Below are 57671 nucleotides of genomic sequence, written 5' to 3'. Positions count from 1 at the left end.
TTGAGGCCTTCGCCGATCAAATTGAGCCCCAGCACCGAAATCAGGATCGCGACGCCGGGAAACACGGTGATCCACCAGGCCTGGCGGATCACGGTGCGGCCGGCGCCGACCATGTAGCCCCAGGAGATCAGATTGGGATCGCCGAGGCCGAGGAACGCCAGCGAGGATTCCAGCAGGATCGCGGTCGCCACCATCAGCGAAGCCAGCACGATGACCGGCGATAGCGTGTTCGGCAGGATTTCGCGCAGGATGATCCAGGTGTTGCTCTGGCCCGTGACCACGGCGGCCTGGACGTATTCCCGCGTACGCAGCGACAGCACCTCGCCGCGGACGAGACGCGCAACCGGCGGCCAGCTTACCAGCGCGATCGAGGCGACGATCGAATAGATCGAGGGCTGCAGGATCGCGACCAGCACGATCGCGAGCGCAAAGCTCGGAATGGTCTGGAAGAACTCGGTGAAGCGCATCAGGGCGTCGTCGACCCTGCCGCCGAAATAGCCTGCCATGGCGCCTATGGGAACGCCGACGACCAGCGCCACCAGGGTGGAGACCATGCCGACCAGCAGCGAGACGCGTGCGCCGAAGATCATGCCGGCGAACACGTCGCGGCCGAGCGCGTCGGTGCCGAGCGGGACGGTCGCGAGCGTGAACGGCGGCAGGAACGGCCGCTGCACCATGCGCCAGGGCGAGTTCGGGAACAGCATCGGACCGAACAGGGCGACCGAGATAGCAAGCAGCAGGATGATCAGCCCGATGACGCCGCTCGGGCTCCTCAGCATCGATTTCCAAAACTGTTTCATGTGGTGAATTCGATGCGCGGGTCGACCAGGCGATAGACCAGGTCGGTGATAAGGTTGAAGGTCAGGACCATGGCGGAACAGATCACGAAGACGCCGAGCAGCAGATTGTAGTCGCGCTGGAGCAGGGCGTCGTACATCAGGCGTCCGATGCCGGGCCAGGCGAACACGGTCTCGGTGATGACGGCGCCGCCGATCAGGGTGCCGGAGTGGACGCCGGCGAGCGTCACGACTGGCAGGAGCGCGTTGCGCAGGACGTGGCGGCGCTGGATCACGGCATCGGACAGGCCTTTGGCGCGCGCGGTCTTGACGAAGTCGAGACGCTTCACCTCCAGCATCGAGGCGCGCGTCATGCGGGTGTAAGTCGCCATGAAGAACAGGCCGAGCGTCATCGCCGGCATGATCAGGTGCCTTGCGACGTCGACCGCATGGGCAGGGCCGGAGAGGTTGGCGCCGACCGTCTCATAGCCGAAGCTCGGCAGCCAATCGACAGTGACCGAGAACAACAGGATGCCCATCAGCGCCACCCAGAAGATCGGCATGGCGTAGAAGATCAGCGCGAAGATCGTGATGGCGGTGTCGAGCCAGGTCCCCGCGAAGCGCGCCGCAAAGGTGCCGAACAGGATGCCGAGCACCAGTGAGATCGCGAACGCCGTCAGCGTGAGTAGAAGCGTCGCCGGAAGCCGTTCCAGGATCAGCTTCGACACCGGCGCCTGCTGGCGGAAGGAGAAGCCGAGGTCGAGCGTCACGACGCCCTTGACGTAGACGAAGAGCTGCTCGGGCAGCGGCTTGTCCAGGCCGAACTTCTCCCGGAGCTGCTGGACGAATATCTGGTCGCTGGCGCCGGCCTCGCCCGCCATCACGACCGCGGGATCGCCGGGCGCGAGCCGGATCAGGAAGAAATTGAGGACGACGATCGCAAGCAGGACGATCACGCCCTTCATGATACGCTGAGCGACGAAGGAGAGCATAATTAGACGGCGATCAGATCAGGTTGAACGCAGCGGCAATCGCGATGCGCCCCCTCTCCCGGGAGAGGGAGAGGGTATTTCCGCAGAGGGATTGCCAAGTGGAGAGGCCCCTCACCCGCTACGCTCTTCGAGCGCAGCGACCTCTCCCGCAAGCGGGAGAGGTAAGGGGAGCCTGGAACGCCTGCCCTCACTTGTCGAGCCATGCGTCCTTGAAGCCGTCATTGACCCCGATCCCGGTGGTGATCAGGTTCTTGACCTTGCAGCGCATGACGGTCGGGAATTGCAGCTCGAGCATCCAGGCCACCGGCACGTCCTCGACCAGGATCTTCTGCGCCTTCTCGTAGATCTCCTTGCGCTTGGAGTCGGGCGTCGCCACCGCGCCGTCGGCGAACAGCTTGTCGATTTCCGGGTTGGAGTAACCCTCGACATTGTTGAACACCTGGCCCTTGGCGATGGCGCTGGAGACATAGTTGCGGCCGACGCCGAGTGCGGGATCGCCGTACTGGTAGAGATAGGTGAAAGCGATGTCGTAGTCCCAGTCGCCGATCTTCTGGTTGCCGCCCGCGACGTCGGTGGCGATGGTCTCGATGTTCATGCCGACGTCCTGGAGGTTCTGCTTCACGGCTTCACCCCAGCGCTGCCAGGTCTCGCCATAGGCGAGCGGCAGAAGGCGGATCTTCTCGCCCTTGTAGCCGGCTTCCTTCAACAGCGCCTTGGCCTTGGCCGGATCGTAAGGGTATTTCGGCACGTCGGCGGTGTAGTACTTGATGGTCGAGGCGGACGGGCCGGTCGCGACCTTGCCGAGCCCGTTCCAGATCACGTCCTTGGCGAAGTCGCGGTCGATCGCAAACATAACCGCCTGCCGCACCCGCTTGTCGGCGAGCGGACCCTGGCGGTTGTTGAGCCACAGCCAGGCCAGCGGCGAGAAGAACTCCCAGCCGGCGCCGGTGACGCAGGTGTCCTTCAGCTTGGAGAGCCGGGGCACGTCGAAATTCTCGACCGAGCCGCCGGGCAGCACGTCGACCTTGCCGGTCTCATATGCCACCGATCGCGCCGCGGCATCGGGAATGATCTGCCAGTAGATCTCGTCGAGATAGGGCTTGCCCTTCTCGTAATAGTTCGGGTTCTTGACCAGGCGGATGAAAGAGCCCTTCTGCCATTCCTTGAACATGAAGGGGCCGGTGCCGACCGGGGCGTTGTTGTAGGGATTGGTCTTCCAGTCGGTGCCTTCATAGAGATGCTTCGGTACCATCGGCATCGAGCCGACCTCGAAGATGCCGAGGAACGGGCCGAACGGCTGCTTCAGCGTGAACACCACGGTGTAGTCGTCGGGAGCCTCGACCTTGTCGACCTGCGCGAGATTGTTGCGGGCGCGCGCATGCGTCTGCTTCAACATATCGAGCGAGAATAGCACGTCGGCGGCGGTGAAGGGCTTGCCGTCATGCCAGGTCACGCCCTTCCTGAGCTTGAATGTGTAGGTTTTTGCGTCCTCGCTGACGCTCCAGCTCTCGGCGAGCTCCGGCTGTGGTTCGAGCTTGGGGCTGTAGCGAAGCAGGCCTTCGAAAATGTTGCCCGACACCATCTGCACCGGGCCGTTCTGGACCATCGCCAGCATCAGGCCGGGCGGCTCGGGCTGAATCACGGCATTGATCGCTCCACCCGCTTTCGGCTCTTGCGCCAGCGCCGGGGCCGTGAGGCCGCAAGCCAGGAGGACGCCAAGCAACACTCGTTTTGACATGTCGTATCTTTCTCAAGCGAGACCAGCCGCAGACGCTTCGCACGTCGTGGCGCGCAAAGCTATGGCCAGCCCATCCCAGTCCCCATCCGGGATCGAGGCTCACACAGTCTCGTTCGGCGCCGCAAGATGAAAGTCTCGACAGTGTTCGCCCAAAAAATGTACAGCGCGTCCTGTTACGGCATTTGACGGCCAAGCCGGCGCCGCCGCGCCGCCCGGCTTCAGGAGGGCCGCAGCACCCGTTGCAACTCGGCAAGCGCATCCGCGAGTTGCTCCCGGTGCGCGATGTCGTCCTTGGGGATGGCCGCGACACTGCCCGCGAGCTCGCGCAGGATTCCGGCGAGCAGGCCGAAATTGAGGTGCAGGTGCACCGATTTGCGTTCGTCCGCCGTGCCCGGCTGCTGCAGCACCAGCGCAACGCCGCTGCCGTCGAGTCGCGCCTCGAACCGCGATGAATGCCCGAAGGTGCCGACATAGAACTTGTCGGGATATTCGAGCGCGATCTCTGCCTTGTCGGGAACCGGCTTGGACATGTGAGCCTCATTTGTGTGGGGCTATTCTGGCCGGGAATAAACTCGGCCGCCTTGAGATAGGTCAGGAGCGGGCTCGTTCCGGATTTGATCGGGATCAAAGCCGGGCTGCCCCTTCTGCGATCTGATGGCAGGACGCGGTGAGGCTCCGCGTGACCGGTCAACTGCGAGTGCATCGACGATGAACGTCCATTCCACCCCACCCGAAGCGGATTCAGATGATATCGCCATCTCCTTCGCGGACGAGGCGTCAGCACGTTGCGCGCAATTGCTCGGCGATGCCGGCCTCAGGCTGACGCGCCACCGCCTGGCGCTCGGCAAAATGCTGTTCCTCTGCCCCCATCGTCATGTGACAGCGGAGGGGCTTTATGAAGAAGCGACGGCTGCCAATCTGCGGCTGTCGCTTGCGACCGTCTACAACACGCTGAACCAGTTCACCGAAGCCGGCCTGTTGCGCCGGATCGCAGCCGACGGCATCAAGTCGTTCTTCGACACCGACACGTCCGTGCATCCGCATTTCTACCTCGAAGGCGAGGATGTGCTGGTCGACGTCACCGACGGCCTGACCTTCACCAGGATGCCCGAGGCGCTTCCGGGCCATGAGATCGCGCGGCTCGACGTCGTCGTCCATCTGCGCCGCAAACGCGACGCAGACCCGGCGTGACGATCGTCTAGCGCAAGCCCGCTCGCCGGAATCCTTCCAGATAGTGCTCGCGGTCGGCCTCATTGGCCCATGGCAGTTGCGTCCCGATCCAGTGCAGCGAGATGTTGGGTTGGGTGCGGCGGAGCTCGCCCAGCGCCATCTCCGCAAGCACGCCGTCGCCAATCATGCCGGCAGAAACCGCGAGCACGCGGTAGGCGCCGGTGAGGTCGCCACGGTGGCGGATCGCCTCGCGCGCGAGCGCGATGGCCTCGCCATAGCGCCGCTCGGTGAAGCGGGCATAGCCGGCGATGCCGTGATAGATCGCCAGGGATGGATCGCGCGGCGAGAGCCGCATTGCCCTCTGTGCTGCCTCGAATGAATCTTTCGGCCGCCCGGCATAGGACAGCGCCAGTGCGTAATAGCCCTGCGCCAGTGAGAAGTTCGGATTGAGCGCGAGCGCCTGTTCGAACTCGGACAGTGCATCCGCCAGCCTTCGCGTCGAGAAGTAGACGCTGCCGAGGGCGGCGTGCGCCCAGGCATCCTCGTGGTCGCAGCGCACCGCGGCGAGCGCGGCGGCTTCCGCCACCGGCGCCACCACGGCCAGCTCGGCCCAGCCGAGATGCACGCCGAACATGTGGTTCGCCGCGAGCACCGACAGCGCCTGGCCGTAGTTCGGGTCGATCCCGACCGCGCGTTCCAGCAGCGCCCGCGCGGTCTCGTGATCCCGCCGCGTCACGCGCCAGTAATGTGACAGCGCCCGCATCAGGAGATCCCAGGCATCCAGGCTCGCAGGGGGCTTGCGATGGGCGCGAAAACTTTCCGCCGCATGAATTTGCGGCTCGATCGCCGCGGCGATCGCGTTGGTGATTTCGTCCTGCACGGCGAACACGTCGACCAGCTCGCGGTCGTAGCGCTCGGCCCAGAGATGGCTGCCGGTTGTGGCGTCGTTGAGCTGTGCGGTGATGCGCACCCTGTTGTCCGACTTGCGCACGCTGCCTTCGACGATGTAGCGGACGCCGAGTTCCTCGGCGATCTGCCGGATGTGGACCGCGCGTCCCTTGTAAGTGAAGGACGAGTTGCGGGCGATCACCATGAACCAGCGCTGCTTCGACAGCGCGGTGAGGATGTCCTCGCTGATGCCGTCGCCGAAATAGTCCTGCGCGGGATTGCCGCTCATGTTCTCGAAAGCAAGCACCGCGACCGCCGGACGATCCGCTAAGGCGCGCGGCAGGGCAGCGACGGGTTCAGCGGACGCCGTCGCGGCTGCCACTTCTTCCCGTACTTCGCCGACGAAACGAAAGCCCTTGCGCGGAATGGTCTTGATCAGCCGCTGGCTCGCACCGTCGTCGCCGAGCGCCTTGCGGGCGGCGTTGATCCGGCTGTTCAGGGCGGAATCCGAGATGATCCGATCGCTCCAAATTTCGCTGATCAGGTCATCCTTGCTGACCACACGGGTGCGCTGCGCCACCAGATAAAGCAGGAGATCGAACACCTGCGGCTGCAACGGCACGGCTGCCCCGCTGCAGGTGAGTTCCCGCAGGTCGCCGTCGAGCACGTTGTTTTCAAAGCGAAATCGCACGTTTCTGTCGTCTCAAGCAAAAATCAAAGTCGTCTCAGGCGAAAATCAACCGTCCGCGAAAGTCTTGGGACCTCCGGTGCGGCATGGTGCAGCGACCAATGAAGTGCCGGCGTTTTGGCACAACGGAGCTGTTTATGACCCAAATTGATCATCAGGTTCATCCTATCGGCCCGGTTGCGGGCTCACGCATTTTCAAGTTCATCGCATTTCTGTACGGAATTGCGGCGTATCTCGTGTTTTTCGTCACCATTCTCTACGCCATCGGCTTCGTCATGGGGCTGGTGGTGCCGAAGACCATCGACACCGGGACCGACACACCCGTCGCCGAGGCCGTCATCATCAATCTGCTCCTGATGGCCCTGTTTGCGGTCCAGCACAGCGTGATGGCGCGCCGGCAGTTCAAGGCATGGTGGACGCAGTACGTCCCCAAGCCGGTCGAGCGCAGCACTTATGTGCTGTTTGCGAGCCTGTCATTGCTCCTCCTGTTCTGGCAGTGGCGTCCGCTGCCCACGGTCATATGGGAGGTCGCGAACCCGGATCTTGCTGTGACGATCGTCACGCTGTCGTTGGTGGGCTGGGTCCTGGTGTTCACCTCGACCTTCATCATCAATCATTTCGAGTTGTTCGGATTGCATCAGGTCACCAATCATCTCGTCGGCAAGGAGGCGTCGCCGCCGCGCTTCAAGACGCCGCTGCTCTACAAGTTCGTCCGTCATCCGATCTATCTCGGCTTCATCATTGCGTTCTGGGCGGCGCCGGTCATGACCGTGGGCCATCTGCTGTTCGCCGCCGTGACCACGCTCTACATCTTCGTCGGCATCGCGCTGGAGGAGCACGACCTCATCGATCTCTTCGGCGACGAGTACCGGCAGTACAAACAACGGGTCTCGATGCTTATTCCCTGGCGCAAGTCGGTATAGCTTGCGCGTCTTTCCGTCGCGTCCGCCGAAAGGAGGACGCGCGGCGGCGCCGAGGCGCGTATCGGATCTTGCCGACCCGGCCTTCAACGTTTCTCGGGGTGAATCCCCTCACCCCGACGCTACCTGCGCGAGCGAAGCTCGTCGCGACCCCGCATCCGTTTTTGCCGAGCTATCGGCAAACGGGCGCGGGGAGAGAAATTCAAACCTTCATCAACGGAGACGACCCAATGAAACATGTCGGAAACTGCTTCTGTGGCGCGGTCACGATCGAGGCCACAGGCGCGCCGGAGGCGATGGGCTATTGCCATTGCCGCTCGTGCCGCTCGTGGTCGGGCGGTCCGGTGAACGCGTTCAGCCTGTGGAAGCCCGAGGCTGTGCGCATCACCGAAGGTGCAGAGAATGTCGAGACCTTTACCAAGACGCCGCTCAGCCAGCGCAAATACTGCAAGAAATGCGGCGGCCACCTCATGACGAACCATCCGCCGCTTGGCCTGGTCGACGTCTTCACCGCCACCATTCCCACGCTCGCCTTCGCGCCCGGCGTCCACGTCAATTACGCCGAGACGGTGCTGCCGATGCGCGACGGCCTGCCCAAGCTCAAGGATTTCCCGGCCGAGTTCGGCGGCAGCGGCGAGATGATGCAGGAGTAGCGACCCTCTTCTCCTCTCCCGCAAGCGGGAGAGGAGAAATTCGCTATCTCATCCCCGCGCGCCGCAATCCCTCGAGGTAATGCTCGCGATCCTCGTCCCGCAGCATCGGCAGCTCGCGGGTGATCCAGGCCAGCGAGATGCCCGGTTGGGCGCGGCGCAAGCCTTCCAGGGCGGAAGCCGCGCGCGCGGGATCCCCCGACATGCCGGCGGCGGCGGTCAGCACGCGATGCGCGCCGACGAAATCGGCGCGCTGCCGCATCGACTCGCGCGCCATCTGTGCGGCTCCTTCGTAATCGCGGCCGATGAACCGGGCATAGGCCGCGACGCCGCAATAGATCGCCGCGAGCGGGTCGCGGGGGCTCAGCCGCAGCGCGCGGCGCGCGGCGACATCGCCGTTCTGCCATCGTCCCGCGTAGCACAGCGTCACGCCGTAGAAGGCATGCGCCATCGCGAAGTTCGGATTGAGGTTCAGCGCCAGCTCGAATTCCGCCAGCGCGTCGTCGAAGCGGCGGCGGAATAGATAAGTATAAGCCAGGCCGTGATGGGCCCAGGCATCCTCGCGATCCGCCTCCACCGCCGCGAGCGCGGCGCGTTCGGCGACCGGCACGGTCGGGGCCATGTCGGACCAGCCCATATGCGCGCCGAAGATGTGGCTGGTCGCGAGCAGGCCGAGCGCCTTGCCATAGGCGGGATCGAGCGCGACGGCCTTTTCGAGCAGTCCCTGCGCGGCGGCATTGTCCTCGCGAGTGATGCGCCAGTAATGCGACAATGCGCGCATCACGAGGTCCCAGGCATCCAGGCTTCCCGGCGGTTTCTGCTGGGCGCGAAAACTCTCGGCGGTATAGAGCTGCGGCTCGATCGCGGCGACGATCGCCTCGGTGATCTCATCCTGCACGGCGAAGATGTCGGCAAGCTCGCGGTCGTAGCGTTCGGCCCAGAGATGGCTGCCGGTCGAAACGTCGTTGAGCTGTGCGGAGATGCGCACGCGATCGCCGCTCCGCCGCACGCTGCCTTCGAGCACGTAGCGCACGCCGAGCTCGCGCGCGACCTCGTTCATGTGCACAGCGCGGCCCTTGTAGACGAAGGAGGAGTTGCGCGCGACGACGAAGAACCAGCGCAGCTTCGACAGCGCGGTGATGATGTCCTCGCTGATCCCGTCGGAGAAATAATCCTGCTCGCGGTCGCCGCTCATGTTGGTGAAGGGCAGCACCGCGATGGCCGGCCGGTCCGGTAGCGGCAGCGGGGCCTGCAGAAGCTTCGCTCCAAAACCGGATTCCGGCGCGGTCGCCCCACGCTTGGTCTCGACGTCGCCGACGAAACGAAAACCCTTGCGCGAGATGGTGCGGATCAGCGCCTGGCTCGCGCCGCTATCTCCGACCGCCTTGCGTGCCGCATTGATCCGGCTGGTCAGGGTGGATTCGGAGACGCTGCGCCCGTGCCAGATCTTGTCGATCAGCTCGTCCTTGCTGACCACCCGGTCGCGGTTCTCCATGAGGTGGACGACGAGATCGAAAACCTGCGGCTCCACGGCAACGGGAACCTGCTCGCGGCTCAGCTCGCGCAAGTCGGTATCGAGCAGGTGATCCCGGAACAGAAACTGCACGTCGAAAACTCAGGCCTCAAGACGACATCGGGCAATGATGAAATCAAAATGGATTTCGGCTGATGTCTGTAAGTCCGCCAAGGGGCCTGTCCGGTTCACCACGATCGCGTGATGGCAGCCATGCGATTTACGGGGAGGAATGCAGCCTGGGTTAGAATGTGGCGGTTTCGGCCGGATTGTCGCACGTCATTGCGAGCGCAGCGAAGCAATCCAGCTTGTCGCCGCGGAGACAGCGTGGATTGCTTCGTCGCGAGGGCTCGTCGCAATGACGGTGTTGAGGCAATGGCGTGCGGCAGCTTCCCACGTTGTCCTGGCCTTCGCGACGGCATCGAATGTGTGACGAGCGGTGAATGTCCATTTGCCGAACAGCTCCGTGTGCGTAAGCTGCCTTCACACAACACACCAACCACGAAGAAACGCCCATGCCCGCTTTTCATGCCTCGACCACCGTGCTCGATTCCATGCTGTTCCGCGATGCCTTCGGCACGCCGCAGATGCGGGAGGTGTTTTCTGATATCGCGACGGTCGCGCGCTATGCCGAGGTCGAGGTGGCACTGGCGAAGGCGGAAGCGAAGTGCGGGGTGATCCCGCAGGATGCCGCCGACCAGATCGCGGCGCGGACTGATCTTGCCGCGCTGGATTTCGACCTGTTGCGGCAGGAGACCGATGTGGTCGGCTATCCGATCCTGCCCCTGGTGCATCAGATGGTGAAGCAATGCGGCGATGCCGGCCGCTATGTGCATTGGGGTGCGACCACGCAGGACATCATGGACACCGCCGTGGTGCTGCAACTGCGCGCCGGGCTCGAGATCGTCGAGCAGGACATCGCCGCACTGCGCAAGATTCTCGCCGACCTCTCCAGGCGCTATCGCGACACCCCGATGGCGGGCCGCACCCATCTCCAGCAGGCGCTGCCGGTCACCTTCGGCTACAAGACCGCGATCTGGCTCGCGATGTTCGACCGCCACGCCGAGCGGATCAGTGAGTTGAAGCCGCGCGTCCTGGTCGGCCAGTTCGCCGGCGCAGCCGGGACGCTGGCCTCGCTCGGCGACAAGGGGTTCGAGGTGCAGGAGGCGCTCTGCGTCGAACTGAGGCTCGGCGTCCCCGCCTCGACCTGGCACGTCGCACGCGATGGTTTTGCCGAGGCCGTGAATTTCCTGGCGCTCGTCACCGGCTCGCTCGGCAAGATCGCGCTCGACATCATGATCATGGCCTCGACCGAATTCGCCGAGGTCTACGAGCCCTTCGTCAAGGGACGCGGCGCTTCCTCGACCATGCCTCAGAAGCGAAACCCGATCTCCTCGGAACTGATGCTCGCGGCGTCCAAGGCGGTGCGCCAGCACGCCGGCCTCATGTTGGATGCCATGGTGCAGGATTTCGAGCGCGCCACCGGGCCCTGGCACGCCGAATGGATGGCGATCCCCGAGAGCTTCGTGCTGACCGCCGGCGCGTTGCACCAGGCGAAGTTCGCGCTCGCCGGTCTCATCGTCGACGAAAGCAAGATGAACGAGAATCTCGCCGTCAGCCGCGGTCTGATCGTGGCTGAAGCCGTCATGATGGGGCTCGCGCCGCAGATTGGGCGGCAGGAGGCCCATGACGTGGTCTATGACGCCTGCCGGCTCGCCAATGAGAATGGTCTTACACTGGCGGACGCGCTGTCGTCCGACGCCCGCGTCTCTGCCAGAATCGACCATGCCACGATCGAGGCGCTGACATCACCGAAAAATTACCTCGGCCTTGCTCCCGCCATGGTCGACCGGGTGCTGAAATCGGCAACACGTTGAAAACCAAAATGCGCGAAACTGCGTATCTTTGGGGTGTCGCAAGGCACTCGCGCACTTGTGTCTCGCGATGCTAGACTTAAATTGAACGAAAGACGTTCGGCAGAGGATCCGGCATGACTGATCAACGCATCACCTCCACTCCCATCGATCCCGTGAAGCTCGACCGGCTGGCCGAGGTGGCGGTGAAGGTGGGCCTGGGCTTGCGGCCGGGCCAGGATCTGCTCTTGACGGCACCTGCGATCGCGTTGCCGCTGGTGCGGCGGATCGCCGTGCATGCCTACAAGGCCGGCGCCGGCATCGTGACGCCCATTCTCTCCGACGAAGAGATGACGCTGGCGCGCTATCGCCACGGCCACGACGACAGCTTCGATCGTGCCGCCAACTGGCTCTATGAGGGCATGGCCAAGGCGTTCTCGAACAACACCGCGCGTCTTGCCATCGTCGGCGACAATCCGATGCTGCTGTCGGGCGAAGATGCTTCCAAGGTCGCACGCGCCAGCAAGGCCAATTCCATGGCCTATCAGCCGGCGCTGGAAAAGATCGTCAATTTCGACACCAACTGGAACATCATTGCCTATCCGAGCCCGTCCTGGGCGAAGCAAGTCTTTCCGAACGATCCTGAAGAGGTCGCGATCGGCAAGCTCGCGGACGCGATCTTCGCGGCGTCCCGCGTCGATCGCGACGACGCGCCGGCCAATTGGGCGAGCCACAATGCGGTGCTGCGGGAACGCACCAATTGGCTCAACGGCCAGCGTTTCCGCGCGCTCCAGTACTCGGGACCGGGCACCGACCTCACCATCGGGCTCGCCGACGGACACGAGTGGGAGGGCGGCGCCTCGCTATCCAAGAACGGCATCAGCTGCAACGCCAATATCCCGACCGAAGAAGTCTTCACCACGCCGCATTGCCGGCGGGTCTACGGCCATGTCGTGAGCTCGAAGCCGCTGTCCTATCAGGGCACGCTGATCGACAACATCGCAGTGCGTTTCGAGGACGGCAGGATCGTCGACGCCAAGGCCTCCCGCGGCGCGGAGGTGCTGAACAAGGTGCTGGACACCGACGAGGGCGCGCGGCGTCTCGGCGAAGTGGCGCTGGTGCCGCATTCCTCGCCGATCTCGCAGAGCGGGCTGTTGTTCTACAACACGCTGTTCGACGAGAACGCGGCCTCGCACATCGCGCTCGGCCAGTGCTATTCGAAGTGCTTCGTCAACGGCGCGCAGCTCACGCCGCAGCAGATCGCGGCGCAAGGCGGCAACCAGAGCCTGATCCATATCGACTGGATGATCGGCTCGGCCGAGACCGACATCGACGGCATTCTGGCCGACGGCAGCAAAGTGCCGGTGTTTCGCAAGGGCGAATGGGCGAAGTAACTACGCCGCCGCGTTGCGCAGCATCGGGCTGTTGTCGATGCTGAAGCGGTTGAACAGCGTCGTGAACGGGCTGCCGTCGGTGGCTCGCACAATGGCGTCGGAAGCCGCCACCGCGTCGTAGAGCGCACCGACCGGATCATTCGCCTCGGGCAGGTCGAGCCCCTTGCGGATTTCCTCGCGTGCCTCGTTGACGTCGTCCTCGTCCTCGAGTGTCGCTTCCAGCGCGTCGGCCGCCCGCCGCATCTCATGGAGGTCACCGCCGGCGGAAAATTTGAGGATGTCGAGCCAGTAGGGGCGCGCCACGACGAGCCTGACGAAGGCCTCGAAACTCTCCGCGATAATTCCCGCGCGGCCTTCCGATGAGACGTAGAGCACATTCTGAGAAGGCAGCAGCACGAACGCGCCGCCGGAGCCGTCACTGCCGATCTGCCGGGGGCTCTCGATGCCGTCGACGGTGAACCAGGGCTCCTCGTCGGTTGCGAAGGAGACATCGAGACTGCCGAGCCAGGCGACGACCTCGCCTTGGGTTGCGAGAACCTCCGGGGTGAGGGGCATCGGCATGACTCCTTTCAGATGCTTCGCGCACTTTGTCGCACCCCGGAAAAGAAGGGTTCATGTGCGCGAAATCGCAGGGAAATTGGGACGTTAACCGTTTCGCGTCTGCAACTTGCGGCTGATTGTCTGGCCCCGCGTAAGAAAGAATTAAAAACCGGCTACTAGCGTTCCCGGCATCTTTGAACAATCCGGGCCGAGACCCGGGCAGGTCATATTTTATCCCCTGAGGAAACAGATGTCGCGCACATTGATTGAAATCAGTAGTTGCAATGTAGAGCTTGAGCTGCGGCCGATCGAGCCGTCCTGGATTATCGAAGGCAATCCGGTGTCGCGCTCGCACATCCTGTCCACCAGCGCCGACGGCACCGCTTCGACCATCATCTGGGCTTGCACCGAAGGGCGCTTCAATTGGTACTACGATATCGACGAGACGATCATGATCATGGAAGGATCGATCGTGCTCGAAAGCGACGGCATGCCGCCGAAGCGCTACGGCCCGGGCGACGTCATCTTCTTCCGCGATGGCGCGCATGCCAAATGGCATGTCGAAGGCCACGTCAAGAAGATCGCCTTCTGCCGCAAGACCAATCCCGTGATGATCGGCTTCCTGATCCGGGTCGTCAACAAGCTCAAGAAGATCTTCGTCTCCACCGGCGAGCGCCGTCCGGCCTCGCTCATGGGGGCCGGTTAGAGTTCAATCAGTTTCAAGGACGCTTCCCAGCGGTCACGACGGAACAGGGGCCGGGATCAACATCCCGGCCCCTGTTCTCGTCATGACGGCAATTCGAGCCGGTAGACATCGGTCGCGGTCTGCGAGAACAACGCCGTCTTCTCGGTCTCGCTCAACGGCGCCGCGATACGCTTGAAGGCGTTGAAAGATCACCTGGTAGCTGCACTGGCCCTTGTCCGGCGGGAAATTGCTCTCGAACATCGCGCGCTTGGGTCCAAACGCCTCGATGCAGGTTTCGACATAAGGCCGCCAGGCCGCGGCAAGCTCCTCGGATGAAGGTGGCCTCTCGCGCAAATGGAAGTCGTAGCCGAGCAGGCACATCGCGAGCCCGCCGAGCTTCACCACCACGTTCTCGCATTTGGCGATCTCCTGGATCGAGGCGCGCCATTGCGGAAACACCTCCTCGCGTCGCCCGGCAAAGCGGCCGATTCCGGCCGGGCCGCCGCAATGATCGAGCACGATCCTGGTGCCGGGAAATGCGCGGGCGAGCTCGGTCAGCTCCCCGATCTGCGGATGGAACAGCCAGGCGTCGAAGCTCAGGTTCAGCGGCGCCAGACAGGCGAAGCCTTTGCGGAAGGTCGGGTCCTGCAGCAATCCCTGCGGTCGGCTCGCATACATGCCGGCGACAGCAGGATCCTGGTCCCAGGCCGAGGAATGCCGGATGCCGCGGAAGCGACCGTTGCCTGCCGCGATCTCGGCCTCCAGCACCGGTTTTGCGGCATCGCCGAGCAGCAGATTGACGTGGCTGACGATGCCGGCGCAGATCGCGGCCTTGCCGTAACCGCCGCTCGCGCTCATCGCGGCGACGCCATTGGCGAACTCGACCTCGCCGACCGCCCGGAACGCCTCGGGCCCGTGCGCACGATACATCGAGCGGCAGTCGACATAGACGGTGGCGGTGACATTGTGGCCGGAGGCGATATCGGCCGCCATCTCCTCGATCAGATAGCGGTGCCCGCGATCCCAGAGATGGTGATGGGGATCGACGATCGGCCGCGAGGGATCGGTGATCTCCTCCCGATGCAGCGCGAGCCAGTCCTCGCGCGGCTCGACGAATAGCCCGCTCGTGTTGGCGGGTAGACCGCTTGCAGCCATCGACGTGTGCTCCCCTTATGCATGCATCTTGTTCTGGGAGCCTAGCACCTCGTCCTCGCACGCAGCAGCGCGCGTTGCGCAACCGCACCCGTCATCGTGGGCACAGCGGTGCCGTCGTCATCCCTTGCGCCGCTTCGCCCTCACATCGACCACCAGCCGCCAATCGGTTGCGGTGGCCGGCTTGACCTCGCCGAGCCAGTGGAAGAAATCCTCGGTGATCTCCGTGAAACTCCAGCGCGTCAGGTCGCCGGCTTCGGTCGTGCCTTCCTGCACGATGTCGGCATCGCGTGGACGGCCGATCTGCTGGCGGAATATGCAGCGGCCGGGATCGAACCAGGAAATCCGCCATGCATCGATGGTCGGATCGTAGACCCGCAGCGTCGTGCCGTACCAATTGCCAGCGATCGGCAAGGCCGGGCTGCCGGCGGGGCGCGGAATGATCCAGACATCCTGCACGGCGCGGCCCTCCAGCACCCAGCCGAAATGGATTTCGCCGGGCGCGGTGTGTTTCGTTCCATCGGGGCCATGGGCGGTGATCTCGGCGTCCCAATCGCCGACGAAGCGGCCATAAAGCTGGAGCGCCGCCGCGTGCTCGGGGTTCGGTCCGTCCGCGTGCAATAATCTCGCAAAATCGGTCATGTCGATCTCCTATGCTCAGGAGATCAGCACGAGCGGCCGGCAGCCGACTTGGAGAAAATTGCGCGTCACACCCCGTCGAGGATGATCACCGTCGGCTTCGACGGCAACGCTTCCCGGGACATCCGGAAACTTCGTTCCATGCGCCGGTCGATCTCGAACTGCTGACCGATGCGTTGCATGAAATCGTCGAGCGGGGTGGCGAAGCGGTGCATCGGCAGCACCACCGAGGCGCGCAGCCGCTTGGTGATCTCGGAGACGCCATCGAGCGACATGGTGTAGGCGCCGTCGATCGGTACCATCACGATGTCGAGCCGCCCGATCTGGGCAAAGTGGCTGTCGTCGAGCTTGTGGTGAAGATGGCCGAGATGGCCGATGCAGAGACCCGCGACCTCGAAGATGAAGATAGAGTTGCCGTCACGGATCATGTCGGAGCCGGAATCGTCGCCGAAATAGCGGCGGATGTCGGTGGTGACGTTTCGGATGAAGGTGTCGCCGATGCGCTCCGACACGATGGCCGGCTTGCCGTCCTCGCCCCAGCCATGCAGCACACGAGGAATGCGCTTGTCGGGATATAAAGAGTAATGCGTGCTATGGGCCCGGTTCATGGTGACGACATCGGGCAGCCGTCCCACCTGGTAGGCCCCGCTATAGTCGGTGGCGATGCGCAAGCCGCCGGGCGTGTCGATGAAATAGGTCGAATGGCCCGCATAGGTAATCTGGACTTCAGCCGGGGCTGCGGCCTGCCGGAACGCCACCGGCGTCACGCGGGGTGCCGCATTCGCCATCGCCAGGCATTCGCTGCGCTGGGGCTGCTGGGCGAGAGCAGGTGAGAGGGATGCGCCGAACAGCGCCAGAACCGCCGAAACCAGTCGCCGCATGTATCCATCCCCGATGAATTTCAGGGGAAAGTCTAGCGTGCAATGCAGCGCGTGGCCAACAGCGCGCGATCAACAGCGCGCCAGTGTCGCACCCTCACGCCGCCCATTCTTACTCCCGCCGCGGGCTGAACTTCCAGGTGAGGGTGACGAGGCTCGCGGTGATCAGGCCGCTGACGAGACCGACGATGGGGAGCGTGAGCACCAGCGCGGCGCTGGCAGCCCAGCCGATCGAGGAGAACGCCTCGGCGACGGTCGCAAGCCGCGACGAGGTCTGGCGGCGGCGGAATTGGCTGCGCCGGGCCTGCACCCGGAACCAGAGCTGGATGGCGGTGGCGGAGGCCGCGCTGACGATGACCGCACCGGCGCTGACCGCGGCCTGGAACGGCGAGGCGAAAGCGAGTGCCGCGACCAGCGGGCAGAAGATGATGGCGATCGCGATCAGCACCACCTCGATCTTGGCGCGAATGACGCTGGACGGCGTCAGGGGCGCGGTCGCAACCAGGTCGGGCGCGTCCTCGCCCGAGATCGTCAGCCAGGCAAGCCCGCCGGCGAGTTGACCCGCCGCCATGACGATGACCGGCGTGATCAGCGTCAGCGCCGCGGAGCTGTCGGCAAAGTTGCGCCAGAGCAGCAGCGCCGGCGGCACCAGATAGAGCAGCTGCATCAGCGTCTGCGAGATCAGCCAGGGATCGCGCCAGAGCAGCGAAAATTCCTTGCGCCGCAGGGCATGCTGCCGCGATCCGCCGCGGAACGGGCGCTCCTTCGCGCTGCGACGGCCGGCCGCGCCATAGGCGGCGGCATCGATCGCCGTGTCTGCAAAGCGGCCCGAGAAGATCGCCATGACGCTTCCGAGCAGCACGAGCCCGAGCGCCAGGAGCAGCAGAAGCGCTTCGGCGTCCCCCATCGCCGCCCGCGCCGGCCACCACCAGATGCTCTCGGCATCGGGCGCATAAGTGGCCAAGCTACCCGAGGTCAGGATGGTGAAGCGCGACAGCGTCCCATAGGACATGATCGCCGCGACCTGGAGCGCGATCACGAAGCCGGCGCCGATGATCGCAGCGAGGATCTGTGCGACGAACCGTGTCCGCGCCGGACCGATCAGGCGAAACAGCAGGATCGTGACGGCGATCGCGATCGCTGCGGCCGACAGGCCCATGGCGACGACGACGCCGAACGCTGCAAGCCAGCGCGCGCCGCCTCCGAACACCAGCACGTCGATGAAGGGCGTCGAAAACAGCAGCGCCATCACCGTGACGGTGAGCGCGATCGCGGCGATGCGCACCGAGAACAGATTGGCCAGCGTCGCAGGTGAGGACATGATGAGGTCGAGATCGGCGCGTGCGTAAAACACCCGCGTCACCGATTCGATCGCCTGTGACAGCATCAGCGTCCAGGCGAGAAAAATCGTCGCCGAGATCACGATCAGCGAGGATTTGTCGAGCGGCAATTGCAGGTCGGCGAAGCGGCCGATCACCGCCCAGGCCGGCACGTGCAGCAGCGCCGCGAAGCACAGCAGGCCGATTACCGCGGCACGCGTTCGTTTGCGCCGCCCGCCGGTCATCATGGCGAGCCATTCGCGCCAGGCGAGCCGGAGCTCGTGGCGGGCGAACCAGGACAGCGCAGTGGCCGAGCTCATGCGGCTTCCTGCAGCGTCACCAGCGCGATGAACAGATCTTCCAGGCTGGTATCGGCGTGCCCGTTTTGCTGGCGCAGCTCGGTCAGCGTGCCTTCGGCAACCAGGCGGCCGGCTGCGATCACGCCGATGCGGTCGGCCATGCGTTCGGCGACCTCGAGGATATGCGTGGTCATGATGACGGTGCAGCCGGCGCGGACGCGCTCGCTCAGGAGTCCCTTGACATGGCGGGCGGAGACGGCGTCCAGTCCCGTCAACGGCTCGTCGAGGATGATGAGGCGGGGATCGTGCACCAGTGCGCCGGCGAGCGCGACCTTCTGGCGCATGCCCTTGGAAAAACCCTCGCAGCGTTCGTGCCGGTGCGGCTCGAGCCCGAGCGAGTTCAGGAGCTCGGCGGCGACCGGTTCCGAGCCCGATGGTGCGATGCCCCACAGACCGGCCACGAATTCGAGATATTCGAGCGGCGTGAGCTTGTCGTAGATCATGGGCTCGTCGGAGACCCACGCCATCACCTGCTTGGCGGCGACGGGGTTTTCGAGCGCATCAATGCCGAAGATGGAGACGGCGCCGGCATCGGGCCGCAAAAGGCCTGCAACCATGCGCAAAGTGGTGGTCTTGCCGGCGCCGTTGGGGCCGACCAGCGCATAGAATTCACCGGCATGGATGGTGAGATCGAGGTTATCCACCGCCAGACGGTCAAAACGCTTCGTTAACCCCATGACTTCGAGCGCCGAGTCATCCCGCTTTATCACGGCCACACCTTGCGGTTTTGCATCGCTCGCGACCATGCCCCGAAGATGTTTCGGCACCGTGAATCGCGCTACCGCAAATTCCGTCATCCGGATTGGACTAATGGCAAGTCACCGTTTGTTGACAGCGCTGGGCGGTTCAGGCTGAATTGGCGAAGGGACGAATGGCGCGAACGCAGCGAAACGACTGCGTAGCGACTGAACACAAGATGCGGCAAGGCGGTCTGGAAGAACCGCCGGTTGTATCGGGAGGATGCGCGACGATGCTGGATTTCGTTCAGCAGCTGGTCAGCGGTGTTGCGCTCGGCTGCGTCTACGGCCTGATCGCGCTCGGCTTCGTACTCGTCTACAAGGCCACCGAGGTCGTCAATTTCGCCCAGGGCGATTTGATGATGCTGGGCGGCTTCTTTGCCTTCACCTTCATCGGCATGATGGGGCTGAACTACTGGGTCGGCTTTGCCGGCGCGGTGGCGGCGATGGCGCTGTTCGGCATGCTGGCCGAGCGCGTGGTGGTGCGGCCGATCCTCGGCTATCCGCAATTCTCCATCATCATGGCCACCATCGGGCTCGGCTATTTCCTGCGCTCGGTCTCCGGCATGATCTGGGGCACCGACGATTTCAAGATCGATACGCCGTTCAGCCAGGGCGTGCTGCGGATCGGTTCGCTGGTGCTCGCCCATGACAAGCTCTCGGTGATTGCGGCGACGGTCATCCTCTGCGCGCTGCTCTGGCTGTTCTTCAACAAGACCACGCTCGGCACCGCGATGCGCGCCAGTTCCGAGAACATGCTGGCGGCCTATTACATGGGCATCCCGGTCAAGCGCGTGGTCTCGATCGTCTGGGCGATCAGCGCGGCGGTTGCGACCTGCGCCGGCGTGCTGCTGGCGCCGATCACCTTCATCCATTCCAATGTCGGTCTGGTGCTCGGCCTGAAGGCGTTCCCGGCCGCCGTGCTCGGCGGCTTCGGCTCGATCCCCGGTGCTGTCGTCGGCGGCGTCCTGATCGGCGTCATCGAGAGCATGGCCGGCTTCTATCTGGCCGAGGGCTGGAAGGACGTCGCGCCCTACATCGTGCTGCTCGCCGTGCTCTTGCTCAAGCCCGAAGGCCTGTTCGGCCTTCACGTCCGCAAGAAGGTCTGAACGCATGCGCTTCCTGTTCAAGACCGACTACGAGGACGACATCCGGCTGTTTCCGCATTCGGGCTATTACGTCTCATACGGTCTTCTGCTGGCCGTGCTGCTGATCGCGCCCTATGTGCTCTCCAGCTATCTGATGAGCCAGCTCGTCTTCGTCTGCATCTACGCGACCGTCGGCGTGGCGCTGCTGATCTTGACGGGTTTCACCGGGCAGGCCTCGCTCGGGCATGCGGCGTTTCTCGCGATCGGTGCGTATACGGCGGCCTATTTGCAGAAATATGGTGTGCCGTTCCCGGTCTACTTTCTCGCCGCCGGGCTCCTGACCGGGCTGATCGGTGCGCTGGTCGGCTTCCCCGCGCTGCGGCTGCAAGGCATTTATCTCGTCATCGCCACCATCTCCTTCGCCTTCATCGTCGAGGAGATTCTGGCGCGCTGGGAGAGCGTCACCAACGGCAACGAGGGCATGCGCGTCAAGGCGGTGTCGCTGTTTGGGGTTGCAGTCTCACGCGACAGCCCCACTTTCTATTTCCTCTGCCTCGCAGTGCTGGTGCTGACCATCGTCGGTACGCTCAACCTGTTGCGTTCGCCGACCGGGCGCGCCTTCGTCGCGATCCGCGACAGCGAGACCGCGGCGCGCAGCATGGGCGTCAATGTCGCGCTGTACAAGGTGAAGTCCTTTGCGATCTCCGCGGCGATCACCGGCTTCGCCGGTGTGTTGTTCGCGCACAAGCTCTCCTTCATCTCGCCGGAGATGTTCACGCTGCAGCTTTCGATCGAGTTCATCATCGTGATCCTGATCGGCGGCACCTTCAGCCTGCACGGCGCGGTGCTGGGGGCGATCTTCATCGTGATGATCGATCCGTTCCTGACCTACCTCAAGGACGATATGCCCGGCATCATCGCCGGCATTGCAGCGACCTTCGGAGCGGGCACGCAAGCCGCCGCCAACGTCCAGTCCAAGGTCGCGGCCTTTGCCTCGCTCAACGGCCTGAAAGGCGCGATCTACGGCATCATCATCGTATTGTTCGTGCTGTTCGAGCCGCTCGGGCTTTACGGCCGCTGGCTCAAGATCAAACTCTTCTTTCAGCTGTTCCCGCTCTACAAGCGCGCCACCTTCAAGCGGCAGAAGATCTACGTGAAGTCGGAGCGCAACCGATGAGCTATTTTCGCGCCGAGAGTTTGTCGCTGCATTTCGGCGGGTTGAAGGCCGTCGATGCGGTGTCGTTCGCGGTCGAGAAGGGCGAGATCCTCTCGATCATCGGGCCCAACGGCGCCGGCAAGAGCTCGATTTTCAACCTGATTTCGCGGATCTATCGGCCGACCTCAGGTCGCATCTTTTTCGAGGATCAGGACATCACGGAACAGCCGCCCCACGACATCGCAAGGCTCGGCATCGCCCGCACGTTCCAGAACATCGAGCTGTTCGAGAATGCAACGGTGTTGTCGAACCTGTTGGTCGGCCGCCACCGGCATTCGACCACGCAGCTCTGGCAGGAGCTGTTGTTCCTGCCGGGCGTACGCGCCGACGAGAAGGTGCATCGCCGCAGGGTCGAGCAGGTCATCGAATTCCTCGATCTCGAGCCCTACCGCGACAAGCTGATCTCGGGGCTGCCTTACGGCGTGCGCAAGGTGATCGAGCTGGCGCGCGCACTATGCTCGGAGCCGAAGCTGATCCTGCTCGACGAACCGTCCTCCGGCCTCAACGTGGAGGAGACCGACGACATGTCCTTCTGGATCCGCGACCTGAAGAGCGAACTCGGCGTCACCGTGCTCATGGTCGAGCACGACATGGCGCTGGTCAACCGCGTCTCCGACCGCGTCATTGCCCTGAACTACGGCCGGGTGCTGGCCATGGGCTCGCCCGCCGAAGTGCAAGAGCATCCCGATGTTGTCGCCGCCTATCTGGGAGCCTGACGCAATGGATGCCGTGGCGACACCAGACATCATCCTGAAACTCTCCAATATCGAGAGCTATTACGGGCCGATCATGGCGATCCGCGGCATCTCGCTCGAAGTGCCGCGCGGCCGCATCGTCACGCTGCTGGGCGCCAACGGCGCCGGCAAGACCACGGTGCTGAAGACGATCTCGGGCATTCTCGATCCGCAGAAGGGCGCCATCGAGTTCATGGGCAAGTCGATCCAGCGCATGGAGGCGGACAGGATCGTGCGGCTGGGCCTCAGCCATGTGCCGGAGGGACGCGAGGTGTTCCCGTTCCTCTCCGTGCGCGAGAACCTGATGATGGGCGCCTACCCGCGCAAGGATCGTAACGGCGTCGCGGAAGATCTGGAGCGCGTCTACGGCTATTTCCCGCGGCTGAAGGAGCGCATCAACCAGCCGGCCGGACAGCTCTCCGGCGGCGAGCAGCAGATGCTTGCGATCGGCCGCGCGCTGATGAACCGGCCGACGCTGTTGCTGCTCGACGAGCCCTCGCTCGGGCTGTCGCCGATCCTGGTGAAGGAGATCTTCGATATCATTCGTCGCGTCAATGAGGAGCAGGGCATGTCGATTCTGCTGGTCGAGCAGAACGCCAAGGTGGCGCTGGAGACGGCCCACTATGGCTATGTGCTGGAGATCGGCCGGATCGTGATGAACGACAGCTGCGACCGCTTGATGCACTCGAAGGACATCCAGGAATTCTACCTTGGCGCCAAGGAAGCGGGCGCACGAGGCGAGCGGCGCTGGAAAAAGAAGAAGACTTGGCGTTAGAAGACTTGACGTTAAGATTTGGCGTTAAGATTTGGCGTCAGAGGAAGCCTTAAGTACCAGAGTCCATCCGCCAAAATAGACCGCCGGCAAGGCAGGCAGCGGAGGGGAACGCGACAAGGAGGAGACGTGCATGGCCCGACCGGCGGTGCTGACGGTCGCTGACACGATCGCGAAAAGCTTTTTGCGCGCCGCGGAGACGCGGGGTGACAGGCCGGCTATACGCGAGAAGAAATTCGGGATCTGGCAGCCGACCAGCTGGCGCGAATGGCTGGAGATCTCGAAGGAGGTCGCCTACGCGTTGCACGCCATCGACTTCAGGCCCGGCGATGTCGCTTCCATCATCGCCAACGCCGTGCCGGAATGGGTCTATGTCGATATGGGCATTCTGTGCGCCGGCGGCGTCTCTTCCGGAATCTATCCGACCGATGCCTCATCCCAGGTCGAATATCTCGTCAACGATTCCCGGACGAAAGTGATCTTCGCCGAGGACGAGGAGCAACTCGACAAGATCCTGGCCTGCCGCGCGCGCTGTCCGTCTCTGCGAAAGGTCATCGTGTTCGACATGGAGGGCCTCAGCGGCTTCTCCGACGACATGGTGATGTCGCTCGACGAGTTCCGTGCGCTCGGGCGCAACCACATGCTCGGCCGCGAGGCGCTGTGGCAGGAGATGGTCGGCAGTCGCGGCGCGAGCGATCTCGCGGTCCTCGTCTATACATCCGGCACCACGGGCCCGCCCAAGGGCGCCATGCACGCCAATCGCAGCGTCACGCACCAGATGCGGCACGCCAACGATTTCATTCCGGCGCGCGAGGATGAGGACCGGCTCATCTTCCTGCCGCTCTGCCATGTCGCCGAACGGATCGGCGGCTATTACATCTCGGTCGCGCTCGGCTCGGTGATGAACTTTGCCGAGAGTCCGGAGACCGTGCCGGACAACCTGCGCGAGGTGCAGCCGACCATCTTCCTCGCGGTGCCGCGCATCTGGGAAAAATTCTATTCCGCCATTACCATCGCGCTGAAGGACGCGACCCCGCTGCAGCGATGGGTCTACCGGCGCGCCATCGACATCGGCTATCGCATGGTCGATTGCAGGATCGAAGGGAAACCGCCGCCGCTGTCATTGCGTATCGCGAACGGCATCGCTTACCGGCTCACATTCCGCAACATTCGCCGCATGATTGGGCTCGACCGTTGCAGCATCGCCTTCACCGGCGCAGCGCCGATCGCACCGGAGCTGATCCGCTGGTTTCTCGCGCTCGGCATCGACATTCACGAGGTCTACGGCCAGACCGAAAATTGCGGGGTCGCCACCATGATGCCGGCGGAGCGGATCAAGCTCGGCTCGGTCGGCAAGGCGGTGTCGTGGGGTGAAGTGGCGCTGTCGCCCGACGGGGAGATCCTGATCAGGGGCGACTTCTTGTTCATGGGTTATCTGAACCAGCCGGAGAGGACAGCTGAGACCATCGACCATCGCGGCTGGCTGCATACCGGCGACGTCGGCACCATCGACAATGAAGGCTTCGTCCGCATCACCGACCGGATGAAGGATATCATCATCACCTCCGGCGGCAAGAACGTCACGCCGTCCGAGATCGAAAACCAGCTGAAATTCTCGCCCTACATCTCGGATTCCGTGGTGATCGGCGACAAGCGGCCATACCTCACCTGCCTCGTGATGATCGACCAGGAGAATGTCGAGAAATTCGCGCAGGACCACGACATTCCCTTCACCAATTATGCCAGCCTGTGCCGCGCGACGGAGATCCAGGACCTGATCTGGCGCGAGATCGAAGCGGTGAATGCCAATTTCGCCCGCGTCGAGACCATCAAGAGGTTCTATCTGATCGAACGCCAGCTCACTCCGGAGGACGAGGAGCTGACGCCGACCATGAAGCTGAAGCGCGGCTTCGTGAACAAGCGTTATGCCGCCGAGATCGACGCGATGTATCCGACGCGGGCGGTGGCTTGAACAATCTTGTTTGAATAACAGCGAAGGAGTGATGGCCCCACCCTTCGCATCATAGGGCCCCAAGAGAGGAGACGTCAATGTCGAGATCGTTGAGAACGTTCGGCTTTGCGGCAGGCGCGGTGGTGCTCACCTGTTTGCCGGCCGCGGCGCAGACCAAGGTCACCAATGAGGGCATCTCGGCCTCCGAGATCGTCATCGGCACCCATCAGGATCTGTCGGGGCCGATCAAGGGCTGGGGCGTGCCAGTCTCGAACGGCATGAAGATGGCGGTCGAGGAGATCAACGCCGCCGGCGGCGTCCAGGGACGAAAGATTCGGCTTGTCGTCGAGGACAGCGGCTACGATCCGAAGAAGGCCGTGCTCGCATCGCAGAAGCTGATCGAGCGCGACAAGATCTTCGCAATGGTGGGGGCAATGGGCTCGCCGACTGTCCTGGCGGCGCAGGATATCCTGCTCGACGCCGGCGTGCTTCAGCTCTTCCCGCTGACGGCGGCGGAGTTCACGTTCAAGTTCGATCCCGCCAAGCCGCAGGAGCGGCTGAAGTTCAACAATCTGCTGCCCTATGTCGAGAGCACGCGGGCGGCGCTGAAATACATGATGGAGTGGAAGAACTTCAAGAAGCCCTGCATCATGCATCAGGATGACGAGTACGGGAAGAACGTGCTCGACGGCTTCAACCAGCAGCTCACTGCCATGAAGGTCCAGCCGGCCTCGATCACGAGCTACAAGCGCGGTGCGTCCGACTTCAGCGCGCAGATCGCCAAGATGAAGTCCGACAGCTGCGACCTCGTCGTGCTCGGCGCTGTGCTCCGTGAGCCCATCGGCGCGATGACGGAAGCCAAGAAGCTCGGCTGGGACGTCACCTTCCTCGGCGCGACGCCAACAAACGTGATGGAGGTGCCCATGCTCGGCAAGGAGGCCGTCGAAGGGCTCTATGCGGCGTCCGGATTCGAGATTCCCTACGAGGACACGGCAAAGGGCAAGGTGAAGGACTGGCTGGTCAACTACAAGAAGATGTTCAACACCGATGCCAACACCCAGGCCATCATCGGCTACAACGCGGTGACGACGTTTGCGTTCTACGCCAACAAGGCGGGCAAGGATCTGACCGGGCAGAAGATGCTGGACGCGCTGGAATCGGGCGACAAGTTCCTCGACATCTTCAACTCGCCGCCGACCAAATTCTCCAAGACCGACCACCTCGCCAACACCATCACCCAGGTGCAGCAGGTCAAGGGCGGCCGCTGGGTTCTGGTGAAGGACAATCTGATGTTTTGATCCGAGTGAGGGGGTTCTCCGCGTCTAACTGTCAACGGATTCGCTCAAGCAGCTCCTCACCCCAACCCTCTCCCCATAAGAACGGGGAGAGGGAGAGGACAGAGCCCTACGATCCCCCGCCCGCGGTGCCTGAATTCACCGGAGCCAGTTCATCTTCCCGGCAGCGCCAGCCATCGGCGGCTTTCACAAACGCAAATGTGCGCTGGATCCTGAGGCGGCGTGTGACGTTGAAGGCGTCTGCGGAGCGCTCCTTGTTGCCGACGCCAGGCTGCGGACGACCCGTTCTGGCGTCCCAGCAGGTGCCCGTGCACGTCGTGGCGACCTTGCTGCAGGTGGCGAAGGGCGCCAGAACGGCCATCTCGATTTCGCCCGTGACTTGCGCCTCCTGCTCGCCCACCTGGCTGTCGAGCGCGTAGACGCGGTTGATGCGGAGGAAGTTGCCGCAGGAATTGGCCGCGTGGATTCGCGCGGCGCAGAAGTCGACGGCATCGGTGTCGGGCGCGCGGGCTGCGACCTGCCGGCCAAACACCTTCTTCGGATCGCCTTTCGCCGCGCCAATCTCGTCGGCCTTGTGCTTCAGGTAGCCGGCGAGACAGTCCTCCGCGGACTCGAGCTCCCCAAGCGGCACGTTCTCCTTGCCGACCAGATCGCATCTGCGATCGCGCTCCCGCGTCCACCGGCCATATTCGGCGAAGGCAAACCGCGCCGCGGTCGGATCAAGCTTGCCGATCAGGCCGAGGACATGGCTGTTCAACTCGGTCTCGGCAAGCGCCAGCGACGGGTCCGCACAGATCAGCGCGCCCGCGGCGGTGTTGGCGGCGAGACAGTCGAAATCCGGATCGCGTACGATCGCTGCGCGCTCATCGGTCACCTTGAGAAGACACGCCTTCACCCGGTTGAAATCGTCGGCGCGGATCGCGGTCTGGCCGACGATGCCGCAACCGAGGTTGCGCTGGCGGATCCAGATCGCGTTCTCCTCGATCCCAGGCAGGCGATCGGGCAGGCGGGCAAGCCGCGCCTCGATTCCTGTGCTCAGCTTCTCGGCGGCGGCGGCAAGCTCGGTATCACCGCAGAACAATTGATTGCCGGGATCGCGGATCTGCTGGCAGTTGTTCCTGGCGAACAGCGGCAGCCTGTCGGCGACGGCGCGATCGGACGGGCCGGATTGCGCGAAGCCTGGAGCCGCCGGCGAGGCCAGCAGCGCAAGCACAGTCAGCACGATGAACCGCATTCCAGTCGCCCCCGCATAGCCGCGGCCATGCTAGCGTCCCGGATCGCACTGTGGAATGGCTTTGTGGGTAAGCGTACTTTGTGCTGGTAGCCTGGATGGAGCGCAGCGCAAACTCGGGATTCGTGCGACAGGCGGCAGCGGCCCCGGATTTCGCGGAGCCTGTCATCGGGCGGCGCTGTGCGCCGACCCGGTGGCTCCATCCGGGCTTCAAGAAAATCAATGCGCGTCGACGGCGACCATCGAGAACTGCACGGGTTCGTCGACATATTTCATCACGGCCGACCGGTAGAGCACGAACAGCGGCTGGTAGCTCCGTGCAGCGTCGTCCTCGACCATTGCCATGCGGCGGTTGTCGAGCATCAGCCAGTGACCGTCGAGCCGTGCGGCAACAACCGCATGCTCTTCGCCGGCCCTGACGTCGCGCACCACGACGATGCGGAGATCTTCGGTGGCGACGCCCGCGAGCTTAAGGGCGGCGAGCTTGGCAATGGCATAGTCCTCACAATCCCCGGCGCCGCGCGCAAAAGTCGCGAGCGGCGAGCTCCAGACGTCCTCAGAACCGTCATCGGCGGCACGAATGGCGAGGTTGATGGCGCGATTGGTTTCGCCCAGCAGAGCGCGGCCGTCACGGCTGCGGGCCTGGTCGACGATGGCGAGCAGTTTCAGCGCAGCGGGCGAGGCGCAATTCTCCCGGTCGCCGTCGCACAGCGCGAGTTGCACCATGTCATCGTCGAGCCTGGACCTCAGCGCGAGCCATTTCTGTTGCAGGCTACCGGCGGAGATGGCGAAGGCGAACACGCCGAACGGCTCGGCGGATTTGCGCACGAGGACGCTGGCCCCCGGCGACAGCAGCGTGCCAGCGCGAAGCTCGGCGGCCGATCCGAGCAGGATCAATCCGCACAGCACAAGGATTGCGCGCCAAGCGCGCGAACGAGCAGCGGTCTCCATCTGACATCCCCTTCCAGCTTCGCCAGGTCCCCCTCGACCTGTACGTGCCGGGCTTTGTTGCTTTCGGGGAGATAGTGCGAGGCAGGCGGTTTTGTTCTGCTTAACGCGCCCGGCTGGGATCCCAAAACCGGGCAACAGGCTGAAACGGGTCTGCTCAAATTGCGTAAAATTTTAGGATTCGCCGGCTAGCAGGGCGGCGGTTGCCGCGAAGAGCGACCAATTGCAGGCACAAGTTGTCCTGGAACTGATTCTGCGCCTTATGGCTAACGGCTCGCTATTTCACGAGTTCTGTTAGTTGGATCACAGATTTGGCTCGGTATTTGCCGCAAGGTGGTGCGGGGTACCACGAACAAAAGATGACAAAAGTATCTATTGTAGGATTTCTACAATGGAGTACACGGGGTGACTTGAAATGAGCGGAAATAAGCGCTGCTTTACTTATGAATATTTCAAAAATTACTTTGCCTTCTCTGCGGATGCCCCGCCGCGCGGGAGCATCGACCGCTTGGTGATGCGAAATCACACAAGCAATAGGTGGTTTCGCTAAGGACTTGGTAATGATATGCAAGTTTAGGCGAGCGATACTTACTTAGATTTTAACTCCTTTTTTGGTGCCCGGATTGAATTACGCTGGCAAATTTGACGCCGCGATTTCCTTGGACGGCTTGGGTTCCCGATCGCCCGCCGATGGCCATGTCGATTCCTTTATCGCGAAGGCACACGGTCACGTGCCTGATGGCGCATTCGTGGTTCCCGACCCGAACCTGATCTTCAACGGCGATTTCAAGCGCGCCGGTCTCGACCTTGTGCTGTCCCATGATGGGCACGATTTCGTCGTTCACGATTATTTCAGGGGCGACAAGCGCGCGGCGATCGCCTCACCCGACGGCGCGCACCTCACCGGGGACGTCGTCAACGCACTCACCGGCCATGTGCAATATGCGCAGACCGCTTCCGGCATTGCCGCCGCCCAGGTCATCGGCCACGTCACGAAGCTCTCCGGCAGCGCGACCGCGGTCCGCAACGGCGTCTCCGTCATCCTGAACAACGGCGACAACGTCGAGAAGGGCGACGTGGTCTCGACCGGTGGCGACTCGACGCTCGGCATCACGTTCATCGACGGCACGGTGTTCGGCCTGTCCTCTAATGCGCGGATGGTGCTGAACGAGATGGTCTACGACCCCAACGGGTCGAGCAACTCCTCGCTGCTGAGCTTGGTCGCCGGCACCATCACCTTCGTCGCCGGCGAGACCGCCAAGCACGGCGACATGAAGATCGACACGCCGGTCGCCACCATGGGCATCCGCGGCACGGCGGTGCTGACCCAGATCAACTTCGTTGTTCCCGCCGGCGGCGGCGATCCGCAGCCGCAGGCGAGCTTCCAGGTGCTGGTCGAGCCGAACGGCACCACGGGCTCCTACATCCTGTTCGACAAGGTCACGCTGCTGCCGATCGCGACAGTCAACCAGGCCGGCCAGATGATCCAGATCAGCGGCGGCAACGTCTCGATCTCCAATGCCCTGATGTCGCCGGACATTCAGAAGCTGATCACGGACGTGTTCACGCTGAAGTTCACGGACAACAACAGCAACACCAAGCTGACCCAGAACTTCACGGACTCGATCACGCAGACCGGCAACATTGTCTTCATCAAGACGGACACCGGTGCCACCGCGACCGCGACCTTCACGCATCTCCCTGAGCCGACATCGCAGGGGTCCGGCCATGATCCGTCGACCAGCACCCGCATTCCCGGCCCGCCCCTTGCGCGCAGCCTCGATCTCAACGGCAATGTGAAGAAGGCGTTCGAGCTGACCGAGCACGCCAACGCGACCGGCGACCGCGCGGACGCGTCCGGCGACACCGTGGGGCCCGACGAGATTATCTTCCGCATCACTTTCGTCGACCAAAACCTTGGCGACCGGCCGACGGTAAGCATAGACCTGGGTGACGCGCCGAACTATGTCTACAAGAACGCCGGCCAGCAGGATGTCACCGGGACGCTCTCAGCACTCCAGAAGCAGGACATCGCGGCAACGCAGGCCCAGATCAGCGTCGCCGCAGCCGCCGGTAACAACAACAACGGTTCGGCGGACCTGACCTACAGGATCCCCGACCACGTCTTCGACTTCCTCGCGGCGGGTGAAACGCTGACGCTGACCTACAAGGTCCGCGTCAACAATAATTTCTCGGTCAATCCCGAAACGTCGACCATCGACATCACCATCACGATCACCGGCACCAACGACAAGCCGGTGATCACCAGCAGCGTTCCGGTCATCATCTTCGAAGGCGGCACCAGCGTGCCGGGTGGCCCGCTCACCAGCGATGTTCCGACGACGGGCACGCTGAGTTTCGACGATGTCGATCTCACCGACAAGCATACGGTGTCGGTGGCGTTGACCAGCGCGACCCTGCCGGATGGCACCGTTCCGCCGGGGCCGCTCGCGGCGTTCCAGAGCGCGATGTCAGTCGCGATCGCGGCGGGTGCCGACAGCACCGGAGACGGTACCGGCACCATCAACTGGTCGCTGGCTGACCTGCCGGTCTATCTCGCCGACTTCATCCCCAAGGGTGAGGTGCTGACGCTGGTCTACACCGTGACGCTCAAGGATGCGCAAGGCGCCACTTCGCAGCAGACCATCACCGTCACGATCACCGGCACCGACGCTCCCGCCGTGGTGTGGATCGCGACCGACAAGCCCGGCGCTCCCTCCGGCGGCTTCTGGAAGGACGCCGCGAACTGGGCAACCGGCACGGTCCCGACCATCAATGACGACGTCATCGTTATCACCGATCAGTTGCACGGGCTGACGCCGTCCTATCCGGTGACGATCGACACCGCGGCCTACGCCAAGTCGATCACGATGAACGACTACGACACCACGGTCGGCCACACGGCGCCGGAAGTCATCAACAAGAGTGCGTTGACGATTGCGGGCGAGGTCAGCCTCAAGGCCGATTCGAAGCTCACAAATTTCGCGGCAAGTACGATCTCGGTTGGTGGCAAGGCCGAGTTCCTGGACAGTAGCGTCCTCACCAATGCCGGCTATCTGACGCTCAAGGGCGGCGGCGATTTCGCCAGCGGTACCACGATAACTAATTCCGGCACGATCGAGCTGTTCGGCGGCACGCTGACGACGCTCGCCACGATCCACAATGCCGGCGGCACGCTGAAGGCCGATGCCGGCACGACGCTGATTGTCGACAGCGCGACGGTCGACGGTGGCACCGTGACGATTCTGGGCACGCTGGAGCTCGACGGCACCAGCCTGATCGAGAACGGCACGCTGAACAATTCAGGGGCAGTCAACGTCAAGGGCACAGCGGAGTTCGCCCACGAGACCGTCTCCAACGCCTCCGGCGGCACGATCAAGGTGCTGGCGAATGGCTGGCTGACGATCGACCAGGGCTCGACAGTCGCCAACAGCGGCAACGTCACGGTCGATGCGACCGGCAAGCTGACGGTGAACGGCGCGACGATCAGCGGCGGTACGATCGACGGTCTCGGCACGATCGACGTCACTGGCGCCAGCACGATCGATGGCGGCTCCACGCTGAGCACCGCCACAGTTACTGCCAATGCCAAGCTGACGCTGGACGGCATCACGGTGTCGGGCTCCACGATCACGGACAATGCCGGCATCGAGCTCGACAACACCGTCAAGCTCAAGGACGGCGCCAGCATCCAGGGTGGCGCGGTCGCCAATATCGGCACGCTGAAGATCGCCGGCGCTGCGACGCTGCTCAACGACGTTGTGACCAATACCGGAACGCTGACGGTCGATGGCGGCCAGACGCTGAAACTGTCCGGCACGGAGATTTCGGGCGGGGCCGTCAACGGCGCCGGCACCATCGATGTCCTCGGCGCCAGCAAGATCGACGGCGGCGCCACGCTGAGCACGGCCACAGTTAGCGCCGATGCCAAGCTGACGCTGGACGGCATCACAGTGTCGGGCTCGACGATCACGGACAACGCCGGCATCGAGCTCGACAACACCGTCAAGCTCAAGGACGGCGCCAGCATCCAGGGTGGCGCGGTCGCCAATACCGGCACGCTGAAGATCGCCGGCGCCGCGACGCTGCTCAACGACGTCGTGACCAACACCGGAACGGTGACGGTCGATGGCGGCCAGACGCTGAAACTGTCAGCCACGGAGATCTCGGGCGGGGCCGTCAACGGCGCCGGCACCATCGACGTCATCGGCGCCAGCAAGATCGACGGCGGCGCCACGCTGAGCACGGCCACAGTTAGCGCCGATGCCAAGCTGACGCTGGACGGCATCACAGTGTCGGGCTCGACTATCACGAACAATGCCGGCATCGAGCTCGACAACACCGTCAAGCTCAAGGACGGCGCCAGCATCCAGGGTGGCGCGGTCGCCAATACCGGCACGCTGAAGATCGCCGGCGCTGCGACGCTGCTCAACGACGTCGTGACCAATACCGGCACGGTGACGGTCGACGCCGGCCAGACGCTGACACTGTCGGGCACGGAGATTTCGGGTGGAACCGTCAACGGCGCCGGCACAATCGACGTCACCGGCGCCAGCAAGATCGATCAATCAGCGACGCTGAGCGCGACTGCCGTGACGGTTGAGAGCGGCGTCATCCTAACGCTGGATGACGTGACTGTTGCGGGCACCGCAATCGCAAATCATGGCACGGTCAAGGTCGATGCAAGCAGCAAGCTGACATTGAACGGTGCGAGCCTGACCGGCGGCACGCTCAATGTTTCGGGCACGCTGAATTCGACCGGCGCAACTTCGATTACCGACGCCAACATCTCGAACGACTATCTGATCGAGGCAACCCTCGGCGCGTTGACGCTGTTGGCGACGACCTCCGCAACCTCGATCGCGAATGGCGGCATCCTCCGGGCCAATGGCGCCGAGCTCGACATCAACGGCGAAGTCATCGCAAACACCGGCACGCTGGCGGCGATCGATCATGGAACGCTGAAGCTGATCGGGATGACGGTGACCAATATCGGCAGCGGTAGTGTCTCGGTCGAGTCCAACTCGACACTCGATCTCCAGGGCGCCACCATCGACGGCGGTACGGTGACGATTGCCGGGACCTTGAAATCGACCGGCACGAGCGCGGTCAACAACGCCGACATCACCAACACCGGCACGATCACGGTCACCAGCGGCACGCTGATGATCGATCCCGCCACGCTTCATGCCATCACCAATCATAATCTCATTCAGGCGAACGGCGGCGTGCTCGACGTTTCCGGTGAGGATATCGCCAACACCGCGGCTCTTGAGGCGGTCAACCACGGCACGCTGAAGCTGGCAAATCTCACCGTCAGCAACACCAGTGCCGGGTCGATCACGGTCGACGGCACCTCGAAGCTCTTTCTGACCGACGTCTCGATCAACGGTGGCAGCCTGAGCAATGCCGGCAATCTCTACAGCGCTGGCGTCGATACGGTCACGGGCAGCGTCACCAATACCGGTATTATCGAGGTCCAGAGCGGCACGCTCGACCTTGCGGGCGGCATCGCCGGTTCAGGCCAGGTGATCGTCGATGTCGGCGCGACGCTGGAGTTTTCGGGCGCGACCGGTTCGATCCACATCGTCAATTCCGGCTCGATCGTGGGCGCCGGTAGCAATGCGGCGATCCACGTCCAGCAGGACACGACTGGTTCGGTGATCGACAATTCGGGCACCATCGGGCCGGCCGCCGCCTCGAGCGTGACCTCCGCGACCGATGCGATTGTCGAGATCGGTGGCAGCATCACGATCAACAACACCGGCCACATCAACGGCAATATCTCGGTCGCCACCGCGACCTTCAACAACGAGTCCGGCGGCACCTGGACGGTCGCCGGCACGAGCGTGTTCGGCAATGCGTCGACGATCCTCAATGACGGTGTCATCGATCTCCTCAACGGCGCCTCGATCTCCCTGAGTGGGCCCGGCCTCGTCAATCACAACCACATCGACAGCTGGGGCACGGCGTCGATCTCGGGCACCATCAGCAATACCGGCAGCATCGAGGTCCATGATGGCGAGCTGTCGCTGTTCGGCTCGCTGACCGGCACGGGCTCGGTCACCGTCGATGCCGGTGCGCTGCTGAAGCTGGAGGGTACGGTCGCGCAGACGATCAACCTTGCGGGCAACGGCGCCGCGCTTGAGATCGATACGGATACGTTCGGCGGCTCGATCGCGGAGCTTTCCGCGAACGACACGATCGACCTTTCGATGATCAAATACGGGCTCGGCACCAGCGCGGTCTATGTCGCCAATTCCAATCCTGCGACCGGCGGCGTGCTGACGGTAACCGATGCGGACGGCAATCACATCAGCCTGGACCTGGCCGGCGCCGACTACAGCAATGCCCATTTCGCCGGGAGTGACGTCGGCACCGGCCACACGCTGATCACGATGACCGATGACCACGCGCCGGCCTTCACCGCCGGCGGCGTGCTGGCGGGGGGCGTGTCCGAGCAGGCGGATGCCACCGGCGACTTCGCCACGTCCGATACGTCAACGCCCGCGACCGGCGCGATCGACTTCACCGACATCGACCTGACCGACCTTCCGACGGCACAGATCACCGGCCGAGCCGTGACCTCGCTTGGCGCCGATCACATCACCAATCTCACCTGTTCGCTAACGCCCGACGATATCGCGGCGCTCAAGAGCGGACTGACGCTTTTGCCGCAGGCTGGGCTGAACAATGGCACCGTCACCTGGAGCTATTCGATCGCCGACGGAGCGCTGGACTTCCTCGCCAAGGACCAGACCGCGAAGGTCGTTTCCACCATCACGATCACGGACGATTACGGCGAGACCGCCACAACCGACGTCACGATCACGGTCACCGGCAGGAACGACGCACCGACCCTGGCCGCGGTCACCACGGATCCGCTCGTCGATACGGCGATCGCCGACAGCTTCTCGGACATCACGGGAACGTTGGTCGGAACCGACGCCGACCATGGCGAGACGGCGGGGCTGACCTATGCCGTTCTGAACGCGGATAGTCACGGGACGACGGCTGGCCTGTACGGCTCGCTGACGGTCAACGAAAACGGCACCTACACCTACGTTCCCGACGCGGCTTCGATCAACGCGCTTTCGGAAGGCAATCATATCGATACGTTCACGGTGCAGACCACGGACGCGCAAGGCGCCGTCGGCACGGCGACGTTCGAGGTGAACGTAACAGGCGCCAACGACGCGCCGGTGATCACGGCCGCAAGCGGCGACAGCGCCGTCGCCACCGTGAGCGAGACCGATGCGGGGCTGGACAAGACCGGCACGCTGACGCTGTCCGATCTCGACACCGCCGATCACGTCAGCGTCGCGCGCAATGACCATGTCGACGTTTATCTCCAGGGCGATCTAAAGGCGGACGGGTTCGAAGGGTTGTGGGCCTCGGACCTGCTGAACTATTTCACCGTGCCCTCTGGCGAAATCCTGAATGGCACGGCCAACCACGCCCAGTTCACGTGGGAATTCAATTCGGGCAGCCATGCCTTCGACTTCCTCGCGGCCGGCCAGACACTCTCGCTGCAATACACGATCGTGCCGAGCGACGGGCACACGGCGACCGGCACCGGCAACGGCGTCGTCACCATTAACATAAACGGCACCAACGACGCGCCGACGCTCGACAGCACGACGCTGGCCTCGGTTACGGGCAACGAGAGCAATCCGGGCGGAGCTACGATCGTCAGCCTGTTCACGGACAAATTCCACGACGTCGACACCGGTGCAAGCTTCACCGCGGTCGCGGTGACGTCGGACACGGCCTCTGCTGCGCAGGGCATCTGGCAGTACGAGCTCCACGGCACCGATCAATGGGTCGACATCGGTTTGGTCAGCGACACGAGCGCACTGGTGCTGAGCACGGATACGCTGATCAGGTTCGTGCCAGCCGATGGCTTCACCGGGACGCCGGATGCGTTGGGCGTGCATGCCCTCGACGACACCTATACCGGTGCAATCACCGATTCTTCGTCGCCCGCGATTATCGATCTTACGGCGACGGGCACCGGCGGAACGACGCCTGTCTCGCACGACCTCACCACTATCGATACGGAAGTGACGGCGCCACCCGCCTACGGTCCTGTCATCAACACCGATCACTTCCAGGTCTCGCACAGCAACGAGCTGAACACCGACTCCATCACCCGTCTCTCAGTCGTCGACACCGATTCCGGTGCCGCGACGGACGACTTCAAGATGACCGCAGTAACCGGGCATGATCCAGATAGCAGCGTCGATCCGGGGACGGCTTGCGGCAACCTCGACGATATCAACTCGGCCCTCGCCGATGGCGTGACCTACAGTCCAGGAGCCTCCCCGCCCGACACCGACCAGATCACGCTGACGGTGACAGACAAGACCACGGGCCTGTTCGACACCGTCCACTTCATCTTCAACGAGGCCGGCGACACCAGCCAGGGCGTCAGCCTGCAAGGCACCAGCGGCAAGGACGTCATCTTCGGCACCGATACGAACGACACGCTGACCGGCGGCGACTCCAAGGATCAGTTCGTGTTCGCACCGGGCGTGCTGTACGACGATAACGGGCAACCCCTCACCGACTTCTCGCACACCATCACGGACTTCACCGAGGGCCTCGACAAGATCGACCTGCGGCAGTTCTCGAGTGTCAGCTCCACCAACAATCTCACCATCGTCCAGCAGCAGGACTCCGACGACACGCTGGTCACCTGGCAGCAGCAGGTAAATCCCCTGGAGGGCGCGCCGATCACCGAGCATGAGGCTCTGTTGCTCAAGAACGTGATCGCAGCCAGTCTCAAGGGTAGCGATTTCATCTTCCATATCACCTGATCGCGGCCGGGCCTGCCTGCTGTCGGCCCGCAGCTCGACCGCGGCAAAAATTCCATAGTCCTCCGCATTCAGGAATGGCCAATCGCGGGCCGGCGCGCCATGATCGGCGCGCACGGTATGATGCGAGGCAGGAAGTCCTACTGAAATGAAACGTCTCAAGATCCTGCGGCGGTGGTTTGCGCGCAAGTTGGGGTTTGCGCGGCTGATGTGCCTTGCGCTGCTGGTCGTATTTGCCGGCGCTCGCCTCTGGGATCCGCCGCCGATCCAGGAACTGCGGCTGCGCACCTTCGACATGTTTCAGCTGATCGATCCGCGTCACAAGACGGCGCGGCCGGTCACCATCGTCGACATCGACGACAAGAGCCTCGCCAAGCTCGGCCAGTGGCCGTGGCCACGGACGCGGATCGCCGACCTGATCCAGAATCTCACCAGTCACGGCGCGGTCGCGATCGGCTTCGACATCGTGTTCTCGGAGGCCGACCGGCTCAATCCGGATCTGGTCGCGAGCCAGATGCGCTACCTGGACGACGCCACCCGCGCCAAGTTGCGCGAGCTGCCGAGCAACGACCAGATACTCTCCGAAGCGATCAAGCGCTCGCGCGTGATCTTGGGCGAGACCGGGCAGCGGGCGATTTCGTCCGAGGTCGACAAGTCGCTGCCCTTTACTGGCGTCGCAACGGTCGGCGAAGAGGGTGCTGAGCGCTTCCTGTTCGAGTTTCCCGGGCTGTTGCGCAACGTGCCCGAGATCGAGAAGGTCGCGGCCGGCCGCGGTCTGTTCTCGATCAAGACCGAGCGCGACGGCCTGATCCGGCGCGTGCCGATGATCATGCGCGCCCAAGGCATGGTCATGCCCTCGCTCAGCCTCGAGATTTTGCGCGTCGTCACGGGCACGCCAACGCTGCTGGTTCGGACCGACAAGACCGGCGTGCGGGCCGTGCGTCTCAAGGGCGTGGAGATCCCAACCGACAGGAACGGTCAGCTCTGGGTGCATTATGCGCGGCAGGATCCCTCGATCTACGTCTCGGCGGCCGACGTGCTCGACAACACCGTTGCGCCGAACAAGATCGCCGGCAAGCTGGTGCTGGTCGGCACCTCCGCGGTCGGGCTCAACGACATCAAGACCACGCCGGTGTCCTCGACCATGCCCGGCGTCGAGATCCACGCCCAGGTGCTGGAGAGTGTGCTGAGCGGCGCGGTGATCTCCCAGCCGAATTATGCGCTCGGCGTCGAGCTGCTCGCCGCGCTCGTCATCGGCTTGCTCGTCATCATCTTCACGCCGAACCTCGGACCGGTCCGCCTCGTGCTTGCCGGCGCGACCTTCGCCGCGATCCTGATCGGAGTGTCCTGGTTCTTCTATGCGCAGCACCGCTATCTCATCGACTTCACTTATCCTCTGCTCTCGACCACGGCGATCTATTTGACGCTGATCTTTGCCAGCTTCGTGCGCGAGCAGCGGCAGCGCGTGCAGATCCGCGGCATGTTCGCGCAATACATGTCGCCGGTGCTGGTCGAGCAGCTCGCGCAGTCGCCGGAAAAGCTGGTGCTCGGCGGCGAGGAGCGCGAGATGACGATCATGTTCTCCGACGTGCGCGGCTTCACCACCATATCGGAAACCTACAAGCACGATCCGCAGGGCCTGATCGCGCTGATGAACCGCTTCCTGACCCCGCTGACCGACGTGATCATCGATCAGAAGGGCTATATCGACAAATATATGGGCGACGCCATCATGGCGTTCTGGAACGCGCCGCTCGACGATGCCGAGCACGAGGTCAACGCCTGTGAAGCGGCGATCCAGATGTTGGAGAAGATCGACGCGGTGAACAAGGACCGCGAGCAGGAAGCCATTGATGGCGGCCACGTCTACATCCCGCTCAATGTCGGTATCGGTCTCAACACCGGCATCGGCGTCGTCGGCAACATGGGCTCCGACCTGAAGAAGAACTATTCGGTGCTCGGCGACAGCGTGAACCTGGCCTCGCGCCTGGAAGGCCAGTCGAAGGAGTACGGCTTTCCCATTATCGTCGGCTCGAGAACCGCCCTCGCCGCCAAGGACAAGTTCGCGATCCTCGAACTCGACTTCATCATGGTCAAGGGCAAGACCGAGCCGGAAGTGATCTACGCCATCGCCGGCCGCGCGGACGTGATGCATTCAGGCGCCTTCCAGCGGCTGCGCAACGTCACCATCGAAATGCTCGCCTGCTATCGCAGCCGTGACTGGCAGGGCGCGCTGGACGCGATCGAACGCGGGCGCAGGAGCGAGGATGCCGACACGCTGGAAAAGCTGTTCAACCTATATGAAGTGCGCATCAAGGAATTCCAGGTCAATCCGCCGCCGGAGGGTTGGACCGGGGCCTATGCGCTGCTGACGAAGTGAGGGGGCGTTTGCTAATGGCCAAACCCTCCGTGTCGTCCCGGCGCAGGCCGGGACCCATACTCCGCAGCAGAAGTTGTTACGCCAGATCGGAGTTGGCTGTCGTCGCCGAACTCAACTCGGTGGTTATGGGTCCCGGCCCCCCGTGCGCAATTGCGCACTAGACCGAACGACAGCGGTGTTCGAACTCGCAGGCCGTCGCCTCAATAAGAGGTGTCGTCCTGGCTTTCGCCAGGACGACGGTGGTGTTTGCGGAAGTTGAGTGCCGGCCTCGGCCCTCACTCCGCCCCGATCGTCGTGAGATCCTGGAACCAGTGTTGCGCCTGCACGAACTGCTTGACCTTGGGCGACAGCGCGTGCGGATTGGTGTCGTGCACCACCCACACCAGCGTGGCGTCGTCGACGATCAGCGCGTGCGCCTGCGCCAGCAGCTCGTCCTGCTTGGTGCTGTTGAAGGTCTGCTTGGCCTCGTCGATCAGCGCGTCGACCTTCGGGTTCTTGTAGCCACCCCAGTTGACGCCGACCGGCGCGATCTGGCTCGAATGGAAGAAGCGGACGATGGCGTAGAGCGGATCGGAGGTGACATAGGCGATGTTGTTGGCGGTGATGCCGGCGTTCATCTCGTCGGCCGCACCCTTGCGCCAGTGCGTATAGAGTGTCTCGAGCTCGACGACCTTGAAATCGATATCGATGCCGATCTCCTTGAAGCTCTGCTGCAAAAATTCGTTCATCGGCAGCGACAGCATCTGGCCGGTGCCGCCCTGTGCGATGATGAAGGTCGCCTTCAGCGGCTTCGCCTTGGAGTAACCGGCTTCCTCGACCAGCTTCTTCGCCGCGGCGACATCGTATTTCAGCTCGAAGCTCGGCTTGCCGAACCAGGGGCTCGACGGATCGACCTGGCCCTTGGCGGGTTTTGCAAGCCCATTCATCAGTCCAACGACTGCCTCACGATCGATCGCGAGGTTCAGCGCCTTGCGCAGGCGGATGTCGGTCCAGGGCGAACCCGGCAGCACGCTCAGATGATAATTCCAGACATGCGGCGTGACGTTGTCGACGAGTTTCATGCCGGCGGCCTTGAGCTGCGGCACGGCATCCGGCGCCGGCGTCTCGATCAGATCGACTTGCCCGGCGAGCAGCGCATTTGTGCGCGTCAGCGCTTCCGGCATAGGCACCAGCACGAGCTTGTCGACCTTGGGAATGCGCTTCTTGTTCCAGTAATCCGGGTTCTTGGTGAGCTCGGCGAGCTCGCGCGGCACCAGCTTTGTCAATTTGAACGGGCCGGTCCCCGAGGGCTGACTGGCGAACTTGTCCCAATCCTTGCCGAGCTTTTCGTACTGCGTCGGGCTCGACACCAGGAACCACAACATCTGATAGGGAAAGAAGGAATCGACCGTCTTGGTGGTGATCTCCACCGTAGAGTCGTCGATCTTGGCGTAGCTCGCGACCGAAGGCAGGCGGGTCTTGACCTGGGCGCTCTGGCGCTTGTCGAATTGTGGCGCCTTGTCGTTGAGCACCTTGTCCAGATTCCAGATCACGGCATCAGCGTTGAACTCGCTGCCGTCGTGAAACTTCACGCCCTTGCGCAGAGTGAAGCGCCATTTGGTCTTGTTCTCGTCATCGACTTTCCACTCGGTGGCCAGTCCCGGCACCAGCTTTCCCGGCCGGTCGGCGACGTCCATCTCCCACGCCACGAGCGGATCGTAGATGGTGTAGGCCGTGAACTGGTAGGCGCCGGCGCCGCGATCGGGCTGGCCGGTGGTCAGCGGGATGTCCGCCATCGAGATGCCGTAGCGCAGCACCGTTTCGGCGCCCGCCGGAATCGCGGACAGCGCCAGTGCAAGCACGGCGAAACAGGTCGATAGTCGGATACGCATAGGCCAAAGCTCCAGGGAAGACTTCCGGGACAATCGAAGCCAAACCTGCAATCTTGATGCCAGAATAGGCACCGAGGTGCTTTCGCCGACGCGTCATCACAAGGACTTGTCGTCGCAGGGGCAATTTGCAGAAAAAGTTTCCCCATTGGCATAGCCATTGCATACGTTTGCATCAAAATTAGTCATCGAAGCCGGAAAAAGGATTGAGGCAATGCTGATCAATAAAAACAAGACCCGCGCGGCGCTGATCGCGTTGCTGGCGCTCGGCAGCGCGGCTGCGTGGCCGCGCGTCGCAAGTGCCGACACCGTGCTGCGCATCGCCATGACTGCTGCCGATATTCCGCGCACGCTGGGTCAGCCCGATCAGGGTTTTGAAGGCAACCGCTTCACCGGCCTCACCATGTACGACGCGCTCACCGGCTGGGATCTGTCCTCGGCCGACAAGGCGAGCGTGGTGATCCCCGGCCTTGCCACCGAGTGGAAGGTCGACGATGCCGACAAGACAAAATGGACTTTCAAGCTGCGGCCGGGTGTCACCTTCCATGACGGTTCGCCGTTCAACGCAGACGCCGTGGTGTGGAATGTCGAGAAGGTGCTGAAGCAGGACGCGCCGCAATTCGACGCCAGCCAGGTCGGCGTCACGGCCTCGCGCATGCCGACGCTGGCATCCGCGAAGAAGATCGACGACATGACCGTCGAGCTCACCACCAAGGAGCCCGACAGCTTCCTGCCGATCAACCTCACCAATCTCTTCATGGCGAGCCCGGCGAAGTGGCAGGCCTTCTACGACAAGGCGGAAGGTGCTGACGCCAAGGCGAAGTCGCAGGCCGCATGGACCGCGTTCGCCAAGGACTCTTCGGGCACCGGCCCGTGGAAGATGGCGGGCTTCACCCCGCGCGAACGGCTCGAGCTCATCAAGAATGCGAGCTACTGGAATAAGGACCGCGTGCCCAAGGTCGACAAGATGGTGCTCTTGCCGATGCCGGAAGCAAATGCGCGCACCGCGGCGCTGCTTTCCGGGCAGGTTGATTGGGTCGAAGCCCCGGCGCCGGACGCGTTGCCCGAATTGAAGCAGCGTGGCTTCAAGCTCTACGCCAACGAGCAGCCGCATGTCTGGCCGTGGCAGTTCTCGCGCGTCGAGGGCTCGCCCTGGAACGACATCCGCGTCCGCAAGGCCGCGAACCTCTGCGTCGATCGCGAGGGCCTCAAGGACGGCCTGCTCGCGGGGCTGATGGTGCCGGCGACCGGCACCTTCGAGCCTGGACACCCCTGGCGCGGAAAGCCGACCTTCGAGATCAAGTACGACAAGGCTGCTGCGCAGAAGCTGATGCAGGAAGCCGGATTCGGACCGAACAAGAAGCTGACGGTGAAGACCCAGACCTCGGCCTCCGGCTCGGGCCAGATGCAGCCGCTGCCGATGAACGAATATCTCCAGCAGGCACTCGCCGAATGCTATTTCGACGTGCAGCTCGACGTCATCGAGTGGAATACGCTGTTCACCAATTGGCGCCGCGGCGCCAAGGATCCCAGCGCGAACGGTTCAAACTCAACCAACGTCACCTATGCGGCGATGGATCCGTTCTTCGCGCTGGTGCGCTTCCTGCAATCGGGCATGGCCCCGCCGGTCTCGAACAATTGGGGTTTCATCAACAACCCCAAGTTCGACGAGCTGGTGAAGAAGGCGCGGCAGACCTTCGATCCAGCCGCGCGTGACGCCGCGCTCGCCGAACTGCACGCGGCCTCCGTCGACGACGCGGCCTTCCTCTACGTCGCCCACGATGTCGGCCCCCGCGCCATCAGCCCGAAGGTGACAGGCGTGGTGCAGCCAAAGAGCTGGTTCATCGACTTCTCGCTGGTGTCGATGCAGTAGTTCGCGCGCATACGCAGTGCACCCTCTCCCCTTGCGGGAGAGGGTGGCTTCGCAAAGCGAAGCCGGGTGAGGGGTTTCTCTCCGCGAGTGACCATCTCTCATTAGGAATAGCTGTACTCGCGGAAACAACCCCTCATCCGCGCTTCGCGCCACCTTCTCCCGCAAGGGGAGAAGGAAGAAAGAACTGCAGTGCTCGCCTATATCGCCAGACGCATCGTCTACGTCGTCCCGATCGTCATCAGCGTCGCGCTGGTGTGCTTTCTGCTCGTGCACATCACGCCGGGCGATCCGCTCGTCGCCGTGCTGCCGGCCGATGCCTCGCAGGAGCTCGCCGCGCAGCTCCGTACCGCCTACGGTTTCGACCGCCCGCTGCCGGTGCAGTTCGGGCTTTGGCTGCTCCGTGCGCTTCATGGCGATCTCGGCAATTCCATTGCGACCGGGCGCCCGGTGCTGGCCGAGGTCATGCGCGCGGTCAGCAACACCGTCACGCTGGCGATTGCGGCGGCCATCATCGGCTTCACCATGGGCGTCCTGCTCGGCCTGATCGCCGGCTATTTCCGCGAGACCTGGATCGACAAGCTGGCGACGTCCTTTGCCATCGCCGGCGTTTCGGTGCCGCATTACTGGCTTGGCATGGTGCTCGTCATCATCTTCTCGGTCCAGCTGAACTGGTTGCCCGCCGTCGGCGCCGGACCCGGCGGCTCGGCCGCCTGGGCCTGGGACTGGGCGCATTTGCAATACCTCGTGCTGCCGGCGATCACGACCTCGGTGATCCCGATGGGCATCGTCACCCGCACGGTGCGCGCGCTGACCGGCGACATTCTCAGCCAGGATTTCGTCGAGGCGCTGCGTGCAAAAGGCCTGCATGAGCGCGGCGTATTCCGCCACGTCATCAAGAACGCCGCGCCCACCGCGCTCGCAGTGATGGGACTTCAGCTCGGTTACATGCTCGGCGGCTCGATCCTGATCGAGACCGTGTTCTCCTGGCCGGGCTCGGGCTTTCTGCTCAATTCGGCGATCTTCCAGCGCGACCTGCCGCTGCTCCAGGGCACGATCCTGATCCTGGCGCTGTTCTTCGTCTTCCTCAATCTGCTGGTCGACATCGCGCAAGCCGCGATCGACCCACGCATCAAGCGGGGCTAGCGATGAGCGAGCTTCCGTTGTCTGTCACCAGCGATGCCGCGCTTCAGTCCGCGCCTGCGAGCAAGGCGCGCGGCTATTGGGCGACCGTCGGCCGCCGTATCCGGCGCGACAAGGTCAGCATGGTCTGCGCGCTGGTGCTGCTGCTGATCTTCCTGTCCGCGATCGTTGCGCCGTGGCTCGGTCTGGAAGATCCCTACAAGGGCTCGATGATCCGCCGCCTTCGGCACATTGGCACAACCGGCTACCCGCTCGGCACCGACGAGCTTGGCCGCGACATGCTGGCGCGACTGATCTATGGCGGCCGGCTGTCGCTCCTCATCGGCATCTTGCCTGTGATCCTCGCCTTTTGCATCGGCACCTCGCTCGGCCTCGTTGCCGGCTATGTCGGCGGCAAGCTCAACACCGCGATCATGCGTACGATCGACGTGTTCTACGCCTTTCCGTCCGTGTTGCTGGCGATCGCGATCTCCGGCGCGCTGGGCGCGGGCATCCTCAATTCCATCGTGTCGTTGACCGTCGTGTTCGTGCCGCAGATCACCCGCGTCGCCGAAAGCGTCACGACAGGCGTGCGCAACATGGACTTCGTCGACGCCGCGCGGGCCTCCGGTGCCGGTCCATTCACCATCATGCGCGTGCATATCCTCGGCAATGTGCTCGGTTCGATCTTCGTCTATGCCACCAGCCTGATCTCGGTCTCGATGATCCTTGCGGCGGGCCTGTCCTTCCTCGGCCTCGGTACCAAGCCGCCTGAGCCGGAATGGGGTTTGATGCTGAACACCTTGCGCACCGCGATCTACGTCAACCCCTGGGTCGCGGCATTGCCCGGTGCAATGATCTTCGCGGTCTCGATCTGCTTCAACCTGCTCTCGGACGGCCTGCGCAGCGCCATGGACATCAGGAACTAGCCATGAGCGAAACCAACGTCTCCGTCGCGATGCTGGAACCGGTCGAGGACCGCGGCGGCGTCGCGCAGCCGCTGCTCCAGGTCAACGGCCTGACCAAGCATTTCCCGGTTCGTGGCGGCCTGTTCGCCGCAAAGCGCACCGTGCGTGCGGTTGATAATGTCTCGTTCACCGTCGCCAAGGGCGAGACCGTCGGCATCGTCGGCGAGTCCGGTTGCGGCAAGTCGACCACCGCACGGCTGCTCATGCATCTGATGCCGCGCGATACCGGCGACATCATCTATGACGGCATGAGCGTCGGCCAGTCGCTCTCCTTGCGCGAGCTGCGCCGCGGCATGCAGATGGTGTTCCAGGATTCCTACGCCTCGCTCAATCCGCGCCTGACCATCGAGGAATCGATCGCCTTCGGCCCGAAGGTGCACGGCATGGCCGACGGCGCCGCACGCGCGCTGGCGCGCGAGCTGCTAGGCAAGGTGGGCCTGGTTCCTGCAAATTTCGCCAACCGCTACCCCCATGAGATCTCGGGGGGCCAGCGCCAGCGCGTCAACATCGCGCGTGCGCTGGCGCTGTCGCCGCGTCTGGTGATTCTCGATGAAGCGGTCTCCGCGCTCGACAAATCGGTCGAGGCGCAGGTGCTCAATTTGCTTGCCGATCTCAAGAGCGAGTTCGGGCTGACCTATCTCTTCATCAGCCATGATCTCAACGTCGTGCGCTACATCAGCGATCGTGTGCTGGTGATGTATCTCGGCGAGGTGGTCGAGCTCGGCCCGGTCGACCAGGTCTGGGACCAGCCGGCACATCCCTATACACGCGCACTTCTTGCTGCGATGCCGTCCTCGGATCCGGACCGCCGCACCGAGACGCCGCCGATCACGGGCGATCCGCCCAATCCGATCGATCCACCTTCGGGCTGCCGCTTCCACACCCGTTGCCCGTTTGCGGAGCCGCTCTGCGCAAATGCGACACCAAAACTCACCGCGCTCGATAGAATGGGCCACGAGGCCGCGTGCTACATGGCGATCCCGGGTTCAGGCCATAGCCGCGCGCCGAAGGAGGAAACCGCATGACGAGACCGACGACAAAAGAGATCAAGGCGACGGCACAGGTCGCCGGTGTTCCCGTTGACGACGAGATTGCGACGCGCATCTCCAACTCCATCGGACCGGCCTTCGAGGGCTTTGCCGCCATTGCCGGCACGTTGCCGTTCGATCTCGAGCCCGCGCTCTATCCGATCGCGCAGACTGCGAAGCTCTCGAAATGAGCACCGAGCCCGAATTGATGACGCTTACCGAGGTTGCGCGCGCGATCGCGATGAAGCAGGTGTCCTCGCACGAGGTGACGCGTGCGCTGCTGCATCGTATCGCGCAGTGGCAGCCGCATCTCAACGCCTTCATGTCGATTGAGGCAGAGGCGGCGCTGAAGGCCGCCGATGCTGCCGACGCAGAACTCGCCAAGGGCGAAGTCCGCGGTCCGCTGCACGGCGTGCCGCTCGCGCACAAGGACATGTACTACGACGCCGGCCACGTCGCGACCTGCGGCTCGCTGATCCGCCGCGATTTCGTTCCGACCGTCACCTCCACCGCCTTGCAGCGGCTGAAGGACGCTGGCCAGGTTCGGCTCGGCACGTTGCATCTCGCCGAATTCGCCTATGGCCCGACCGGCCATAACGCCCATTACGGCCCGGTTCGCAATCCCTGGAACGTGGCGCACATCACCGGCGGCTCGTCGTCGGGCTCGGGCTCGGCGGTCGCGGCGCGACTGACCTATGCCGCGCTCGGCTCCGACACCGGCGGCTCGATCCGCATGCCCGCGCATTTCTGCGGCGTGACGGGATTGAAGACCACCGTTGGCCGGGTCAGCCGCGCCGGCGCGATGCCGCTGTCGCAGTCGCTCGACACGGTCGGGCCGCTCGCCCGCACCGCCGAGGATTGCGCGCTGCTGCTGGCGCTGATGGCCGGCCCTGATCCCGAGGATTCGACCACGAGCCGTGAGCCGCTGTCCGACTATGTCGGCGCGACCAAGGGCTCGCTGAAGGGCCTCAAGATCGGCGTCCCCTCGTCCTTCTATGTCGACGATCTCGACGGCGAGGTCGCGCGCGTGCTGGACGAGACCATCGCGGTGCTCAAGCGTGAGGGCGCCGACATCGTCACGGTCGAGCTGCCCGACCAGCGGCAATTGTCCTCGGCAAGCCAGCTCGTGCTTGCAGCCGAAGCCGCCGCCTTCCACAAGCGCTGGATGATCGAGCGGCCGCAGGATTACGGCCCACAGGTGTTGATGCGGCTTCAGAACGGGCTCGCGGTCCCCGCCATCACCTACCTCGAGGCGATGCGCTGGCGCGGACCTGCGCTCGCCGCGCACAACGCTGCGACATCAGGTGTCGACGCGATTATCGCGCCGGCGTCCCCGGTGCCGGCGCCGACGATCGAGGAGAGCGACGTCGGCGGCGGGCCGAACGCGCCGGCGCTGTTGCAGCGGCTGACGCTGTTCACCCGCCCGGTGAATTATCTCGGCCTGCCGTCGCTCACGGTGCCCTCGGGCTTCACCAAGAGCGGACTTCCGATCGGCATGCAGTTGATCGGCCGCTCGTTCGATGAGGCGACCTTGCTCACCATCGGTGCCGCATTCCAGCGGGCCACCGACTACCACGACAGGCTGCCGAAGCTTCCGTCATGACAAAGCTCGTCGAGATCTCAGGCCTCAACATCCGCTTCACCGGCGAGCGCACGGTCTATGCCGTGAACGATCTCAGCCTCTCGCTCGGCGACGGCGAGGTGCTGGGCCTGCTCGGCGAGTCCGGCTCGGGCAAGAGCGTGACCTTGCGTGCGCTGATGCGGCTGTTGCCGAAGAAGCGCACGCAGATCACGGGCAAGGTCAACGTCATGGGCCGCGACGTGCTGGCCATGAACGACGAGCAGCTGTCGTCGTTCCGCGGCCAGACGGTGTCGATGATCTTTCAGGAGCCTGCGCTTGCGCTCGATCCGGTCTACACCATCGGGACGCAGATCGCCGAAAGCGTCGTGCGTCACGAAGGCAAGTCTTACGCGGAGGGCAGAGCGCGCGCACTCGAAATGCTCGAGGTCGTGCGCATTCCTTCCGCAAAACGGCGGCTCGATGCCTATCCGCATGAGATGTCCGGCGGCATGCGTCAGCGCGCGATGATCGCGCTGGCGCTCGCGTGCCGGCCCAAGATATTGCTCGCGGACGAGCCGACCACGGCGCTCGATGCCACCGTGCAGATCCAGATCCTGCTGCTGTTGCGCGAGCTGCAGCGCGAGTTCGGCATGTCCGTCATCTTCGTCACCCACGACATCGGCGTCGCCATCGAGATCTGCGACCGGGTCGCGGTGATGTATGCCGGTCAGATCGTGGAGCAGGGCACGCTTCGCGACATCGTCCGCTCGCCGGTGCATCCCTATGCCAAGGGCCTGCTCGCCTCGACCGTCCACGGGGCCAAGCGGGGACAGCGGCTCGAGACCATCCCCGGCGCCCCGCCGTCGCTTGGCGAGAGGCCGCACAACTGCTCCTTTGCGCCCCGCTGCGCCGTAGCCCAGCCGCGCTGTCTGGAGCAACTGCCAGGGAATGTGGAGGTCGGGCCGGGCCGGGCGGCACGCTGCGTGCTGGCGGAGCCGGTCACCGCGCTGTCGTGATATTTGGACCGCAGCGGGGAACGGGGGAACAGCATTCAGACCTCGTTCATCCAAGTTCCGCTTCCATGGAACCGTTCACGCAGAGGGACCTCACTTATGTACATTTCCAATGAAGGTTTGCTTGTCATCCTGTTCGTCGGCCTCGTCGCTGGTTGGCTGGCCGGCAAGGTGGTGCGCGGAACCGGGTTCGGCATCATCGGCGACATCGTGGTCGGCATCGCCGGCGCGCTGGTGGCGAGCTTCCTGTTTCCGAAGCTCGGCATTCGCATCGGCACCGGGCTGATATCCGAGATCGTCTATTCCGCGATCGGCGCGGTCATTCTGCTGCTGGTGGTACGGCTGGTCCGCGGCGGCGGCCGGTTTTAATGGCGCCCGAGTTCGATTGATCGAACTTTTGACCTCTCCCCGCCCGGGGAGAGGTGACATGTCTGCAAGAAAAAGCCGCAAGATCGTGAGATTCCGGACTTGCGTGCAAGGCCGGTCGGGGGTGATGTGGGCCATAGGGGGTCCCGGGTATTCGACTGCGTTGGGCGATGAGCGCAAACGCGATGTTAATCCGGGTCAATTACTCCTGAATTTGCCTTTGAAATCAGGGGCTTTGGCCCCTACCCGAAAGAGATCAGACTGATGGCAGCCGTTCCCGGCGTCCGCCGCTCAGAGCTCGGTGATGCGCTGCGCGCCTGTCGCACGGCCTTTGTCGGCGTCGGCTTGATGAGCTGCATGATCAACCTGCTCTATCTGACAGGGTCGATCTTCATGCTGGAGGTCTACGACCGGGTGCTGCCGAGCCGCAGCATTCCAACCCTGGTCGGCCTGATCGTCCTCGCCAGTTTCCTCTACATGGCGCAGGGCGTGCTGGACATGATCCGCAACCGGATATTGGGCCGGGTCGGCACCGCGCTGGACGAAGCCTTGAACAAGCGGGTGTTCGACACCATCGTGCGCCTGCCGCTGCTGGTCGGCAGCCGCAACGAGGGGCTTCAGCCGCTGCGCGATCTCGACAATGTCCGCTCCTTCCTCGGCGGCATGGGCCCGAGCGCGTTCTTCGACCTGCCTTGGCTGCCGCTCTATCTCGCCATCTGCTTCGCCTTCCACGTCATGATCGGCGTCACCGCGCTGGTCGGCGCGGTCATCCTGGTCGGGTTGACGCTGGTCACCGAGTTCATGTCCCGCCAGCCGGCGCGCGAGGCGATGGGGCTTGCCGCCCAGCGCAACGATCTCGCCCAGGCCAGCCGCCGCAATGCCGAAGTCATGGTGTCGATGGGCATGGCGGGGCGGATGAACGCGCGCTGGAGCGAGGCCAACGAAAAATATCTCGACGGCAACCAGCGTGCGAGCGACGTCGCCGGCGGTCTCGGCGCGGTCGCAAAGGTGTTGCGCATGATGTTGCAATCGGCCGTGCTCGCGGTCGGCGCCTATCTCGTCATCCACCAGGAGGCGACCGCCGGCATCATCATCGCCGGCTCGATTCTCTCGGCACGTGCGCTCGCGCCGGTCGACCTCGCGATCGCGCATTGGAAATCCTTTGTCGCGGCACGTCAGAGCTGGCACCGCCTGACCCGCCTACTGGAGCAGATGCCGGCGCAGACGATGCCGACCCAGTTGCAGGCGCCCACCAGCCGCCTCTCGGTCGAAGGCATCGCCATGGTGCCCCCGGGCGACCAGCGCCTCATCGTGCAGGACGTCACCTTTGCGCTCGAAGCCGGCAACGGCCTTGGCGTGATCGGACCGAGCGGCTCCGGCAAGTCGTCGCTGATTCGTGCGCTGGTCGGCGTCTGGCAACCGGTCCGCGGCAAGGTGCGGCTCGACGGCGCGGCGCTCGACCAATGGTCGTCGGACATGCTCGGGCGCCATATCGGCTATCTGCCGCAGGACGTCGAATTGTTCGGCGGCACCATCGCGCAGAACATCAGCCGTTTCGACCCCGAGGCCACCTCTGACGGCATCATCGCGGCCGCCAAGGAAGCCGGCGTGCACGAGATGATCATCAAGATGCGCGAGGGCTACAACACGCAGGTCGGCGAGCAGGGCACGGCGCTCTCCGCGGGCCAGGCGCAGCGGGTGGCGCTGGCGCGCGCGCTCTATGGCAACCCGTTCCTGATCGTGCTCGACGAGCCCAATTCCAATCTCGATACCGAAGGCGACGAAGCGCTGACCCGCGCCATCCGCGCGTCGCGCGAGCGCGGCGCGATCGTCATCGTGGTGGCGCACCGCCCGATCGGCGTCGAAGCGGTCGACCAGATCCTGGTGCTGCGCGACGGTCGCATGCAGGCCTTCGGGCCGAAGGAACAGGTGCTCGCCCAAGTGCTTCAGCCGCGGGTGACGCCGCCGGCCCCGATCAAGATCGTCAGCGAAGGCGGAGCCAAGGCATGAGCACGATGGCGCTCGGCGGCGCGAAGCCTGCCGCGAAGCGGACCGTACGGCAGTCGATCCGGTTCCACCTCATGCTCGGGCTTGGGATCGTGCTGGTCCTCCTGGTCGGCCTCGGCGGCTGGGGGTCGACCGTGCAGATCTCGGGCGCGCTGATCGCGCCGGGTCAGATTGTGGTCGAATCCAACGTCAAGAAGGTGCAGCATCCGACCGGCGGCGTCGTCGGCGAGTTGCGTGCGCGCGATGGCGACCTGGTCAAGGCCGGCGACATCGTGGTGCGGCTCGACGACACCGTCACCAAGGCCAACCTTGCCATCGTCACCAAGAATCTCGACGCGGCGCAGGCGCGTGCGGCACGGCTCCAGGCCGAGCAGCGCGGTATCGACAGGATCGACTACCCGCAAGCGCTGCTCGATCGCGGCAACGATCCCGACGTCAAGGCGCTGCTCTCCGCCGAAACCAAGCTGTTCGACGTCCGCGTCAACGGACGCGCCGGCCAGAAGGCGCAGCTGCGCGAGCGCATCCAGCAGCTCAACGAGGAGATCGAGGGCCTCTCCGCGCAGGAGCGGGCCAAGGACAGAGAAATCTCGCTGGTGCAGCAGGAGCTCGTCGGTGTCCGCGATCTCTATGACAAGCACCTGGTGCAGATCTCCCGCCTGACCACGCTCGAACGCGATACCGCCCGCCTCAACGGCGAGCGCGCGCAATACATCGCCTCGCGCGCGCAGGCCAGGGGCAAGATCACCGAGACTGAGCTCCAGATCATCCAGGTCGACAAGGACATGGTCAGCGAGGTCTCCAAGGATCTGCGCGAGACCAACGACAAGATCGGCGAAATGATCGAGCGCAAGGTCGCCGCCGAGGACCAGCTTCGCCGCGTCGACATCCGCGCGCCGCAGGACGGCATGGTGCTGCAATCGACCGTGCATACCGTTGGTGGCGTCATCACCGCTGGCGACGCCCTCATGCTGATCGTGCCGCAGGCCGACGATCTCCAGGTCGAGGCCAAGGTCAATCCGGTCGATATCGACAAGCTCCAGATCGGCCAGAAGACGCTGCTGCGCCTGTCCGCCTTCAACCAGCGCACCACGCCGGAGCTCAACGGCGTCGTCAGCCGCGTCTCGCCCGACGTCACCACCGATCAGCGCACCGGCCAGAGCTACTACACCATCCGCGTCTCGCTGTCCGCAGAAGAGGTCGCCAAGCTCGGTGACTCCAGGCTGATCCCCGGCATGCCGGCGGAAGCCTTCGTCCAGACCGGCGACCGCACCATGCTGTCCTATCTGATGAAGCCGCTGCACGACCAGTTCATGCGCGCGTTCCGGGAGAAGTGACGCGCGAAAGCGCGTCCTCGCCTCTTTCGTCATTGCGACCGTAGCGAAGCAATCCAGGTTGCCTCCGCGGCGAGATTTCTGGATTGCTTCGCTACGCTCGCAATGACGGGGGCTTCTTTCTTGCTTTAGTTTTCTTGCTATAGTTCGATTCAGCCCCAGCAACCCGGCGTCGAACAATGCAATCCATCCAATCCCCACCCTCGGTCGCCACCGAATCCTTCTCCAACGCCGGCCTCGCCGTCGCCCGCCTCGAAGAGATCTACGAGCGCAACACGAAGTTCCTGCGTGACCGGTTCGAAGCTTACGTCAACGGCGAGGCAATCACGACGCGGGTGCGGGCCTTCTATCCCTTCGTCCGTGTCACCACCGCGACGCATGCTCGGCTGGATTCGCGTCTCGCCTACGGCTTCGTCGCGCGGCCCGGTGTGCACGAGACCAGCGTCACGCGTCCGGATCTGTTCCGGACCTATCTGACCGAGCAGATCGGGCTGTTGATCCAGAACCACGGCGTCCCGGTCGAAATCGGCCAGTCCAGCGAACCGATCCCGGTTCATTTCGCCTATCGCCGCGACATCAACATCGAAGCCGCCATCACCACCAGCGAGAATTCGCCGGTGACGCGGTCGCTGCGCGATGCATTCGACGTGCCTGATCTGGCCACCATGGACGACGCCATCGCCGACGGCACTTTCGAGCTTCAGCCCGGCGCGCCCGAACCGCTGTCTCTGTTTCGGGCGGCTCGTGTCGATTACTCGCTGCGCCGGCTCTACCATTACACAGGCACGGACCCCGAATATTTCCAGAACTTCGTGATTTTCACCAACTACCAGTTTTACGTCGACGCCTTCGCGCAGCTCTGCCAGCAGCGGCTTCAGGCTGGCGAGGCCGGCCTCGACGCCTTCGTTGCTCCAGGCAACGTGATCACGCGCAGCGGCGGCGCGACGACAGGCGTTGCGCCCGCGCGCGCGCCGCAGATGCCAGCCTTCCATCTGGTCGCGCCCGGCTATCGCGGCATCACCCTGATCAACATCGGCACCGGTCCGTCCAACGCGCGCAACGTCACCGACCATGTTGCCGTGCTGCGACCCCATGCATGGCTGATGCTCGGCCATTGCGCGGGCCTGCGCAACACGCAGCGGCTCGGCGACTACGTGCTCGCCCATGGCTACGTGCGCGAGGATCATGTGCTCGATCGTGAGTTGCCGCTGTGGGTGCCGATCCCGGCGCTCGCGGAGATGCAGGTCGCGCTCGAGGAGGCGGTCGAGGACGTCACCGGGCTCGAAGGGTTCGAGCTCAAGCGCCTGATGCGGACCGGCACCGTCGCGAGCGTCGACAACCGTAATTGGGAGATCAGCGGGCGCGATGTCATTCGTCGCTTGTCGCATTCGCGCGCGGTTGCGCTCGACATGGAATCGGCCGCGATTGCCGCCAACGGCTACCGCTTTCGCGTCCCCTACGGCACGCTGCTGTGCGTCTCGGACAAGCCTCTGCACGGAGAGATCAAGCTCGCAGGCATGGCCAGTGAATTCTACCGCCGCCGTGTCGGCCAGCATCTCGAGATCGGCTTGAAGGCGCTGGAACGGCTCAAGCAGCAGGAATCCGAGCGGCTGCATTCGCGAAAGCTCCGCAGTTTTGCCGAAGTTGCGTTCCAGTAGGCGAAGGCTTGCCTTTGCTGCTGACAAGCAGCGGGATTTTCGGCATTTTCGGCGCGGGGGTCGACCGGGACGACTTGATGCCACTCATGCGCGACAGGATCATTGGCCATGATCTCGAACGGCTTGCCTTTCGCTTCACAATGCTGAATGACGGCGAGGTCGTGCAGTGCCAGATCAGCGACGCCGCGATGGACGAGCTTGCGGGTATGCAGGGCACCGAAAGCAGCGCGCGGCAGGCTCAGTTCCTGTCGCTGCGCGAGACCATCGAGCGGCTCGCCTCAGACCTCTACGACGAGGCGCCGAGGGTCAGGGGTCATGTGGTGCGGATCTTTACGCGACATTTGCAGCGGTAATTCCGCTCCAGGCTCCGTCGACATGCCCAGAGCAGTTCGTCAGTTGGTCAAGATCCAGTCTTGCTGGGCTTACCTTCCCGCTGGCGGCCTTTCGATGATCGTCAATTCCTCTAAAGCATTCGCTAACCAAGCAACCGTTTCGCGGCAATCTTAAGACCTGCGAAACCAGACGTTATACGACTATGAATTGATGGCTCGTAGAGGTTAGGTCACGAAAATGGGGCCTCACGAGTGCTCGCGTGACAAAAGAGATTGTTGGAAACGACGCGATCCGCGGGCATGACGTCAACCCGGGCAAGACGCTGCCAAAGAGTTGGCGGCTTGCAATTGCCGTAACGATCGGATGCGGACTCCTGGGCCTTGCGCTCCGCTACGTCGCCCGGAAGCACGCGACCGACGACGCCATTCAGCATCTGATTCCCTGGTATGTCTTTGCTCGCGATCACGGAGTCGCCGGGCTGGCCGAAGCCTTTACCAACTACACGCCGTTCTACAGCTACCTCCTGCTGATTGCCGCCCGATTTGATTGGCTAGGCGAGCCACTTTCCCTCGTGAAAGCGATCTCGGTAGTATTCGAATTGGGCTGCGCGATCGCCGTGGCCCAGATCGTCTGGAGAGCGACAAGGCTGCCATTGCGCGCCTCCCTGGCCTTCTGCGCTGTTTGGCTTGCACCGACGGTGATCTTCAACGGCGCAATGTGGGCGGAGAGTGATTCGATCTGGACCTTCTTCACGCTGGTTTCCGTCGCGCTGTTCATGCGGGATCGAAACGGCGTTGCGTCATTTGCGATGGCCTTTTCGATGAAGGCTCAGGGCGTGTTCCTGGGACCCTTCGTGCTCGGCATGATTCTGCGCCGCAGGATCCACCCGGCATGGCTCGCCACCGTTCCTGGGATCTATGTGGTTCTCGCCATTCCGGCTCTCGTCGCCGGCAGATCCTTGGCCTCCGTGCTCGCGGTCTATCTGGACCAGGCTCACACCTTCAATCGCCTCACCATGAACGCGGCCAACATCTGGGTGTTGGCCGGGGGAATGCCGTACACGATCGGGGTCGCCGTCGGCATGGTGCTCGCGGCTGCGAGCGGGCTCGCCTTGTCGATCTTCATCGCGCGCTCTCAACGGACGGGGCCGGAGTTTATTCTCCTCGCAGCATGTGTATCGCTGATGCTCATGCCGTACCTGCTCCCTAAGATGCACGAGCGGTATTTCTACGCCTTCGAACTTGCGTCGATCGCGCTGGCCTGCCTCAATCCGCGCTATGTGGCCTTCGCGGTGATTGCTCAGGTCAGCGGCGTGCTTTCCTATCTCGCGTTCGAAAGCGGAATCGTCTTGGGCGTGCTGCCGGCGGCACTCTGCAACAGCCTTCTCGTGTACTACCTCGTGCTTGATCTTTGGCACGGCGAGCGTGGATTTCGCTTTCCGAGGCTTGCCTGGCTCGGCTTCAGCGCGTCAACCGCGGGATTGCTCGCTTATCTGGTCATCCAAGGGCCCGGTTTGAACATATCGCCCGTGTACCTGCTCACCACGGGTCTCGTCACAGCTGCGGCGCTGCTGCTCCTGAAAGAGTCGCGTTGCGACCTGGCCGGCCCGGACCAGTTGCCTCGATCCTGAGCGTCCCGCTTCATCCGGCCATCAGCTGTCAAACATGATCACGCTGCGCAGCGTCTTGCCGGCCTTCATGTTGGCAAAACCTTCGTTGATCTCGGAAAGCTTCAGTTTCGCGGAGATCCAGTCCTCCAGATGCAGCCGGCCGCGCAGGTAGAAATCCACCAGTCGCGGCATGTCGACGCGAAAATGGTTCGAGCCCATCGATGAGCCCTGGATCCTGCGTTCACGCAGGAAGTCGAAGCCATGCAGCTCGATCTTCTGGCCGAACGGAATCATGCCGACGATGGTGGCCGTGCCGCCCGAGGCGAGCATGCCGAAGGCCTGCTCGGCGGTCTCCTTGCGGCCGAGCACCTCGAAGGAATGATGCACGCCGCCATTGGTGAGATCGCGCACCTGCTTCACGACGTCGCCGTCGGCGGGGTTGATGATGTCGGTCGCGCCCAGCTTGGTCGCGAGCTGGAGCTTGGCCGGATTGGTGTCGATGGCGATGATGCGGCCGGCGCCCGCGATCTGCGCGCCGTTGATCGCGGCCATGCCGACGCCGCCGCACCCGATCACGGCCACGGTCTCGCCGGCCGTTACCTTTGCCGTGTTCACGACCGCGCCGTAGCCGGTGATGACGCCGCAGCCGATCAGCGCGGCGAGATCGAGCGGCATCTCCTTGCGGATTTTGACGATCGCGTTCTCGTGCACCAGCATCTGTTCGGCGAAGGACGACAGGTTGAGGAACTGATGCAGCTTCTCGGAGCGGGTCCATTGCATCCGATTGGAAGCCCCCGGCAGCAGTTTTACCGTGGTGTCGGTGCAGAGCACCGTCCGGCCCGTGGTGCAATTGTCGCAGGTGCCGCAGAACACCGAAAGACAGGTGACGACATGATCGCCGGGCTTCACATAAGTCACGTCGGAGCCGACCTGCTCGACGACACCGGCGGACTCGTGCCCGAGCACCGCGGGCAGCGGATGCGGATAAAGACCTTCCATGAAGTGCAGATCGGAGTGGCAGAGACCTGCGACCGAGGTCCGGATCAGGACTTCGCGCGGGCCGGGCTTCGGCAGGCTGACATCCTCGATGACCAGGGGCTTGTTGACTTCATGGAGGACGGCGGCCTTCATCGAGCACTCCCTATCGCTTTTTTTGCTTGAACGCGGGTGCAGCCTACGCTGCCAGGACCAGTTCGCCAACCTCGCTCATGCCGGCATCACGATCGCCGAGCAGCAGCGCGGCGATCTTCTGCTGCACGGCATTTTCCGTCAGCCGGAACGGATCGCTCGGCGACACCCGGTGATCGATGACGAGCCGCGACAACAACAGCCTTCGCGCATCGCCACGCATGTCGTGAATACGATGTGCCTCCCAGGCGAGCGCGACGGCACTGGCGACATGATAGAGCAGGCTGGTGGCGCGGCGCGCATCGGCCTCATTGTCGGCCTTCCCTGCGACCTCGCGTGCGAAGCCGACCGCGCGATCGGTGAGGGTGTGCAGCCGGTCGCGCCAGGCCTGCGGCACCGAGGGGCTGTCATCGAGGCGGGCGTGCAGATCGGCGGCAAGCGCGGATTCGGCGCCGTGGCGGCCGACCGCGCGCCTCAGCGCATCGAT

General features: G+C 63.7%; 43 protein-coding genes and 1 pseudogene (2 of these 44 only partly in view). 27 read left to right on the top strand and 17 right to left on the bottom strand.

The features are described from left to right. The 4 genes from ABIB66_RS24565 to ABIB66_RS24550 all read right to left on the bottom strand — a co-directional run. On the bottom strand, nucleotides 1-800 hold the 5' portion of the coding sequence (locus tag ABIB66_RS24565) for an ABC transporter permease (RefSeq protein ID WP_018458168.1). The gene continues 40 nt to the left of window position 1, outside the view; the window shows 800 of its 840 coding nt (coding positions 1-800); the start codon lies at nucleotides 798-800; its stop codon lies beyond the left edge, outside the window. Further along, on the bottom strand, nucleotides 797-1768 hold the full coding sequence (locus ABIB66_RS24560; RefSeq protein WP_354207645.1) for an ABC transporter permease: 972 nt from the start codon (nucleotides 1766-1768) through the stop codon (nucleotides 797-799). Before ABIB66_RS24560 ends, ABIB66_RS24565 begins: the two co-directional genes overlap by 4 nt. A 187-nt stretch (nucleotides 1769-1955) precedes the next feature. Continuing rightward, nucleotides 1956-3506 carry an ABC transporter substrate-binding protein gene (locus ABIB66_RS24555; protein WP_354255952.1) on the bottom strand — a complete coding sequence of 517 codons (1551 nt, stop codon included), beginning with the start codon at nucleotides 3504-3506 and terminating at the stop codon, nucleotides 1956-1958. A gap of 218 nt (nucleotides 3507-3724) precedes the next feature. After that, nucleotides 3725-4036, bottom strand: a complete 312-nt coding sequence (locus ABIB66_RS24550; protein WP_007605124.1) for a hypothetical protein — start codon at nucleotides 4034-4036, stop codon at nucleotides 3725-3727. 178 nt (nucleotides 4037-4214) lie between these two features. Here ABIB66_RS24550 and irr point away from each other — a divergent pair, with 178 nt between their 5' ends. Continuing rightward, complete coding sequence (gene irr, locus ABIB66_RS24545; RefSeq protein ID WP_354207649.1) at nucleotides 4215-4697, top strand: Fur family transcriptional regulator Irr; 483 nt, start codon at nucleotides 4215-4217, stop codon at nucleotides 4695-4697. A 7-nt stretch (nucleotides 4698-4704) separates the two neighbouring features. On the opposite strand, the gene ABIB66_RS24540 is transcribed toward irr, so the two are convergent. Beyond that, complete coding sequence (locus ABIB66_RS24540) at nucleotides 4705-6255, bottom strand: winged helix-turn-helix domain-containing protein (RefSeq protein WP_354207651.1); 1551 nt, start codon at nucleotides 6253-6255, stop codon at nucleotides 4705-4707. 134 nt (nucleotides 6256-6389) lie between these two features. Here ABIB66_RS24540 and mddA point away from each other — a divergent pair, with 134 nt between their 5' ends. Together mddA and ABIB66_RS24530 are read left to right on the top strand one after the other, a co-directional pair. Beyond that, complete coding sequence (gene mddA / locus ABIB66_RS24535; RefSeq protein ID WP_354207653.1) at nucleotides 6390-7175, top strand: methanethiol S-methyltransferase; 786 nt, start codon at nucleotides 6390-6392, stop codon at nucleotides 7173-7175. A gap of 227 nt (nucleotides 7176-7402) precedes the next feature. Then, nucleotides 7403-7825 (top strand): GFA family protein, encoded by a 423-nt coding sequence (locus ABIB66_RS24530; protein ID WP_275170742.1) that lies wholly within the window; start codon nucleotides 7403-7405, stop codon nucleotides 7823-7825. 43 nt (nucleotides 7826-7868) lie between these two features. Here the strand turns inward: ABIB66_RS24530 and ABIB66_RS24525 are convergent, their stop codons facing one another. Then, nucleotides 7869-9428 (bottom strand): winged helix-turn-helix domain-containing tetratricopeptide repeat protein, encoded by a 1560-nt coding sequence (locus tag ABIB66_RS24525; protein ID WP_354207656.1) that lies wholly within the window; start codon nucleotides 9426-9428, stop codon nucleotides 7869-7871. Between the two features lie 422 nt (nucleotides 9429-9850). On the opposite strand from ABIB66_RS24525, the gene ABIB66_RS24520 reads away from it, so the two are divergent. Both ABIB66_RS24520 and ABIB66_RS24515 read left to right on the top strand, forming a co-directional pair. Beyond that, nucleotides 9851-11212, top strand: coding sequence for a class-II fumarase/aspartase family protein (locus tag ABIB66_RS24520; protein ID WP_354255949.1), 1362 nt, complete (start codon nucleotides 9851-9853; stop codon nucleotides 11210-11212). A gap of 113 nt (nucleotides 11213-11325) precedes the next feature. Further along, nucleotides 11326-12582, top strand: a complete 1257-nt coding sequence (locus ABIB66_RS24515; RefSeq protein WP_354207660.1) for an aminopeptidase — start codon at nucleotides 11326-11328, stop codon at nucleotides 12580-12582. Here the strand turns inward: ABIB66_RS24515 and ABIB66_RS24510 are convergent, their stop codons facing one another. Then, nucleotides 12583-13137 carry a hypothetical protein gene (locus tag ABIB66_RS24510; protein ID WP_354207662.1) on the bottom strand — a complete coding sequence of 185 codons (555 nt, stop codon included), beginning with the start codon at nucleotides 13135-13137 and terminating at the stop codon, nucleotides 12583-12585. Nucleotides 13138-13372: 235 nt separating this feature from the next. Between ABIB66_RS24510 and ABIB66_RS24505 the strand changes: the two genes are divergently transcribed. Further along, a complete protein-coding gene (locus ABIB66_RS24505) occupies nucleotides 13373-13828 on the top strand; it encodes a cupin domain-containing protein (RefSeq protein WP_275170752.1) in 456 nt (151 codons plus the stop codon). Nucleotides 13829-13908: 80 nt separating this feature from the next. On the opposite strand, the pseudogene ABIB66_RS24500 reads toward ABIB66_RS24505, so the two are convergent. From ABIB66_RS24500 to ABIB66_RS24480, 5 genes and pseudogenes are all read right to left on the bottom strand, one after another. Next, nucleotides 13909-14962: pseudogene (locus ABIB66_RS24500) on the bottom strand (amidohydrolase family protein). A 117-nt stretch (nucleotides 14963-15079) separates the two neighbouring features. Further along, entirely contained in the window at nucleotides 15080-15601 is a 522-nt protein-coding gene (locus ABIB66_RS24495; protein WP_354207666.1) for a hypothetical protein, read from the bottom strand. Nucleotides 15602-15666: 65 nt separating this feature from the next. Further along, entirely contained in the window at nucleotides 15667-16479 is an 813-nt protein-coding gene (locus ABIB66_RS24490; protein WP_354207668.1) for an MBL fold metallo-hydrolase, read from the bottom strand. Between the two features lie 109 nt (nucleotides 16480-16588). Then, nucleotides 16589-18115, bottom strand: coding sequence for a permease (locus ABIB66_RS24485; RefSeq protein WP_354255946.1), 1527 nt, complete (start codon nucleotides 18113-18115; stop codon nucleotides 16589-16591). Beyond that, nucleotides 18112-18900, bottom strand: a complete 789-nt coding sequence (locus ABIB66_RS24480; protein ID WP_473322620.1) for an ABC transporter ATP-binding protein — start codon at nucleotides 18898-18900, stop codon at nucleotides 18112-18114. Before ABIB66_RS24480 ends, ABIB66_RS24485 begins: the two co-directional genes overlap by 4 nt. Nucleotides 18901-19124: 224 nt before the next feature. On the opposite strand from ABIB66_RS24480, the gene ABIB66_RS24475 reads away from it, so the two are divergent. From ABIB66_RS24475 to ABIB66_RS24450, 6 genes are all read left to right on the top strand, one after another. Continuing rightward, on the top strand, nucleotides 19125-20000 hold the full coding sequence (locus ABIB66_RS24475; protein ID WP_007605146.1) for a branched-chain amino acid ABC transporter permease: 876 nt from the start codon (nucleotides 19125-19127) through the stop codon (nucleotides 19998-20000). 4 nt (nucleotides 20001-20004) lie between these two features. After that, nucleotides 20005-21156 (top strand): branched-chain amino acid ABC transporter permease, encoded by a 1152-nt coding sequence (locus tag ABIB66_RS24470; RefSeq protein WP_275170767.1) that lies wholly within the window; start codon nucleotides 20005-20007, stop codon nucleotides 21154-21156. After that, nucleotides 21153-21911 (top strand): ABC transporter ATP-binding protein, encoded by a 759-nt coding sequence (locus ABIB66_RS24465; protein ID WP_275170769.1) that lies wholly within the window; start codon nucleotides 21153-21155, stop codon nucleotides 21909-21911. Before ABIB66_RS24470 ends, ABIB66_RS24465 begins: the two co-directional genes overlap by 4 nt. Before the next feature lie 4 nt (nucleotides 21912-21915). After that, complete coding sequence (locus ABIB66_RS24460; protein WP_354256004.1) at nucleotides 21916-22704, top strand: ABC transporter ATP-binding protein; 789 nt, start codon at nucleotides 21916-21918, stop codon at nucleotides 22702-22704. Between the two features lie 130 nt (nucleotides 22705-22834). Beyond that, nucleotides 22835-24673 carry an AMP-dependent synthetase/ligase gene (locus ABIB66_RS24455; RefSeq protein ID WP_354207674.1) on the top strand — a complete coding sequence of 613 codons (1839 nt, stop codon included), beginning with the start codon at nucleotides 22835-22837 and terminating at the stop codon, nucleotides 24671-24673. 77 nt (nucleotides 24674-24750) lie between these two features. Continuing rightward, a complete protein-coding gene (locus ABIB66_RS24450; protein ID WP_354207676.1) occupies nucleotides 24751-25950 on the top strand; it encodes an ABC transporter substrate-binding protein in 1200 nt (399 codons plus the stop codon). A 106-nt stretch (nucleotides 25951-26056) separates the two neighbouring features. On the opposite strand, the gene ABIB66_RS24445 is transcribed toward ABIB66_RS24450, so the two are convergent. After that, nucleotides 26057-27181, bottom strand: coding sequence for a lysozyme inhibitor LprI family protein (locus ABIB66_RS24445; RefSeq protein WP_354207678.1), 1125 nt, complete (start codon nucleotides 27179-27181; stop codon nucleotides 26057-26059). A 216-nt stretch (nucleotides 27182-27397) separates the two neighbouring features. After that, the gene (locus tag ABIB66_RS24440) at nucleotides 27398-28129 is read right to left on the bottom strand and encodes a transglutaminase-like cysteine peptidase (protein WP_354207680.1); all 732 of its coding nucleotides are present in this window, start codon (nucleotides 28127-28129) and stop codon (nucleotides 27398-27400) included. Nucleotides 28130-28857: 728 nt separating this feature from the next. Between ABIB66_RS24440 and ABIB66_RS24435 the strand changes: the two genes are divergently transcribed. Then, entirely contained in the window at nucleotides 28858-36945 is an 8088-nt protein-coding gene (locus ABIB66_RS24435; protein WP_354255943.1) for a VCBS domain-containing protein, read from the top strand. A 145-nt stretch (nucleotides 36946-37090) separates the two neighbouring features. Continuing rightward, nucleotides 37091-39322, top strand: coding sequence for a CHASE2 domain-containing protein (locus tag ABIB66_RS24430; protein WP_354207684.1), 2232 nt, complete (start codon nucleotides 37091-37093; stop codon nucleotides 39320-39322). Between the two features lie 275 nt (nucleotides 39323-39597). On the opposite strand, the gene ABIB66_RS24425 is transcribed toward ABIB66_RS24430, so the two are convergent. Next, the gene (locus tag ABIB66_RS24425) at nucleotides 39598-41193 is read right to left on the bottom strand and encodes an ABC transporter substrate-binding protein (protein ID WP_354060916.1); all 1596 of its coding nucleotides are present in this window, start codon (nucleotides 41191-41193) and stop codon (nucleotides 39598-39600) included. A gap of 211 nt (nucleotides 41194-41404) precedes the next feature. Here ABIB66_RS24425 and ABIB66_RS24420 point away from each other — a divergent pair, with 211 nt between their 5' ends. From ABIB66_RS24420 to ABIB66_RS24360, 13 genes are all read left to right on the top strand, one after another. Then, nucleotides 41405-43063 (top strand): ABC transporter substrate-binding protein, encoded by a 1659-nt coding sequence (locus ABIB66_RS24420; protein ID WP_354207688.1) that lies wholly within the window; start codon nucleotides 41405-41407, stop codon nucleotides 43061-43063. Nucleotides 43064-43252: 189 nt separating this feature from the next. After that, nucleotides 43253-44206, top strand: coding sequence for an ABC transporter permease (locus tag ABIB66_RS24415; protein WP_247362906.1), 954 nt, complete (start codon nucleotides 43253-43255; stop codon nucleotides 44204-44206). Between the two features lie 2 nt (nucleotides 44207-44208). Further along, nucleotides 44209-45111 carry an ABC transporter permease gene (locus tag ABIB66_RS24410; RefSeq protein ID WP_275170787.1) on the top strand — a complete coding sequence of 301 codons (903 nt, stop codon included), beginning with the start codon at nucleotides 44209-44211 and terminating at the stop codon, nucleotides 45109-45111. A gap of 2 nt (nucleotides 45112-45113) precedes the next feature. Continuing rightward, on the top strand, nucleotides 45114-46175 hold the full coding sequence (locus tag ABIB66_RS24405; RefSeq protein ID WP_354207691.1) for an ABC transporter ATP-binding protein: 1062 nt from the start codon (nucleotides 45114-45116) through the stop codon (nucleotides 46173-46175). Further along, a complete protein-coding gene (locus tag ABIB66_RS24400; protein ID WP_106941722.1) occupies nucleotides 46172-46369 on the top strand; it encodes a hypothetical protein in 198 nt (65 codons plus the stop codon). The genes ABIB66_RS24405 and ABIB66_RS24400 overlap by 4 nt, the downstream gene beginning before the upstream one ends. Beyond that, a complete protein-coding gene (locus tag ABIB66_RS24395) occupies nucleotides 46366-47781 on the top strand; it encodes an amidase (RefSeq protein WP_354207693.1) in 1416 nt (471 codons plus the stop codon). Before ABIB66_RS24400 ends, ABIB66_RS24395 begins: the two co-directional genes overlap by 4 nt. Further along, nucleotides 47778-48755 carry an ABC transporter ATP-binding protein gene (locus ABIB66_RS24390; protein WP_275170795.1) on the top strand — a complete coding sequence of 326 codons (978 nt, stop codon included), beginning with the start codon at nucleotides 47778-47780 and terminating at the stop codon, nucleotides 48753-48755. The genes ABIB66_RS24395 and ABIB66_RS24390 overlap by 4 nt, the downstream gene beginning before the upstream one ends. A 96-nt stretch (nucleotides 48756-48851) precedes the next feature. Next, nucleotides 48852-49121 (top strand): GlsB/YeaQ/YmgE family stress response membrane protein, encoded by a 270-nt coding sequence (locus ABIB66_RS24385; protein ID WP_275170797.1) that lies wholly within the window; start codon nucleotides 48852-48854, stop codon nucleotides 49119-49121. A 261-nt stretch (nucleotides 49122-49382) separates the two neighbouring features. Beyond that, nucleotides 49383-51128: a type I secretion system permease/ATPase gene (locus tag ABIB66_RS24380; RefSeq protein WP_354207696.1), complete on the top strand. Its 1746-nt coding sequence runs from the start codon at nucleotides 49383-49385 to the stop codon at nucleotides 51126-51128. Beyond that, a complete protein-coding gene (locus tag ABIB66_RS24375) occupies nucleotides 51125-52459 on the top strand; it encodes an HlyD family type I secretion periplasmic adaptor subunit (protein ID WP_354207698.1) in 1335 nt (444 codons plus the stop codon). The genes ABIB66_RS24380 and ABIB66_RS24375 overlap by 4 nt, the downstream gene beginning before the upstream one ends. 176 nt (nucleotides 52460-52635) lie before the next feature. Further along, the gene (locus tag ABIB66_RS24370; RefSeq protein WP_354207700.1) at nucleotides 52636-54114 is read left to right on the top strand and encodes an AMP nucleosidase; all 1479 of its coding nucleotides are present in this window, start codon (nucleotides 52636-52638) and stop codon (nucleotides 54112-54114) included. A gap of 77 nt (nucleotides 54115-54191) precedes the next feature. Then, a complete protein-coding gene (locus tag ABIB66_RS24365; protein WP_026233404.1) occupies nucleotides 54192-54467 on the top strand; it encodes a DUF1488 family protein in 276 nt (91 codons plus the stop codon). A gap of 239 nt (nucleotides 54468-54706) precedes the next feature. Then, a complete protein-coding gene (locus ABIB66_RS24360; protein WP_354207702.1) occupies nucleotides 54707-56077 on the top strand; it encodes a putative hexosyltransferase in 1371 nt (456 codons plus the stop codon). Nucleotides 56078-56098: 21 nt separating this feature from the next. On the opposite strand, the gene ABIB66_RS24355 is transcribed toward ABIB66_RS24360, so the two are convergent. Then, nucleotides 56099-57187: a Zn-dependent alcohol dehydrogenase gene (locus ABIB66_RS24355; RefSeq protein WP_354207704.1), complete on the bottom strand. Its 1089-nt coding sequence runs from the start codon at nucleotides 57185-57187 to the stop codon at nucleotides 56099-56101. Between the two features lie 43 nt (nucleotides 57188-57230). Continuing rightward, nucleotides 57231-57671: the final stretch of an acyl-CoA dehydrogenase family protein gene (locus ABIB66_RS24350; protein WP_354207706.1), read on the bottom strand. It continues 1344 nt past the right edge of the window; only the last 441 of its 1785 coding nucleotides appear in the window; its start codon lies off the right edge, out of view; it ends in the stop codon at nucleotides 57231-57233.

The sequence above is a fragment of the Bradyrhizobium sp. F1.13.3 genome (assembly GCF_040548265.1).
Lineage (GTDB): Bacteria > Pseudomonadota > Alphaproteobacteria > Rhizobiales > Xanthobacteraceae > Bradyrhizobium.
This window is presented reverse-complemented; position numbering and strand designations above follow the sequence as displayed.

What these genes read in the sequence shown, in the direction of transcription:
- ABIB66_RS24560 (WP_354207645.1), bottom strand. Translation starts at nt 1,768, where the DNA reads ATGCTCTCCTTCGTCGCTCAGCGTATCATGAAGGGCGTGATCGTCCTG.
- ABIB66_RS24555 (WP_354255952.1), bottom strand. Translation starts at nt 3,506, where the DNA reads ATGTCAAAACGAGTGTTGCTTGGCGTCCTCCTGGCTTGCGGCCTCACG.
- ABIB66_RS24550 (WP_007605124.1), bottom strand. Translation starts at nt 4,036, where the DNA reads ATGTCCAAGCCGGTTCCCGACAAGGCAGAGATCGCGCTCGAATATCCC.
- irr (WP_354207649.1), top strand. Translation starts at nt 4,215, where the DNA reads ATGAACGTCCATTCCACCCCACCCGAAGCGGATTCAGATGATATCGCC.
- mddA (WP_354207653.1), top strand. Translation starts at nt 6,390, where the DNA reads ATGACCCAAATTGATCATCAGGTTCATCCTATCGGCCCGGTTGCGGGC.
- ABIB66_RS24530 (WP_275170742.1), top strand. Translation starts at nt 7,403, where the DNA reads ATGAAACATGTCGGAAACTGCTTCTGTGGCGCGGTCACGATCGAGGCC.
- ABIB66_RS24520 (WP_354255949.1), top strand. Translation starts at nt 9,851, where the DNA reads ATGCCCGCTTTTCATGCCTCGACCACCGTGCTCGATTCCATGCTGTTC.
- ABIB66_RS24515 (WP_354207660.1), top strand. Translation starts at nt 11,326, where the DNA reads ATGACTGATCAACGCATCACCTCCACTCCCATCGATCCCGTGAAGCTC.
- ABIB66_RS24510 (WP_354207662.1), bottom strand. Translation starts at nt 13,137, where the DNA reads ATGCCCCTCACCCCGGAGGTTCTCGCAACCCAAGGCGAGGTCGTCGCC.
- ABIB66_RS24505 (WP_275170752.1), top strand. Translation starts at nt 13,373, where the DNA reads ATGTCGCGCACATTGATTGAAATCAGTAGTTGCAATGTAGAGCTTGAG.
- ABIB66_RS24495 (WP_354207666.1), bottom strand. Translation starts at nt 15,601, where the DNA reads ATGACCGATTTTGCGAGATTATTGCACGCGGACGGACCGAACCCCGAG.
- ABIB66_RS24490 (WP_354207668.1), bottom strand. Translation starts at nt 16,479, where the DNA reads ATGCGGCGACTGGTTTCGGCGGTTCTGGCGCTGTTCGGCGCATCCCTC.
- ABIB66_RS24485 (WP_354255946.1), bottom strand. Translation starts at nt 18,115, where the DNA reads ATGAGCTCGGCCACTGCGCTGTCCTGGTTCGCCCGCCACGAGCTCCGG.
- ABIB66_RS24480 (WP_473322620.1), bottom strand. Translation starts at nt 18,900, where the DNA reads ATGGTCGCGAGCGATGCAAAACCGCAAGGTGTGGCCGTGATAAAGCGG.
- ABIB66_RS24475 (WP_007605146.1), top strand. Translation starts at nt 19,125, where the DNA reads ATGCTGGATTTCGTTCAGCAGCTGGTCAGCGGTGTTGCGCTCGGCTGC.
- ABIB66_RS24470 (WP_275170767.1), top strand. Translation starts at nt 20,005, where the DNA reads ATGCGCTTCCTGTTCAAGACCGACTACGAGGACGACATCCGGCTGTTT.
- ABIB66_RS24465 (WP_275170769.1), top strand. Translation starts at nt 21,153, where the DNA reads ATGAGCTATTTTCGCGCCGAGAGTTTGTCGCTGCATTTCGGCGGGTTG.
- ABIB66_RS24460 (WP_354256004.1), top strand. Translation starts at nt 21,916, where the DNA reads ATGGATGCCGTGGCGACACCAGACATCATCCTGAAACTCTCCAATATC.
- ABIB66_RS24455 (WP_354207674.1), top strand. Translation starts at nt 22,835, where the DNA reads ATGGCCCGACCGGCGGTGCTGACGGTCGCTGACACGATCGCGAAAAGC.
- ABIB66_RS24450 (WP_354207676.1), top strand. Translation starts at nt 24,751, where the DNA reads ATGTCGAGATCGTTGAGAACGTTCGGCTTTGCGGCAGGCGCGGTGGTG.
- ABIB66_RS24445 (WP_354207678.1), bottom strand. Translation starts at nt 27,181, where the DNA reads ATGCGGTTCATCGTGCTGACTGTGCTTGCGCTGCTGGCCTCGCCGGCG.
- ABIB66_RS24440 (WP_354207680.1), bottom strand. Translation starts at nt 28,129, where the DNA reads ATGGAGACCGCTGCTCGTTCGCGCGCTTGGCGCGCAATCCTTGTGCTG.
- ABIB66_RS24430 (WP_354207684.1), top strand. Translation starts at nt 37,091, where the DNA reads ATGAAACGTCTCAAGATCCTGCGGCGGTGGTTTGCGCGCAAGTTGGGG.
- ABIB66_RS24425 (WP_354060916.1), bottom strand. Translation starts at nt 41,193, where the DNA reads ATGCGTATCCGACTATCGACCTGTTTCGCCGTGCTTGCACTGGCGCTG.
- ABIB66_RS24420 (WP_354207688.1), top strand. Translation starts at nt 41,405, where the DNA reads ATGCTGATCAATAAAAACAAGACCCGCGCGGCGCTGATCGCGTTGCTG.
- ABIB66_RS24410 (WP_275170787.1), top strand. Translation starts at nt 44,209, where the DNA reads ATGAGCGAGCTTCCGTTGTCTGTCACCAGCGATGCCGCGCTTCAGTCC.
- ABIB66_RS24405 (WP_354207691.1), top strand. Translation starts at nt 45,114, where the DNA reads ATGAGCGAAACCAACGTCTCCGTCGCGATGCTGGAACCGGTCGAGGAC.
- ABIB66_RS24400 (WP_106941722.1), top strand. Translation starts at nt 46,172, where the DNA reads ATGACGAGACCGACGACAAAAGAGATCAAGGCGACGGCACAGGTCGCC.
- ABIB66_RS24395 (WP_354207693.1), top strand. Translation starts at nt 46,366, where the DNA reads ATGAGCACCGAGCCCGAATTGATGACGCTTACCGAGGTTGCGCGCGCG.
- ABIB66_RS24390 (WP_275170795.1), top strand. Translation starts at nt 47,778, where the DNA reads ATGACAAAGCTCGTCGAGATCTCAGGCCTCAACATCCGCTTCACCGGC.
- ABIB66_RS24385 (WP_275170797.1), top strand. Translation starts at nt 48,852, where the DNA reads ATGTACATTTCCAATGAAGGTTTGCTTGTCATCCTGTTCGTCGGCCTC.
- ABIB66_RS24380 (WP_354207696.1), top strand. Translation starts at nt 49,383, where the DNA reads ATGGCAGCCGTTCCCGGCGTCCGCCGCTCAGAGCTCGGTGATGCGCTG.
- ABIB66_RS24375 (WP_354207698.1), top strand. Translation starts at nt 51,125, where the DNA reads ATGAGCACGATGGCGCTCGGCGGCGCGAAGCCTGCCGCGAAGCGGACC.
- ABIB66_RS24370 (WP_354207700.1), top strand. Translation starts at nt 52,636, where the DNA reads ATGCAATCCATCCAATCCCCACCCTCGGTCGCCACCGAATCCTTCTCC.
- ABIB66_RS24365 (WP_026233404.1), top strand. Translation starts at nt 54,192, where the DNA reads ATGCCACTCATGCGCGACAGGATCATTGGCCATGATCTCGAACGGCTT.
- ABIB66_RS24355 (WP_354207704.1), bottom strand. Translation starts at nt 57,187, where the DNA reads ATGAAGGCCGCCGTCCTCCATGAAGTCAACAAGCCCCTGGTCATCGAG.